Source organism: Microbacterium sp. NPDC076895 (genome assembly GCF_040687115.1).
Lineage (GTDB): Bacteria > Actinomycetota > Actinomycetes > Actinomycetales > Microbacteriaceae > Microbacterium.
On the sequence record NZ_JBFBMQ010000008.1, the window covers coordinates 114,462 to 163,173 of the forward strand.

Genomic DNA, 48,712 nt, shown 5'->3' on the forward strand with positions numbered 1-48,712 from the left:
CGCGCCGCTCCCGTGGGTGACACGGCTGCGGCGGACGGCGCGATGAACGTCGGCGAAGCGGAGGGGGTGGTCATAGTGCCTGCCATTCTACGAGCCGCTCCGGGGTACTGGCCGAGTGCGAGTCTGGCCGACTGCGAGTCTGCGCGGGTATCGGTCACAGCAAGCCACCGATACCCGCGCAGCCGATAGATCCGAGGGTCGGTCTCAGTCGCGCGGGTCAGCCAACGCAAGCCGCGCCGCGGTCATCGCCACCCCCGGTGGGTAACCGCGTCGCTGCAGTTGACCGACGAGGCGACGGATCGCGATGTCGACAGCCACGCCACGGTAACCGCCAGCCTTCTGACGTGCGAATTCGAGAGCCCGTTCGGCGTCGTCATCGGGAAGCGTTGCCAGAGCCGCATCAGCGACGTCACGGGGAATGCGGCGCTTAGCGAGCACCTGGGCGATCGCGCGCCGCCCCTCGCGACGTCTGGTGACCGCGGTGTGCACAAGCTGCTCTGCGAGGTCGGCATCGCCAAGCCATCTCTTACCCACGAGTTCGGCCACGAGAACCTCTGCGACGACCTTCTCAACGCCGTCCGCGACCAGCTCATCCGTGGCTTCCGCCTCCGATAGTCCGCGCCGGCGCAACCGCTTGATCAGGCGATCGAGCGCAGCACGGGTGACGGCTGACGACGCGCGCGATTCCCCGTACGGGTCGGCGAAGTACGGGTCGTCATCATCCTCAGAAAGATCGTCGTCATCGACCCACGTCGAGTGCCACGTGCCCGCGGACAGTTCCGCGCAGGCTTCACCGCGATCTTCGCCGAAGAGGTCGTCGTCGCGGGAGACGGAGCCTCGCGAGAAGGCCGCGTCACCGAACAGCGGGATGACGGGGGCGAGCGACTGCTCGCCCCCGATCTCACGCGCCATGATCAGGCCGGGCGCCGCTTGGCGAGTTCGTCTTCGACATCACCCGCGGGCTTTGCCCCGCCGATACCGAGCTTCTCTTTGATCTTGGTCTCGATATCGGCCGCGATGTCTTCGTTCTTGAGCAGGAACGAGCGTGCGTTCTCTTTGCCCTGCCCCAGCTGCTCGCCGTCGTAGGTGTACCAGGCTCCGGACTTCTTCACGATGCCGTGCTCCACACCGAAGTCGATGAGGCTGCCCTCGCGAGAAATGCCCGTGCCGTAGAGGATGTCGAACTCGGCCTGCTTGAACGGCGGTGCCATCTTGTTCTTGACGACCTTGACGCGCGTGCGGTTACCGACGGCATCCGTGCCGTCCTTCAGCGTCTCGATCCGACGGATGTCCAGGCGCACTGACGCATAGAACTTCAGCGCCTTTCCACCGGCGGTGGTCTCGGGCGAGCCGAAGAACACGCCGATCTTCTCGCGCAGCTGGTTGATGAAGATCGCCGTGGTCTTGGTCTGGTTCAGACCGCCGGTGAGCTTGCGCAGCGCCTGGGACATGAGGCGAGCCTGCAGACCGACGTGGGAGTCACCCATCTCGCCCTCGATCTCGGCCTTGGGCACGAGCGCGGCAACCGAGTCGATGACCACAAGATCGATGGCCCCCGAGCGGATCAGCATGTCGGCGATCTCAAGCGCCTGCTCTCCTGTGTCGGGCTGCGAGACGAGAAGCTGATCGATGTCGACGCCCAGCTTCTGCGCGTAGTCGGGGTCGAGCGCGTGCTCAGCGTCAATGAACGCGGCGATACCACCAGCCTTCTGGACGTTCGCGATCGCGTGGAGCGTGAGAGTCGTCTTTCCCGAGGACTCCGGACCGTAGATCTCGATGATGCGGCCACGCGGCAGGCCGCCGACGCCCAGGGCTACGTCCAGGGCGATGGAGCCGGTGGGGATGATCTCGACCGGTGCGCGCTCGTCGCTGCCCAGTCGCATCACCGAGCCCTTTCCGAACTGCCGGTCGATCTGCGCGAGCGCTGAATCGAGCGCCTTCTCGCGGTCTGCGGGTGTGGGCATGGCGTGTGCTCCTTCAGCACTCGGTCCGTCGTCGGTCTATCCGGCTCCGGAGAATCGGCCGCCTGTAGGCTGTCGCGCTGCGACTCGGATGAGTATCAGTGCGACAAGGCGTGTGGTGTCGTTCGACGCTGCTCACGGTACGTGGGGGTTCCGACATTGCTGCCGGTCGGTCCGCGTGTCGTGAGGGAACGCCTTCTCGACTCCACTTGTGCAGGAGACTACGCGGTCATCGAACAGATCTTCGACGACACGCCGCCGTGTCAGCGGCGAGGTTCGAGGCGACCGACGCCATACCGGCGATGCGCGGGCACGTCGGTCTCCGCGCACAGCGCGATCCATACGTCCCGCGTCGGGACACCGGCCGCGATCGCCTCGGTGGCAGTTCGCCCGCCGACGCCGGAAAGAACCAGGTCGGCCAGAAGTGCAGCTGCTTGAGCACCGAACTCGTCGGTGACGGCGCGGTCGAACTCGCTACGACGCATGCAGATCGCGGCGCTGGTCAGCGCAGCGAGAGCTCGGCGTCCATCGACGCGACGAGCTCGTCGGGGACGACGTCGGGGAAGGTCTGCAGGCCCTCGAGCACGGCGAGACGGTCTCCGACTTCGCGCATGATCGTAGAGATGGGAACATCGAGCGCCTCGGCGACCGAGGCGAGAATCTCGCTCGATGCTTCCTTCTGACCGCGCTCGACCTCGCTGAGGTAACCGAGCGCGACACTCGCGCGGCTGGCCACCTGCCGGAGGGTGCGTCCCTTCTGCTGGCGGAAGTCACGAAGGACTTCGCCGATCTCTTGACGAACCAGGATCATTTCGGGCCCCCTCCTTACTGACCTATTCCGTTGTTGTCCGGGGTGGACAACAGTACAACACCGATGTGAGCCAATCTAACGCTGCCCTCTGTGGAATGGGTGGGAATCACCGAAAGTAACGCATCCGAAACATCGCGTGTTCCCGCCTGCGACCTTCGCTCGCTCAGAGCGAAACGCGCAGCATCTCGAGGGCAGCCGCGACCGCTTCCGCACGAATCGCCGCCCGATCACCGGCGAGTTCAAGCTCGGTGACCGCCTCACGCTCCGGTGTCACGACGGCAACATAAACGCGTCCGACCGGTGCTCCGTCCTGCGGGTCGGGTCCGGCAACGCCGGTCGTCGCTAGCCCGACCTCGGAGAGCGCACCACCCTGAGCGGTTGCGACCCGGATGCCGCGGGCCATCTGAATCGCTACGTCCGGGTGTACCGCGCCCTCGCGGCCGAGGAGCGCAGCGTCCACCCCGAGAAGGCTTGCCTTCAGATCGGTGGCGTACGCAACGATGCCGCCGCGCAGGACGTCCGACGCTCCAGGGACCGACACGAACGCCGAAGCGAGTGAACCCCCGGTCAACGACTCGGCAACACCGAGCCGCCAGCCTCGGGCGCGAAGCGTCTCGAGAATCTTTGACGCAGCCGTGGAGACATCGGACGTCATGACTCTGCCGAGCGCGCCGCCTCACCGCGCCGCGGGCGAGCGGCTCGGACTTCGGTGACGACATAGTCGATCCCGCTCGCGATGGTCAGGATGACGGCGATCGTCATCGCCACACCGTTGACCCAGAAGATCCACTCGCCGACGAGGTTCCACAGCGGCAGTAGGGCGAGCGAAAGCGCAACGGCCTGCGCGACGGTCTTGAGCTTTCCCATCCAGGCTGCAGCCAGCACATGATCGCTCACGACGATGAAGCGATAGATGGTGATTCCGACCTCGCGAATCAGAACGACGATCGTGATCCACCAGGGCAACTCGCCGAGGATCGACAGCCCGATGAACGCGAAACCCGTGAGCACCTTGTCGGCGATCGGGTCCAGGAGCTTGCCGAGGTCGGTGACGATCTCGTACTTGCGGGCGAGATACCCGTCGATCCCGTCCGTGGCGATGGCGACGATGAAGATCACCGCAGCCCACCACCGGAGCGCGCCATCCGATCCCCCGTCTGCCAACAGCATCCAGAGGAAGACCGGCGCCATGAGGATGCGCACGATCGTGATCGCGTTGGGCAGCTGCCGCGGAATCGCCATGGGCCGAGCCTACTGCGCGAGGCCTACGCCGCTCGCTGGACCTGACCGGTCAGTCGCGACCGGTCAGCCCCCAAGCATCCTCGCTGCCCTCGTCACCGTCGACGACCTCGTACCCCGCGAACTGCCCATCGACCGCATCGGGACCGTACGGGTCCTCGGATGCCGCACTCGGCGCGTCCTCGCCGCGCAGACGCGCAAGCACGTCCGGGAGCTGCTCGGCCGTGACAAGTACGTCGCGCGCCTTCGACCCCTCGGAAGGACCGACGATCTCACGCGACTCGAGCAGATCCATCAGGCGGCCAGCCTTCGCGAAGCCGACGCGGAGCTTGCGCTGGAGCATCGAGGTCGAGCCGAACTGCGTCGAGACGACGAGTTCTGCTGCAGCCAGCAGCAACTCGAGGTCGTCACCGATGTCGGCATCCACTTCTTTCTTCTCGGCAGCCGCCTGCACGTCCGACCGATACTCGGGGCGCGCCTGCCCGGTCACATGAGCGACGACCTTCTCGATCTCGGACTCACTGACCCACGCACCCTGCACACGCAGGGTCTTGGAGGCCCCCATCGGCAGGAAGAGGGCATCGCCCTGGCCGATCAGGCGGTCAGCACCGGGCTGGTCGAGGATGACGCGAGAGTCGGTGACGCTGGTCACCGCGAAGGCCAGACGCGAGGGCACGTTGGCCTTGATGAGGCCGGTCACGACATCCACAGAGGGTCGCTGGGTCGCCAGCACGAGATGGATGCCGCTCGCTCGCGCCAGCTGCGTAATGCGCACGATCGAGTCTTCGACGTCGCGCGGGGCGACCATCATGAGGTCGGCGAGCTCGTCGACCACGACCAAGAGGTAGGGGTAGGGCTTGAGGACCCGCTCGCTGCCCGGTGGAAGCTTCACCTCGCCGGCAACGACGGCACGGTTGAAGTCGTCGATGTGGCGGAAACCGAACGACGCGAGGTCGTCGTAACGCATGTCCATCTCTTTCACGACCCACTGAAGAGCTTCTGCAGCTTTCTTGGGGTTCGTGATGATGGGGGTGATCAGGTGCGGCACGCCCGCGTACGAGGTGAGTTCCACGCGCTTGGGGTCGATCAGGACCATCCGTACCTCGGAGGGTTTGGCGCGCATCAGCAGGCTCGTGATCATCGAGTTTACGAAGCTCGACTTTCCCGAACCCGTGGAACCTGCCACCAGAAGGTGGGGCATCTTGGCGAGGTTCGCCACGACGAACCCTCCCCCGACGTCCTTGCCCACGCCGATCGTCATCGGATGGGTGGACTGGGTAGCTGCCGCTGACCGCAGGACGTCACCGAGCGTGACGATCTCGCGGTCGGTGTTCGGGATCTCGACGCCGATCGCACTCTTGCCGGGGATCGGCGCGAGGATTCGCACCTCGTTGGATGCGACGGCGTAAGCGATGTTGTTGGTGAGCGCCGTGATGCGCTCGACCTTCACGCCGGGACCGAGCTCGATCTCGTACTGCGTGACTGTGGGCCCTCGGGAGAACCCGGTCACCCGCGCGTTGATCGAGAATTCCTCGAAGACACTCGTGATTGCACGGACCACCGCATCGTTGGCTTCCGAGCGCGCCTTCGCGGGAGTCCCCGCCGAGAGGTTGTTCACCGACGGGAGACGGTAGGGCGCGGTCGGAGCCGAGCGGGGTGCGTCGCTGCCGATCCCGATCAGGCCGGGCAGCGCGGCATCCTCGTCATCGGCATCGTCATCCTGCAGGCCCGTGTGCGAAGCGCGGACCGCCTTCTTCGCGCCGTCGAGGACGGCAGGATCGATGACCTCGGTGAGAGCGTCGGGGGCCGGCGCATCCGACGCGACCGCCGCGAAGGCCTGATCGAAGCCTCCCTCGGGCGGACCCGGCGGAAGGAGTTCGGTGAGGAAGTCATCCGTCGACATGCCGCCATCGGGATCCTGCTCGCGCCCCGAGCTGTTCCGACGCCACCACGGCAAGGACGTACGCTCGGCAGACTCGGTCTCGTCGGTACCGGCCGACTCGGCGGGGGCCGTGGCACGCTCCGCGCCGAACATCCAGGCATAGAGCTCACCCAGACGCCTGCCGATGCGGTTGGGCGGGGTCTTGGTGAGGATCAGGATGCTGAGGATGCCGAGCAGGCTCAGCACGATGCCGGCACCGATCGAGGTCAACCCCAGAGCGAGCGGCTCGCCGAGCATCCAGCCGAAGACGCCCCCTGCGGCGCTGAGCGCCGGCAGGCCGTCACGCGGCTGCGGGCGGCCGCCGTAAACGTGGGCGAAGGCCGCGATGACCAGGATGATGAGGCCGAAACCGATTCCGATCCTGCCGTTGTCGTGAACGGATGCCGGATGACGAAACAGCCAGCCCGCGAGGATTACCAGCAGCACCGGCAACACGAATGCAAAGCGGCCGACGAGAGCCCCGACCGAGTAGGCAGAGATCGTCTCGCCGATCTCTGAGCCGATGAAAAACCACTCCACGACCGCACCGGCGACTGCCAGCAGCACGAGGAAGAACGGGAAGCCGTCGCGGCGCTGGTCTTTCTCGAGAGTCTCGGGACCGAACGCGCGGAACAGGCCGCCCGTCGCGTGCGCCAGGCCCATCCACATCCGCACGATCAGTGCGGGGCGCTCCTCATCACCGACGTACCGCTTTGGCGCCGGCGCTGACGCGCGCGAACGCGAACCCTTGGCGGGCGCACGACCAGAGGTCGAGGTCTTGGTGCTACTCCTCGGCATGACCTCCACGGTAGGTGCGACCACCGACAATTCCGCGGAACGACGCGGCCTGTCGGCATCCGCCCGTATCCATCGACGAGCGCAGCCGTCACCCTCTCGCCGAGAATTCCATCGGGCGCCGAGAATTCGCTCGGGCGGCGCCTCCCCGGGCGCCGGATCGGATTCTCGCTGTCAGGGCGTAGACGGATGCTCCCGTCAGCGCAAGCGCTTGACCATGGTGTCGCGGCCGAAGCCGCTCTGGACCACGGCGAAACCCTCCGTACGGTAGAAAACCGCGGCGAAGTTGCCGCGCTCCACGCTCAGGCTCAGCCGCGCGAAGCCCTCGGCACGGGCTTTGTCTGACAGTGAACGCAGGAGTGCGCGGCCGACCCCGTGCGCGCGCCAGATGGGCCGCACCCCGATGATCAGCTCGGGAACGCCCGTCCCGACGTAGCCGAACCCCGGATCGGATCGGGGAAACATCCGATACCACGCCGCCCCGATCGGCTCGCCCTGCGGATCCGACGCAACGAACCCCGCATCCCCCGGGCGAATCCAGCCCGAGACGTACCTGCCGTGCTCGGGGGCGGTCAGCACCTCGTATCGCGGCCGCGAGCGCCCCGGAGACCAGTTGGCAGCCTCGACGACCATGTCACCCAGGAACGCGCCGTCGGCGGCGGTCGCCGGGCGGATGCTGAAGGTGGCGGGCATGCCGTGATTGTAGCGAGTGGCCGAACCACCGCCGATGGGGTGGCCCCGAAGCTCAGGCCTCGATGACCAGCGGCACGATCATCGGTCGGCGACGCAGGGACTGGTTGACCCACCGGCCAATCGTTCGGCGCACGACCTGTGAGAGCGCATGGTTGTCTCGCACACCGGACTGCGCGGCTTCGGCGAGCGCTGCAGCGATCTTGGGCTTCACGCTCTCGAAGACTGCCGCGTCCTCCGCAAAACCTCGCGCGTGGACCTCGGGGCCGGAGATGATGCGCCCGGTCGCGGCATCCACGACGACGATGACCGAGATGAAGCCTTCTTCGCCGAGGATGCGCCGGTCCTTGAGGTCGGCGTCGGTGATCTCACCGACGCTCGACCCGTCGACGTAGACGAAACCGAGGTCGAGCTGACCGACGTTGCGCGCGACGCCGTCGCGAAGGTCGATGACCGACCCGTTCTCGGCGACGATCGTGTTCTCGGCCGGGACGCCGGTCTGCTGTGCAAGCTGAGCATTGGCCATCAGGTGCCGGTACTCGCCGTGGACGGGCAGCACGTTGCGCGGTTTCAGGATGTTGTAGCAGTAGAGCAGCTCCCCCGCTGCAGCGTGACCCGACACGTGGACCTTGGCGTTGGCCTTGTGCACGACGTTGGCGCCGAGCTTGGTGAGCCCATCGATGACCCGGTAGACGGCGTTCTCGTTGCCGGGGATCAGACTCGAAGCGAGAATGACGGTGTCGCCGGGTCCGGGCTCGATCTCGTGGTCGAGGTTGGCCATGCGCGAGAGCACCGCCATCGGCTCTCCCTGCGACCCCGTCGACATGTAAACGATCTGGTCGTCGGGCAGATTCCGCGCCTTCTTGTAGTCGATCAGAAGGCCGTCGGGAACGTGCAGGTAGCCGAGGTCTTCGGCGATCGTCATGTTGCGCACCATGCTGCGACCGAGCAGCGCCAAACGGCGTCCGTGGGCAGCTGCGGCATCCATCACCTGCTGAACGCGGTGAACGTGGCTGGAGAAGCTTGCGACGATGACGCGGCGCGGTGCCTTACCGATCACCTGGTCAAGGACCGGACCGATCTCTTTCTCGAGGGGCGTGAATCCCGGCACGTCGGCGTTGGTGGAGTCGACGAGGAAGAGGTCGACCCCGGCTTCACCGAGGCGCGAGAACGCCCGCAGGTCGGTCAGGCGCCCATCCAGCGGGAGCTGGTCCATCTTGAAATCGCCGGTGGCCAGCACCGTACCCGCCTCGGTTCGGATGGCAACCGCGAGCGCGTCGGGAATCGAGTGGTTGACCGCCACGAACTCGAGCTCGAAGGGGCCGAGACGCTCGACCTGTCCCTCCTTCACCGTGAGGGTGTAGGGACGCAGGCGGTGCTCCTTGAGCTTGGCCTCTGTGAGGGCAAGGGTAAGCCCCGAGCCGATCAGCGGCAGATCACCCTTGAGCTTGAGCAGGTACGGAACGGCGCCGATGTGGTCCTCATGGCCGTGCGTGAGCACGATGCCGACGATGTCGTCGAGGCGCGACTTGAGCGGTTCGAAGTCGGGGAGGATCAGATCCACGCCCGGCTGGTGCTCCTCGGGGAAGAGCACGCCGCAGTCCAGGACGAGGATCTTGCCGTCGAACTCGAAGATGGTCATGTTGCGGCCGACCTCGCCGAGACCCCCGAGCGGGATGACGCGCAGCGTCCCCGATTCGAGCGGGGGCGGGGCGAGAACAGCGTTGGACATGCGACTCCTATCGGCGCTGGGAATCAGCGCGTGGTGCCCGAGACCTTGGGCAGGGCGCCGCCGGCGGCAGCGTTGCGGTCAGGGCGGAAGTTCGAGAAATCGACACCGGGAACACCCGAGACAAGGGCGAGTTCGTCCTCGATCTTGGCGGCTTCCCATTCCTCCGGGCCAACCAGCGGCAGGCGCACACGGGGGCTGGTGATCCGGCCGAGCCCGTGGAGGATGTACTTGGCCGAGACGGTGCCGGGAACGTGGGTCATGACGGCCCGCACGAGCGGCTCGAGCTGGCGGTGGGCTGCGGTTGCTACCGCCAGGTCACCGGCGTTGACGGCATCCACGATCACACGGTAGGGCTGCGCGGCGATGTTGGCGGTCACCCCGATCAGGCCGGTCGCCCCGATCGACAGGTGCGGCAGCACGTTCGCATCGTCGCCCGAGAAGTACATCAGGTCGGTCTGGTTCAGCACGCGGCTGACCTCGCTGAAGTCGCCCTTGGCGTCCTTGATGGCGAGGATGTTCGGGTGCTTGGCAAGCCGCAGGATCGTCTCGTACTGGATCGGAACTCCCGTGCGGCCCGGGATGTCGTAGAGGATGACCGGGAGGTCCGTGGCGTCGGCGACGAGACGGAAGTGGGTCAGGATGCCGGCCTGAGTCGGCTTGTTGTAGTACGGCGTGACGATCATGATGCCGTCGGCACCGACCTTCTCGCTGGCCTTGTAAAGCTCGATCGCGTGGGCGGTCTCATTGGAGCCGCCACCGGTGATGATCTTCGCCCGACCGGCTGCGACGTCCTTGCCGACCTCGACGAGGCGGATCTTCTCGGCATCCGTCAGGGTCGAGGTCTCCCCCGTGGTTCCCGTCACGACGATGCCGTCGGCCCCGGCGCCGATCACATCGTCGATGTGCTTCTCGACCGCCGGCCAGTCGACCTCGCCGTCGGCGGTCATGGGAGTGACCAGCGCGACGAGCACCTGCCCGAAAGGGTTTGTCGAGTGCGTCATGGGTTCAGGCTATCGGTTCGGCATCCGGCGGCGCCTCGGCGCTCTAGCCTGGTGCCATGTCGTGGCGCACAGAATCCTCGAGATCGATCTATGAGAACCGATGGATCGCGGTTCGAGAAGACAGCGTCAGCGGCCCTGCCGGCGCAGGGATCTATGGCGTGGTCAGGATGCAGCATCCGGCAGTTTTCGTCGTGGCCGTCGATGCGCACGACCGGGTCTGCCTGGTCGCCCTCGAGCGATACCCGACCGGCAACCGCTCCATCGAGGTTCCCGCGGGCGGCACCGATGGTGAATCTCCCCGCGATGCCGCGGAGCGCGAACTGCGTGAAGAGACCGGGCTCCAGGCGAGCGAGTTCACCGAGATCGGCTTCATGTATGCCCTCAACGGCATCGCCGACGCCCCCGAGCACGTCTTCCTCGCAACCGGCCTCGAGCCCGTCGCCGGAGCCGATGCGACGGATCGCCACAAGGAGGGGATCGACGAGGTGTCGTGGGTGGCCTTCCCCGAGGTGCTGGGGATGATTCGTGATGGCGTGATCAGCGACGGCGAGACGATCGCGGCGCTGATGTTCGCCGCCATCCACCTGGGGCGAGTGAGCTGACGAGTCTCAGCGACCGCGGCGGCCCGCGGCTGCAGAGACGGATGCCGGCAGCAGGCGCGCGACGGCGGTGATCGCCTTCCACTTCACCGACGGGATCGAGACGGCCCGGCCGCGGGCGGCATCGCGCAGGGATTGCTCGACGACGACGTCGGCATCGAGCCAGAGCCAATCGGCCACGCCCTCGCGGCCCGGCGCCAGCCCCATCCGCTCATGGAAGTTCGTGTGGGTGAAGCCGGGGCAGACCGCGGTCACCGTCACCCCGGACGGTGCATACGCAGCGTTAGCCCAGCGCGAGAACTCGACCACCCAGCGCTTGACGGCGCCATAGGTCGATCGCGGTGTATAGGCGGCCACGGATGCGACATTGATGATTCGCCCGTGCCCCCGGCTGAGCATCGGCCCGAGGGCTGCGTGCATGAGCCGCATCGGTACCTCGACGTGCAGCTCCAGGTGCCGCGCTTCGTCCTCGATGTCGTTGCGTTCGAACGCGAGGGGCAACCCGAACCCGGCGTTGTTCACCAGGACCTCGATGGGGCGCTCGGGGTCGGTCAACCGGGCTTCGACCTTCGCCCGCTGCCGCGGCTTCGTCAGGTCGGCAACGAGTACCTCGGCCTGAACGCGGTAGCGATCGCGGATCTCGGTGGCAACGGCATCCAGGGCTGCCCTGTCCCGTCCCACGAGCACGACATCGGCGCCCCGTGCGGCGAGGCGGCGAGCATACTCGGCGCCGAGCCCCGAGCTTGCCCCGGTGACGAGAACGGTCTTCGGCATGCGACTCAGCGGGTCCTGGGGCAAGCCATCACGGAGCGACGCGGCCGTTGGCTGCAAAGGCCGCGTGTGTCATCGGCATCAGCGTCGCCCACAGGTCTTCCATCTTCTCGGCGCACATCTCGATCTCGCGCTGCGGGAACGAGGGGAAGTGAGAGCCTTCGACCTTGGTCCGCAGCGACAAGAAGTTCATGAGCGACCGGGCGTTCATCGTGACGTACATCGACGAGTAGGTGTTCAGCGGCAGCACGATGCGCGCAACCTCGCGGGCAACGCCCGCATCCAACATCCGTTGATACGCCGCGAACGCGTGCGCTGACGCCTCGCGTGTCGCCTCGTCGACGATCTCGGTCTGCTCGGGGGTGCCGTCGATGAAGTCGTAGGCGCCAGGTTTTCCAACCTGCACGAGCTTGCGCTCGGGAGCGGGAACGTAGAACACCGGACGCAACTCCCGGTACCGACCCGATTCCTCGTTATAGGAGGCGATGCGGTGGCGCATGAACTCACGGAAGACGAAGATCGGCGCCTGCACGTAGAAGGTCATCGAGTTGTGCTCGAACGGGGAACCGTGCCGGTCGCGCATCAGGTAGTTGATCAACCCACGGTCGCGATCGGATGCTTCAACCCCCGCTGCCGCGTCGCCGAGGGTCTGCTCACCCAGGGTTGATACCCGCGCCGCGAACAGAACGTCAGAATCTGCGGCACTGGCTCGGACAAGCTCGACTGTTACGTCGCTGCGAAACTCGATGTCGGTCACGGCTCACACCCTACTCGCGCAACCTCGCGCGGCCCGGTGCGCACCGGGCGCGTCCTGCCTCCTGCAGCCGGCGCTCTGCCCGCCGTCGTGTCACAGTCCGTCACGTGCGCCCCTCCCCGGCCCAGGTCGCTTAGTGTGGGATGCCGTGGAACCCGTCTCTGCTCTCATCGGCATCGCCGTTCTGGTCGCGGTCAGCGCCGTGATCGGCATCCTGCTGCGTGCCCGTCAGGGACGCGCCCGGCGTGATGTCAACCATGAGATCGTCGAACCCGCACGCCTCGGCGCGGACCGGCTGGGGGACGCGGCAACCCTGCTGCAGTTCAGCACGGAGATGTGCAGCAGATGCCCCGGCGTTCACCGGACGCTCGGCGAGATCGCCGCGTCGCGTCCCGGGGTTCTTCACCTGGATGTCGACCTCACCCACCGCCCCGACATCGCGCGCCATTTCAATGTGCTGCAGACCCCCACAACCCTCGTGCTCGACCGTAACGGCGCAGTGCAGACCCGATTCGGCGGAGTGCCCAACCGCCACGTACTCGAGCTCGAGCTTCAGCGACTGACGACGGAGAGCGCCCATGTCTGACAAAGCCCGCGGCATCGACCCCCGGGGTCCGCGGTTCGCCGCCGCAATCACATCCGTCCTGCTGCTCATCGACGTGTTCCTGGGACTTATCGGCGCCAGTATCGCGGCCTTCGTGCTGCTGGTCGTGATCGCCCTGCTGTTCCTGTGGGGCGTCGTGGCGCCGCGCACCGCCCCGTGGGGCGCCCTGTATCGCGGCCTCATCCAGCCCCGTCTGGCTCCGCCCAGCGAGCTCGAAGACCCGCGCCCGCCGCGCTTCGCCCAGGGGGTGGGACTGTTCGTCACCGCGATCGGCATCCTTCTGTTCCTCGTCGGCGTTCCCTGGGGAGTCCCTGCCGCCGCCGCTGCAGCGTTCGTCGCAGCCTTCCTTAACGCCGTGTTCGGGCTGTGCCTGGGATGCCAGCTCTACCTCGTGCTGCAGCGAGCAGGGGTTCTCGGCCGGCGCCCCGCGGGCGCTGCCTGACCGATGCCTCCGGCCGGCGCCGCGGGTTTTGCCACGAGCCTGCCCTCCCCCGCGAAACGCCATTAGGCTGACCGCGGAAGCGCCCACTCCGGGTGCATGACGACCAGGGAGGTCCCCATGTCCGTGACGAGCGAAGCCACCACCGTCTGGAACGGCAGCCTGACCGATGGGTCGGGAAAAGTGACGTTCGACAGTTCCCACCTCGGCACGTTCGATGTCAACTGGAAGGCTCGTAGCGAAGGCTCCTCGACAGTCACCACGCCCGAGGAACTCATCGCGGCAGCTCACGCTTCCTGCTTCAGCATGGCGTTCTCGCACGAGCTCACCCAGAACGGCACGCCACCCGAGTCAGTGCGCTGCTCGGCAGCTGTCACCTTCATCCCGGGCACCGGAATCACCGGAAGCCACCTCAACGTGCACGCATCCGTGCCGGGCCTGTCGCAGGAAGACTTCGACCGCATCGCGAACGCCGCGAAGGCCGGATGCCCCGTCTCGGCAGCCCTCGCGGGAATCGAGATCACCCTCGAGGCGACGCTTGCCTGAGTCCGCTCTGCGACACGTCGTCATCGGCGGAGCGTCCGGCCTCATCGGCCGGGCGCTCGCCGAGAGTCTGCGGGCCGACGGTGTCCGCGTGACGACCCTCGTCCGCACCCCCGATCCGGGTGCTGACGAGGTACCGTGGCTCGTCGACTCCGACGTGCTCGACCCGGCAGTGCTGGACGGCGCAGACGCGGTCATCGGTTTGAACGGGGCGAGCATCGGCCGATTCCCGTGGAGCTCGTCCTACAAGCACACACTGCTGTGGTCGCGGGTCACGCCCACGCGGGCCCTGGCACGTGCCGTTCGGGAGCTGGGCGAGAACGCCCCGCACTTCGTGTCGGCCTCCGCCGTCGGCTACTACGGCACGCATCCTGGCGGCCCGATCGCCGAGGACGCCCCGCGCGGGGACGGATTCCTCGCAGATCTGTGCGGCGAATGGGAGAGCGCCGCGTACGGCGCCGGGGATCACGCTCGCGTAGCGACGCTGCGAACTGCGCCGATCATCCACCGCGATGGTGTACTCAAGCCCCTCATCCTGCTGACGAAACTCGGGCTCAGCGGTCCCCTGGGACGAGGCACGCAGGTGTGGCCGTGGATCTCGCTGGATGACGAGGTTCGCGCGATCCGACACATCATCGACATCGGCACGACGGGGCCCGTGAACCTGTCCGGCCCGACGCGCGCGACGGCGAATGACATCGGGTTCGCTCTGGCACGGGAACTGAACCGCCCGTACCTGCTGCGCGCGCCCGAGTGGGGCCTGAAGCTCGTGCTGGGGACAGACCCTACCGACTCGCTCTTGACGACCGACGCCTACGTCATCCCCGAGGTGCTGGCCGCGTCCGGCTTCTCATGGATGCACGAGAGCGCGGAAGAAGCGGTACGGGCTGCCATTGGCCGGCGCTGACCGCTCTCGTCAGTTCTGCGGACCCTGCCCGCGCTCGAGCCGGATGGCAGTTCGCACTGCCGCCCGCGCACGACGTCGGTCTCCGGCCGCGTCGTAGACAATCCCGAGTCGATACCAGGCCCGCCAGTCCTCGGGTGCGCTTTCGACTTCCGCTTTGAAGCGCGGAAACAGCGCATCCCCGTCCGCGCGCATGACCCGCCCGCTGGGGCGCACCGCGACCAGATCATCCGGTACCTCCCCCTCCGCTTCAAGGCGTCGACCGAGTTGTTCGGCGCGCACGCCGAACCACAGCTCGCGCCACAGCGCCCAGACCGCGATCACCGGCAAGACGACCAGCACCGCCCCCATCGCCACGCCGACCGGGTCGCCGCTGATGAGCAAGAGCCAGGCCCGCTGGGCCACCAGCACGATGTACAGCAGCAGAAGCGCCGCCATCACTCCGACGGCGATGCGCGAACTCATGCGCCGGTGGCGCGGGCTACCTGCCCCGGCACGCCGCCCTCGTCCACAGGGGCCTGGTCGGCAAACGACGGCAGGCGGATGCCGATGTCAAGGAAGGTGTCAAGCCCGATGACGACACTGCCCGGCTCGACACCGGCCACGCGGCCGGCGACAGCTCTGAGCACGAGCCGGATGCCTGGCGCATAGGCGGCTGCAGGGTCAATGGTGTCGTGGGTGAGGGTGAGCGTCTCCCCCGGCCCCGAGAGCACGACATCCTGGCTCGCAACCACTCCAGGCCGCCTGAGGGAATGAATGGGAACGCTCGCAACCTGCTGACCTCGTGCGCGCTGGTCGACATGGGGAGCGGCCACTGGGCCTGCATCTGCACGGGCCGCAGAGATCAGCTCAGCGGTACGCACAGCGGTTCCGGAAGGCGAGTCGATCTTGGTTTCGCGGTGCGCTTCGATGATCTCGATCGATGGGAAGAAGGGAGCAGCGGCGGCAGAGAGCGCTGAACCGATCACGGATCCGAGCGAGAAGTTCGGAATGAATACCGCCCTGATGCCAGCCTGTTGGATCTCGGGCCGGACCCGCGCGATACGTTCGGCCGACCACCCCGACGTCCCGACGATGATGTCGATCCCCCGCTGCGCTGCAGCGCGCACCACGTCGATCGACACGGCGGGAATCGTTGCGTCCACGACGAGATCGGCGCCGTCAAGCGCTGACATCGCTGACCGCGAGTCGAGCTCAGCATGGATCTCGAATCCGGGCTCAGCAGCAACGACATCGCGGATGATTCCGCCGAGCTTGCCCGTGGCACCGACGATGGCGACGCGTGTGGTCATGGGTTCCAGCCTATCCGCGGCGTCCGGCCGCGCAGCGCACGCTCAGAACGCGTAGGCCTCGGGAAGCCCGGTGCGGTCTTCGACAGGAATATGGGCGAGGTCGTTGTGGGACAGGAGCGTCCACGGTCTCCCCTGCTTCTGTGCCAGGACCGTCAAACCACAGTTCGCCTGATTGAGCGTCATCCACTTCCACTCGGGGGCCTGCAGGACCTCGCGAACGAACCAGCCGATGACGAAGTTGTGGGTCACGAGCAGTTCGTGGACCTCGCCGGATTTACGCACGAGGAAGGCGTTGACGGCATCGGCCATCTGCGCGCGACCCGCTTCGACCTCTTCCTCGGTGACCGCTCCGAAGAACGGCTCGAACACAGCCGGAGTCTCCTCGACCATGCCCGTGGGTACGCAGTCGAACAGCAGCGCCGACGGCGTCGGGGTGAGGGCCGGCATCCGCTCGGCGATTGCCCGCGCTGTCTCGGCGGCACGATCGAGCGGGGAGTGCCAGAGCGCGTTGAAGGGGATCCCCGAAAGGCGGTCGGCCAAGAAAGCTGCCTGGCGCTTGCCGCGCGGGGAGAGGGGTCCGTCGATCAGGCCATGCTCGGCATCCAGATGCTCACCGTGGCGAACGAGATAGATGTAGTGGGTCACGGGGCCGCTTCCTCGACGTGCTCGGAACAGTCCTACCCTAACCTCTCGGCCCCGGGCGGGAGGTTTCAGTCTGCTGCTCGGGCGATATCGGCCAGCTGGGCTCGCGTGAGCCGCACACCCACGCCCTGCACGAGCTCGTCGACCTGGTACGGGGCGAACGCGTTGATGATCGGGGCCGTGATGATGCGCTGCGCAAGGAGCCAGGCAACGGCGACCGACGCGTTGGTGACACCCAGCTCGGCAGCAATCGCATCGAGAGCCTTCAGGGTGCGGGTACCCCGCCGGTTGACGTTTGCTGTGATCTGCTTCGCTCGAACCGACAGCGGTCCGTTAAGACGGTCGCGGTGCAGACCCGACAAGAATCCGTGCTCAAGGGCGTGGGAGGGCGTCACCGCCATCGACTGCGCGCTGGCCACCAGGCGCAGATCGCTGTCGAACTCGTGCCGCCGCAGCACGTTGAAGGGAACGTCCAGAACCGAGATCCGCGGATAGCCGGCAGAGCACAGGATTCGAGCTTCCACGAGCTGCGCAGCCTGATACCCGATCGCCCCGATCGCGCGGACCTTGCCCGCGCTGATGAGCCACTCAGCGGTGGCGAGCGTCTCCTCCACAGCAGTGGTCGTGTCTGCCCGAGCGTCGAGGTAGAGGACATCAATGCGGTCAGTACCCAGGCGCGTGAGCGAGGCCTCAGCGGCCCGCACGAGGTCGACAGGGCCGAGCCCCGGGTGATCGGGATGGGCACCGACGCGCACGGCCAGCACGATGTCATCGCGGATGCCGCGGTCTGCCATCCATCTGCCGATGATGTGTTCGCTGCGGCCGCCCGAGAAGCTGTCGGCCGTGTGGATGGCGTTGCCGCCGGCACGCACATAGGTGTCGAGGATCTCGTGGCTGGTGGCTGCGTCCACTGTCCAGCCGAACTCACCGCCACCGAGGATCAGGGGGAACACCGATATCCCGGTCTCGCCGAGATCGACGCGCACGTTCGACCCGAGCGGCTGACCCAGGACGGGAATCGGGGCGGAGGGATGAGCGGGGTTCACCGCTCCGGCTCCTGCCGTTGCTGCGGCACCGACGCCGAAAACAGCCATTCCCTCACCCCCTTTTCACGGTGTCCGTGGTGGTGAGTCACGGATACCGGCGCGCTCCCCGGCGCGTGTTTCGAGGGTACGGCGTAACAGCGGCGGCGCGGCGGCGCCAGGCGACACAGGCGTGAATATTACATAACGCTTCGATCACGCCCGAATGCGAAAACGCCCGCCCCCTCGGGGACGGGCGTTCTCAAAACCAGGCTCAGCCTTCGGCCGGAGCCTCCGGACCCTCGTTCGCCGCAGCGCGGCCCTCCTGGTCGGCGGGCTCGTCGATGACGGGCTCGAGCGAGAGCTTGCCGCGGTCGTCGATCTTGGTGATCTTGACCAGCAGCTTCTGCCCGACCGAGAGGACGTCGTCGACGTTCTCGACACGCTTGCCGCCGGCGAGCTTGCGGACCTCGCTGATGTGCAGCAGGCCATCCTTGCCGGGGAGCAGGGAGACGAACGCACCGAACGTTGCGATCTTCACGACGGTTCCGAGGAACTGCTCGCCGACCTCCGGGTTGGTGGGGTTGGCGATCGCGTTGACCTGGGCGCGGGCGGCCTCGGCCGACGGACCGTCGGTTGCGCCGATGTAGACGGTGCCGTCCTCCTCGATGGAGATGTCGGCGCCGGTCGCATCCTGGATCGCGTTGATCGTCTTTCCCTTGGGACCGATGAGCTCACCGATCTTGTCGACCGGGATCTGCACGCTGATCACGCGCGGAGCGGTCGGCGCCATCTCGTCGGGGCCGTCGATAGCGGCATTGATGACGTTCAGGATCGTCAGACGCGCTTCCTTGGCCTGCGTGAGAGCTGCCGACAACACCGACGACGGGATGCCGTCGAGCTTCGTGTCCAGCTGGATCGCCGTGACGAACTCGCTCGTGCCGGCAACCTTGAAGTCCATATCGCCCAGTGCATCTTCAGCACCCAGGATGTCGGTCAGCGCCGCGTAGCGGGTCTGACCGTCAACCTCGTCCGAGACCAGGCCCATCGCGATACCGGCGACGGGTGCACGAAGCGGCACGCCCGCGTTCAGGAGCGAGAGCGTCGAGGCACACACCGAGCCCATCGAGGTCGATCCGTTCGAGCCGAGGGCCTCGGAAACCTGGCGGATGGCGTAGGGGAACTCCTCGCGCGGCGGCAGCACCGGCACGAGCGCGCGCTCGGCCAGGAAGCCGTGGCCGATCTCACGTCGCTTCGGGCTACCAACCCGGCCGGTCTCACCGGTCGAGTAGGGCGGGAAGTTGTAGTGGTGCATGTACCGCTTGCTCGTCGTGGGCGAGAGCGAATCGATCTGCTGCTCCATCTTGAGCATGTTCAGCGTCGTGACGCCCAGGATCTGGGTCTCACCGCGCTGGAAGATCGCCGAACCGTGCACGCGCGGGATCACCTGGACCTCGGCATCCAGCGGACGGATGTCGGCAAGTCCACGACCGTCGATGCGTACGCCCTCGGTGAGGATGCGACCGCGGACGATCTTCTTCGTCACCGACTTGTACGCTGCCGAGAACTCACCCAGCGCCGTCTCGGGCAGCTCGCCAGCATCAACGGCTGCGACCAGCTCTGCCTTGACGGCATCCTTGAGCTCGTCGTCGGCGTTCTGACGCTCGACCTTGTCGGCGATCTGGTAGATAGGGACGAGCTTGTCGTACGCGCGACCGGCGACGAAGTCGTAGGTCTCGTCGGCGTAGGCGGGGAAGACCGGGTAGGGCTGGATCTCCTTGGCGGCGGTGTTCGCGACGACGTTCTGCGCGGCGACGAGCTCCTTGATGAAGGGCTTGGCGGCCTCGAGACCCTGTGCAACGACCTCTTCGCTGGGCTTGGTGGCGCCGCCCTTGATGAGGTTCCAGCTGCCCTCGGTCGCTTCAGCCTCGACCATCATGATCGCGACGTCACCGTCGGGCAGGACACGCCCGGCGACGATCAGGTCGAAGACGGCATCCTCGAGCTGCTCGGCCTTCGGGAACGCCACCCACTGGTCGGCGTGCTCGCCGTGACCGGGGATGAGCGCCAGGCGCACACCCGCGATCGGGCCTGAGAACGGTAGACCGGAGATCTGGGTAGACAGGGACGCTGCGTTGATCGCGAGCGCGTCATAGAACTCGCCCGGTGCGATCGAGAGCACCGTCACGACGATCTGGACCTCGTTGCGCAGCCCCGAAACGAACGAGGGGCGCAGCGGACGGTCGATGAGGCGGCACACCAGGATCGCCTCGGTCGAGGGGCGACCCTCGCGACGGAAGAACGAACCGGGGATCTTGCCTGCGGCGTAGGAGCGCTCTTCGACATCCACCGTCAGGGGGAAGAAGTCGAATCCCTCGCGAGGGTGCTTTCCGGCGCTCGTGGCCGAGAGCAGCATGGTTTCCTCGTCGAGGTAGGCGGCAACGGCGCCCTGGGCCTGCTGAGCGAGGCGTCCGGTCTCGAACCGAACGGTACGGGTGCCGAAGCGGCCGTTGTCGAGAACGGCTTCAGCGGCGGTGATTTCAGGACCTTCCAAGAGGTCTCTCCTTCTTTGTTTCGACTCGCGCACCCGTGTGGTGCGCGAGCACATGCGAAGGAGCAGGAACAGGCAGTATCGAGCGTGCGGCCTTAAGCCGCGTGAATCGTCGGCGCTGGCCACCAGTAGAAGACCACCCGGCGTAAGACGACGGGGAACCCACCACAGGGGACCAGCTTCCTGCCGGCCTGCTCCATGAAGCTCACTGTGAAGTTGAGCGGATGCCGTAAGGCAACCCGAACGATTCTATCAGGGCCACGCTGGCCGCACCGGGTCGACCGGCCGCAGCTCCGGCGACTGCTGCACCGGACGAGGCGCGGAATCCGGTGTGACCGGCGACAGCGTCGTCGAGATCGATCGCCGTGAGATCGTGACGTAGTCAGCGTGCTTTGCGCTCAGGCCGTCTCCGGCGGTGCGTCCACGAAGCCGTCGCCACAGCCAGGGCACGGCGTCGCGACGCACCCAGCCGCGCGGGTTCGGGCTGTCATCGTCATGGAAGGCCGAGTCGAGGCTTGCGAGCTCGTCAGCGTAGGGCACCCCCAGCGCTTCGGCGGCCCGGTAGGCAACGAACCGGTGTCCCTTCGATCGGAAGTGGACCTTGTCATCGGCCCACATGTCGAGGTCACTGATCGCCGGCTGGGCCTCAAGATCGAGCAGCATGCAGCCGGTGTCGGCGGCGATGCGTCGAATCTCGGAGTTGTAGATCGCGACACGTCGCGCGAAGATCATCGCGGCCCGGCGCCGGGGCAGCACGATACTCACCAGCAGCACGTCGATGCCACGGGAGCGCAACTCCACGACAGCCCGCTCGAGTCCCTTCGCCAGGGTGAGAGGATCAGCGCCGCGGCTGACCAGATCGTTCGCGCCCATGAAGACCGACACCAGATCCGGCTCCATCTCCAGCGCACGCGGTAGTTGCTCGACGAGGAGGTCCCGGATCTTGCGGCTGCGCACGGCAAGATTCGCATATCGGAACGGCTCCGCGGTCGCCGGAAGTCTCGCCTCTCGGGCGCCGGCCAGCAGATCCGCGAGGCGGTCGGCCCACCCGCGGTACTGGCCCTTCGGCATCCGCGAGGTGTCGCACAGTCCCTCGGTCAGAGAATCCCCGAGAGCAACGAAACGGGACCAGCGGGGCGCCCCCTCGGTCGCTGGCGCTGGCGGCGCTGCTGGTCGCGTCGCGGCGCGGGCGAACAGGGAGTCGTCGATCGGGCGCAGCATCCGAGCCTCGGCGTAGTGGCCGACGAGCTGGCGGCCCAGGGCCTCCCAGGTGCGATCGCGCACCGACTCGCGCGCCGCGGTCGCAAACGCGCGCCGCTTGGCATCATCGCCGACGAGGTCTGCCACCCGCGCACGGAGGTCGGCGAGGTCTCCCGGCCGATAGAGCCATCCGTCGACGCTGCTACGAACGAGATCGACCGGTCCACCTGTTCCCGTCGCGACAACCGGGACTCCCGCCGCGAGCGCCTCCTGGATCGTCTGGCCGAACGTTTCGCTTTCGCCGGGGTGGACGAAAACGTCGAACGAGGCCATGGCCTCGCCCAGCGCATCGCCGGAGAGGTGTCCGAGAAAGACAGCACGCGGCAGGGCGCGCTCGAGCGCGGGTCGCGAGGGTCCATCACCGACGATGACCAGCCGGGTTCCCGGAAGATCGTGCAGGGCGGCGAGGTCTTCGACCTGCTTCTCGGGGGCGAGCCGCCCGACGTAGCCGATGATCGCCTCACCCGGGGCGACCCGCTGCCGCCAGCTGGCACTGCGATGTTCGGGAGCAAAACGCACGGCATCCACTCCCCGCCCCCACCGGCGCAGGCGATCGATGCCGAGACCTTCGAGCTGGGACATGCTCGCCGAGGACGGCACCAGGGTCAATGTCGCACGGCGGTGCAGTCGGGTGAGGTGCGACTGCACGATCGATGTCGCAGCCGGAAGCCCGTACTTCTGGGCGTACGCGACCACATCAGTCTGGTAGACCGCGACAACGGGAACCTTGAGCGCGTCGGCGGCAGCCGTTCCTTGCCAGCCGAGCACGAACGGCGATGCCAGGTGAATGACATCGGGCTGGAACTCGCGCAGGTGCGCCGCAAGCTTCGCCGCGCGAGCGAACACGACGCGAACCTGTGGGTACGAGGGCAATGGCACTGACCGGAGCATCGTGGTGCGAGCGCCGGAGAGATCAGCGCCGCGCAGATCCACCTCGACGTCACCGGCCCTGGGGGCGATGACGAGGGTGTCGTGCCCTTCGTTTGCCAGATGACGAAGGATCTGGAGCACCGAGCCGGTGACTCCGTTCATGTGGGGGAGGAACGATTCCGCCAATACCGCGACTCTCACGTCTCCAGGGTGACGCGTGTCGGATCGCCGAACACGCTGAGGCAGGCACGGTTGCCGAGAGTTCACCGGATGCACGCCATCGCGTCACCGGACGTGCCCCGTTCCGTCTCCGTTCACCCTCGCGTGTTACCTCAGAGGTGTGATCGATGAGGTGCTGACGCACGTTGCCGGTAGCGCCTGGGCGCTTCCCCTCATGTTCGCTCTCGTCCTCGCCGACAGCCTCCTCGTGGTCGTCCCGGGAGAGGTCGCCGTGACCGCCTTCGGCGCACTCGCGGTGACCGTCGGCTCGCCCCCACTGCTGGGTGTCGTGCTGCTGGCAGCGCTCGCGGCCTTCCTCGGCGACATGATCGTGTACGCCGTCGGGCGCCGCGTCGGGCTGGACCGGTGGGCGTGGATGCGGGGCCGCAGAGTGAGCGCCGCGATCGGGTGGGCGCACCGCCGCCTGCATCGATCGAGCGCAACCGTGGTCTTCACCGCCCGTTTCATCCCGTTCGCCCGGCTCGCGGTGAACCTGACCGCTGGTGCATCGCGGGTTCCGGCTCCTCGCTATCTCGTTCTCGTTGCCGCGGCAGCCACGGGGTGGGCGGTGTACCAGGCCGCCGTCGGCGCGATCGTCGGACAGCTCGTTCCGGGCGGACCCGTCGTTGCCGTCCTCATCTCCATCGGGGTCGCGATCGTGTTGGGCCTGATCGTCGACCTGATCGTCACGCGGCTTTCATCTGCGCGAGACAGCCGCTCTTCCGGCACAGAAGACGCTCCCGCCTAGCTCGCACCCCGGTTCGATACACCCCACGGTCGCCACCCAGCTCCACTCGGGCGAGTGCAGCACGTCAGCGGTCTCAGGACGGCGCGCCCGAAATGCAGATCGACTCTTGTAAACCAACACACTCACAGCTACTCTCACACATACACAGATTTCGGCGTCAGGGATGACGCCCGGGTGGGAGAACAGTCATGTACGCGACGGAGCGCCAGCAGCGCATCGCTGGAATCGTCACCGACGAGGGTCGCGCCTCGGTAACCGCCCTGTCAGCCCTGTTCGGCGTCGCACAGGAGACGATCCGCCGCGATCTCGACCAGCTCCAGGCCGACGGCGTGCTCCTCCGCGTACACGGCGGCGCCGTCCCCGCGGGCCGAACGAGCGCCGCAGAGCCGAGCCTGGCTGCCCGCGAAGCCACCGCAACCGAGGCCAAGGAACGCATCGCCGCGGCGGCGCTCGATCTGATCCCCCGCGGTCTCGGCGGGGCCGTTCACATTGATGCCGGTTCAACGGCAGCCCGCGTCGCGCGGCTTCTGGCCGCTCGAGAAGACGGCAACGCCTCGCTCACGCTCATCACCAACTCCGTGATCACCGCGTCGACGCTGAGCCACCTGACGACCCCTGCCGTGCGCGTGATCGGCGGACGACTTCGGGCGCTGACCGGCGCCCTGGTCGGCGCGGGAGCCATCGAGCAGATCGCCGGCTTGCGGCCGGATGTGGCGATCATCGGGACCAATGCCGTGCACGCACAGTTCGGGTTGAGCACACCTGACGAAGCCGAGGCTGAGGTCAAGCGAGCCGCTGTAGCCTCGGCGCGGCGGGTGATCGTCGTTGCCGACGCATCGAAGCTCGGCGAAGAATCTCTCGTGCGCTTCGGAGGCCTCGATGACATCGACGCCCTCGTGACCGACGGCGAACCGGATGCCGACCTGAGCGAAGCGCTGCGGGCCGCCGACGTGGATCTGGTGCGAGCATGATCGTCACCGTCACGATCAACCCGAGCGTTGATCGCACCATCCAACTTCCCTCCCGACTCGAGCGCGACGCTGTCCTTCGCGCGAGCGGTGTCACCTCGCAGGCAGCCGGAAAGGGCGTGAACGTCTCGCGGGCGTTGGCTCACGCATCCATACCGACACGGGCGATCGTGCGGGCCGACTACCACGATCCGTACGTGCGCGAACTCGTCGAGAGCGGACTGGCAGTTGTCACCGTGGATCCGGGCGCCACCGTGCGCACCAATATCTCGCTGGCCGAGCCCGACGGCACGACCACGAAGATCAACGAACCCGGTTCACCGCTGGGCGCCGCCGCCGTGGCAGCCCTTCACGATGTCGTGGCCGCCGAGGCAACCCGGGCGAGCTGGCTGGTTCTTGCCGGTTCGCTCCCCCCGGGTGCCGATGTCGAACTGCTCGCCGATCTGGCACGGACGGCGCGGATCGCCGCGCCCGACATCCGCATCGCGGTCGACACCTCGGGTGCGCCGCTTGCAGCGCTGCGCACCGCGGGCGTGCGGATCGATCTGATCAAACCCAACATCGAGGAACTCGCGGAGTTGACCGGATCGGACCCCGCTGCTCTCGGAACACCGGAAGCCGTGGCGAGCGCGAGCGCAGCACTGCGGACCGACGGAATCGTCGCCGTGCTGGCAACGCTCGGCGCCGCGGGCGCGGTCCTCGCCTCCGCCGATGGCGCCTGGCACGCCACCCACCGACCAGTGATCGCCCGCAGCACGGTCGGCGCCGGCGACTCGTCGCTGGCGGGCTACCTCATCGCCGACACGGAGGGGCTCTCGCCCGCTGCGCGGCTCGCACGCGCCGTGGCGTACGGCTCGGCCGCCGTCTCCCTGCCCGGGACTACCATCCCGCGCCCCACAGACACCCGCCCTGACCAGGTCACGGTCACCGAGATCCACCTGCCCGCCACGGTCACAGCACCGTGACGTTCATCAAAGGAGAGAACATGTCCATCATCACCCCGGAGCTTGTCGCTCTCGATGTCGCGTTGGGCGCGACATCCGGGGACGTCATCGATGCCCTCAGCACCATCGTCGCCGGCGCGGGTCGCACAACGGATGCGCACGCGCTTGCGGCAGACGCCCACGCCCGCGAGGCGCAGACCTCGACGGGGATGCCCGGTGGAATCGCCATTCCCCACTGCCGCACAGCCGCCGTGACAGAGCCCACGCTCGCCTTCGCCCGCTTGTCCGACCCCGTGGACTTCGGTGACGACGACCCGAGTGATCTGGTGTTCTTCATCGCCGCGCCGGTCGGTGCCGACACCGACCATCTCGCGATCCTCTCCACGATCGCCCGCGCGCTGGTGCGAGAGGAGTTCGTCGACTCGTTGCGCGCCGCCACCTCGGCGCCGGAGGTTGTCGCCCTGATCGACGAGGCGATCGCTCCAGCCCCGGCTGCGAGCACCGCGGCACCGACGGCCTCGGATCAGCGAGTACTCGTCGCTGTCACCGCCTGCCCGACCGGCATCGCCCACACCTACATGGCAGCCGACGCCCTTGTCGCCGAAGCGAAGAAGCGCGGCATCCGCCTCGAGGTCGAGACGCAGGGATCGAGCGGATCGACCGCGCTCGATCCCGCCGTCATCGCCGCAGCCGACGCCGTGATCTTCGCGGTGGACGTGGATGTTCGCGATCGGGCACGCTTCGCCGGCAAGCCGGTCGTTCAAGGCCCCGTCAAGCGTGGAGTCGAAGCTCCTGGCGCCATGATCGACGAGGCGTTGGCCGCGGCCGCAAACCCGGATGCTGCGCGGGTCGCGGGTACCGAGACCACGACGGCGACAACCGACACCGCCAGCGAACACGCCGGGCGCAAGCTGCAACGCTGGCTTCTCACCGGCGTCAGCTACATGATCCCCTTCGTCGCTGGCGGTGGTCTGCTCATCGCCATCGGCTTTGGCCTCGCGGGATACGACATCAATGCGACGGCCGGCGACATCGTCGCTTCGTCATCCCTGTGGAACCTTCCCGACGGCGGCTTCTGGACCTACATCGGCGCCGTCGCGTTTGTCATCGGTGCGGCTTCCATGGGCTTCCTCGTGCCGGCCCTTGCAGGATTCATCGCCTACGCGATGGCCGACCGGCCCGGCATCGCGCCGGGGTTCGTGGTCGGCACGATCGCCGTCATGATGAACGCCGGCTTCCTCGGCGGCATCGTCGGCGGCCTCCTCGCTGGCCTCGTCGCAGCCTCGCTCACCCGCATCCCGGCGCCCCGCTGGCTGCGTGGGCTGATGCCGGTCGTCATCATTCCGCTGTTGGCATCGATCGCCGCATCCGGAGCCATGATCCTGTTCCTGGGCGGGCCGATCGCCTGGCTCATGACGACACTGACCGATTGGCTGAACAGCCTGACCGGCGTCGGAATCGTGCTGCTGGGCGTCATCCTCGGCCTCATGATGTGCTTCGACCTCGGCGGGCCCGTCAACAAGGTCGCGTACTCCTTCGCGGTCGCGGGCCTCGGGGCCGCGTCACTGGCGAACCAGGTGCCGCTGGAGATCATGGCTGCCGTCATGGCGTCGGGCATGGTTCCGCCACTCGGACTCGCGCTCGCATCGACGGTGCTTGCCCGCAAGCAGTTCACTCCTGTGGAGCGCGAGAACGGCGTCGCGGCGTGGCTGCTGGGTGCATCCTTCATCTCGGAGGGTGCGATCCCCTTCGCCGCAGCCGACCCACTGCGCGTCATCCCCGCGTCCATGCTCGGTGGCGCCGTCACCGGCGCCCTCTCCATGGCCTTCGGGGTCACCTCGCAGGCGCCCCACGGCGGAGTATTCGTACTCTTCGCCATCGGGAACATCCTGTGGTTCTTGCTGTCCATTGCGATCGGCGCCGTGATCACCGCTGTCGCGGTCATCGGCCTCAAGCGCATCGGCCGCCGCCCGAGCGCCGCGACTGTCGAGGCTGCGGGAGCTGCCGACGACACCGAGGCCAGCGGCGTCCTGGCCAGCGGCGCACGCGCCTGACAATAACCACATAGTGCCCCCGGTCGTCGGGTGCGGCCGGGGGCACTATGCTGCTGTGATTCAGTCGGCGGTGAGTCCGCCCAGCAGGCTCTCGAACGAGCGGCCCTCGCCGAGGTAGGTCGCCGGGTCGAACGGGTCCTCAGCGACTGTCGCGCCCCGACGAGCGACGGCATCCGCGAGCTCTCCCGCGGCGCGCTCGGTGCGCGAACGCAGCGACGATGCTCCCTCGCCGCCGGCCCAGTCCTCCGAGGCCGCGAACACGGATGTCGAGACCGGGTTGGCGTGCAGGTAGGTGAACAGCGGGCGCATCGCGTACTCGAGTGCCAACGAGTGCCGTGGTGACCCGCCGGTGGCTGCCAGCAGCACCGGCATCCCCCGCAACGAGTCCGGGTCCAGGATGTCGACGAACGACTTGAACAGACCGGAGTAGCTGGTCGTGAAGATCGGCGTGACGGCGATGAGGGCGTCGGCCGAGGTCACGGTCTCGATCGCCTCAGCAAGCTCGGGGCGGGCGAACCCGGTGAGGAGATTGTCGGTGATCGCATGAGCGTGCTCACGCAGCTCGATCACATCCACCCCGACCTCGATCTCGCGTTCGGCCAGCTGTGCACGAACAGCCTCCGCCAGCCTGTCAGCGAGCAGCCTCGTGGATGACGGGTTCGAGAGCCCCGCGGTGACGACCGCGATGCGGCGTGTGGTCATCTCACGCCCCCTGACGTGTCGCTGCGGCACCGAATGCGGCACCCGCCAGCGGCGCGCTGTCACGGTACGGGGAACCGCCGGTGACGTTGTCGCCACGGTTGGGCCGGGGCCGGGCTTCGCGCGGTCCGCCCGCAGCTGCCACAAGACTCTCGTGGGTCGGAGCATCGGCGACGCCTTCCGGGCGATCCTTCGCGAGCTCCTTGCGGAGCACCGGTACGACCTCACCGCCGAGGATGTCGAGTTGCTCGAGGACGGCCTTGAGGGGCAGACCCGCGTGGTCGATCAGGAACATCTGGCGCTGGTAGTCACCGAAATGCTCCCGCATCGCCGCGTACCGATCGATGACCTGCTGCGGCGAACCCACCGTCAGCGGCGTCATCTCGGTGAAGTCCTCCAGGCTCGGTCCATTGCCGTAGACCGGCGCGTTGTCGAAGTACGGGCGGAACTCGCGGACCGCCTCCTGAGAGTTGCGGTGCATGTACACCTGCCCACCGAGCCCGACGATCGCCTGCTCCTGGGTGCCGTGTCCGTAGTGTTCGAACCGCTCACGGTAGAGCGCGACCAGCCGCTGGAAGTGCTCCTTGGGCCAGAAGATGTTATTCGCGAAGAACCCGTCGCCGTAGTAGGCGGCCTGCTCGGCGATTTCGGGAGTGCGGATCGAGCCGTGCCAGACGAAGGGCGGCACGCCATCGAGCGGGCGCGGCGTCGAGGTGAAACCCTGCAGCGGCGTGCGGAACTTCCCCTCCCAGTCGACGACATCCTCGCGCCACAGCCGGTGGAGCAGGGCGTAGTTCTCGACCGCGAGGTTCAGACCCTGACGGATGTCCTTGCCGAACCAGGGGTACACGGGGCCGGTGTTACCGCGTCCGAGGATGAGGTCCGCCCGTCCGCCCGAGACGTGCTGAAGCATCGCATAGTCTTCGGCGATCTTCACGGGGTCGTTGGTGGTGATGAGTGTCGTGGCGGTCGAGAGCAGAATGCGCTCGGTTTGGCCTGCGATGTAGGCGAGCGTCGTCGTCGGCGAGGACGACCAGAACGGCGGGTTGTGATGCTCGCCGAGGGCGAAGACATCCAGCCCCACCTCCTCGGCGTGCTTGGCGATCTGCAGCGTCGCGCGGATCCGCTCGGCCTCGCTGGGGGTGTGACCTGTCGTGGGGTCTTCCGTGATGTCGCTGACGGTGAAGATCCCGAACTGCATCTGGCTCATCGTGCTCTCCGCTCCCGGTCGCGGGGTGTGCGGCCGATCTATGCAAGTGAATGTATCTCGTGTAACGCGACCGCGTCGAATCTATTCCCGCCGACCTCGAGACCTCACCGATCCATGGGGCCGTCTATCTCGGCGAACATCGCGAGCATGTCGCGCACCAGCTGATGCGGCGCCGTTTCGCACGGGCTATGACCCGTCTCGTAGACCGCCACCTGCGCGCCGATGCGCTGCGCGTATGACAAATACTGCTCGGTCGGCCAGAGGTCATGCGCGCCCGTCGCGACGAGGGTCGGCACGGATGCTGCGCGCACCGCATCGGCGACGTCCGGCATCCGCATCATGAGCCCGACGATGTCGTCGACGCTCTCTCGCCGCGTCAGGGCGAATCGCTCACGAACGAAGGCGATGCGTTGCGGGGGGACCCGGTTCAAGTTGTTACGGATGCCCCACAGCATGAGGGATGCGCCGCTTCGCGGGCCCGCGAGACTGCTGAAGCGGCCGATCCGCTTCACCCCCCGGAACACTTGTCCGGTCGCCGGCGGCGTCGACAACAGCGTGAGCGAGGAAAACAGCTCCGGCCGCGCAGCGACGATCAACTGCGACACGAGTCCCGCGAACGAATACCCGAGGACGTGCGCTCGCGGCCCGCTCTCGAGGACGGCGGTCAGGTCATTGATGAACAGCGGATAGTCGTAGCGGGCGCGGGGCGGATCGAGGTTCTCGGGACCGGCATCCCGTGACTCATACTGCCCGGCGAGATCGTAAGCCTCCGCGCGGTAGCCGGCCTCAGCGAGCAGCGGCAACATGAGGGTGAAGTCCTCTTTGGACCCCGTCACACCCGGGAAGAGCACGACACGACCGCGTGCGCCGCTTCCGAGACTCACCCGCGCGAGCCTCCCGCTCGGCGCAGAGAAGTGGTCACGCACAGTGCCGGCGGGAAAGACCCGCCAGTCGAGATCGGGAATCGCCGCGTCCCGCTCGCGGGCGTCATCGGTAAGCGTCATCGACGCCCGAGACTACTCCAGCCCTCCCCACACAGGCAGCATTCGCCGCTAGGAGAACAGCCCCGCGCCGACGAAAGATCCCTCACTCGGCGCTGGAGGCACTGCCCAGATGCCCGAGCCCACGGTCGTGACGTACTCCATCATCAGATCTGTCGCCACCGAGCGCTGCACCGTGATGAATCGATCCGGCGAGCGCACGTAGCCGAGGAAGAACAGTCCGGCATCGAGGCGTCCCAGCGCCGTATTGCCGTCGACGTAGTTGTATCCGCGGCGCAGCATCCGGATCCCGCCGTTGTTTGCCGGATGGGCCCGGGAGACGTGCGAACGCGGATCGATCGCGAGCCCCGCCGCGCCGGATGCCGCAAAGTCGGGCGCCGCGAATTCGTCACCGCCGCTGAGCGGAGCCCCGGTTCCCTTCGCGCGCCCCGTGACGCGCTCCTGCTCCGCCAGGCGCACGCGATCCCACGTCTCGATCTTCATGGCGATCTTGCGCGCCACGAGATAGGAGCCCCCGGCGAGCCATGTCGGTCCGTCGTCGGCGGACACCCACACGTGCTCGTCGAGGGCTGCCGTGTCATCCGCGAGGATGTTGGCGGTGCCGTCCTTGAAGCCGAAAAGATTCCGGGGAGTCTTGCTTGTCGCCGATGTGCGTGAGGTTCGCCCGTACCCGAGCTGCGACCACCGAAGCCGCGCGCGCCCGAAAGCGATGCGACTGAGGTTGCGCACGGCATGTACCGCCACCTGCGGATCATCGGCGCACGCCTGAATGCACAGGTCTCCCCCGGTGTGACCGGGGTCGAGGTCGTCGCCGAGGAACGGAGGGAGCGCGGCGAGCGAGCCCGGCGCCTGTGACGCCAGACCGAAACGATCGACCCCCTCGGCCGTGCTGAACAGCGTTGGGCCGAAGCCGATCGTGATCGTGAGGTTGCTGGCGGGAAGTCCGAGCGCCTCGCCCGTATCGTCGGGCGGAGCTTCGGGCGAACCGCCGACAGCACCGGTCGCGCTGACTTCCAAACCGAGCATCATGCGTGCCGCCGCGTAACTCCAGTCCTGCAGGAGTTCGACGAGATCTTGCCGTGAAGCGCCCTCCATCACGTCGAACGCAGCAAAGTGCAGGTGGTCTTGCACGTCGGTGGTGATGCCCGCCGGGTGGGCGCCATAGAACTGGTGGGTGTCGGCGACTGACGCGGCATCCGGCCGCGTCAGCGCGATGGCCGATGCCGCTCCGGCACCAACCGCGACGCCCGCCGCACCAGCGCCGAGCGCGAGCCCCAGCAGACCTCGCCTGCTCAGGCCCGCCCGCGGCGTTTCGGATGCCGGTTCTTCGCTCATTGCAGCACGGTCACCGTGAGCTGCGACAGCGGCTCGGCTAGGGCGTTGATGCGATCCGAGAGAGCACGGGTGTCGGCATCCGTCAGGGTGCTGTAGGAGACGAAGCCGTCCTGCAGCGACCCGAAGGTTGCCAGCTCCGCTTCCAGCTGCGCGTAACCCTCGTCGATCTGGGCGACGAGTTGCTCACCGTCGGGGCCACTTGAGACGGCGAAGTCACGCACGAGCGAAAACGCCATCTTCGACCCCTCGACGTTGGCGGCGAAGTCGTACAGATCGGTTCCCGACCACCAGTCCTCCTCGCCGCTGATCTTGCCGGTCGCCACCTCATCGAGCAGTGCGATGGCGCCGTTGGAGATGCCCGCGATGCCCTGCGACTCAAGCGCGTCGATGAACTCGTCGCCGTGCACATAGTCGTACAGCTCCTGCACATCGGCGATCAGCAGGTCACCGAATTCCGCCCTCTGCTCGGGCGTCGATGGCTCCCAGTCCTGCCATGCCGGAGTCACACCATCGGAGTTGAGAGCATCGGATGCTGGCACCCAGAGATCCTTCTCGATGCGGTGGAACCCCGTCCAGTCGAGCCCCTCCGCGACCGCGTCGACCTCCCGGTAGTCGATACGCGGGTCCAAGTCGCCGAGCGCCTCGGCAACCGGCTCAATGCGCTCGTAATACGCACGGACCTGCGGGAACATCTGCTTCGCTGTCTCGTCGTCGCCCGCCACATAGGCAGCGACGAACTCGTCGACAGCCGGCACGAGCTGACCGACCTGGTCTTTCACGAATGCCGCGTAGAGATCGACCGCCTGCTGCTTGAGCTCAGCATCCTCGCCATCCACCGCCACGGAATCTCCGGTCACCGTGAATGCTGCTCGGCCGACACCGTCGCCGATCATTCCGGGCTTGCACAGCGTGTAGTAATCGCCGGGCTGGGTGAGAACGGTGAGCGTCCGGGACGCACCGGGCGCGATGTTCTCGACCTCCCCGACGATCCGGAGTCCGTCACTGGCGAGCAGGTAGAACTCGGTGGTTTCCGACCCGGCGTTCGTCACCGCGAAGTTCAGCGTGCCGCTGGCCGCACTGGCCGAGGAGATCTCGCAGGACTCCTCCGTCGAGGTGACGGTGATCGCGTCGCCGCCTGCCTGGTCGGCCCGTGCGACGCATCCGGCGAGCACGAGCGAACCGGCTGCGGTCACGGCGACCAGCGCCAGACTACGAGAGAGGGTGTTCATGGGTCTCCTTGCTGTGGGGACTGACTGCGGACGAAAGAAGGCTCGAGTCGGCAGCATCCGTCGGGGTCGCCGCGGGACGCGGGCGTGCGGGGAACGCGCCGACAAGAAACACCGTGCCGACGACCGCAACGTAGAGCACCCAGGCGATCACTTGGAGCCAACTCATGCGGGCGGTGAAGCCGATGGTCGCCTGCAGGATGACGGCGCCCGGACTCGTGGGGTCGAGGATGCCGGTGAGATCGAACGCCCAGCCGAAGGGGAATCCCGCCCATCCGCGGGCCACCGCGCCTGCCGCATCGATGGGTGCGAGAGCGGTGGTGGGACCCGGGAGCACCCCGGCCTCCTGCAGGTCGCCGATCCCGTAGGCCAGGACGCCAGCGGCGACAAGGATCAAAAAGGCGCCGGTCCAGGTGAAGAACAGCCGGAGGTTCAGGCGCAGCATCCCGCGGGCAACGAGCCAGCCAAGCGCCGCGGCACAGAGGATGCCGAGAACGGCACCAGCTAGCGACTCGGGCGCGTTTCCGAACGACTGCACCATCGACCAGAGCAGAAGAGTCGTCTCCACGCCCTCGCGAGCGACCGACACAAAGCCCAGAACGACGATTCCCCACAGTCCCCCGGTCGCGATCGCCCGGTCGACGCCGCTGCGTAGTCCCCCGGCGAGTGTCCGCGCGTGGGCCTGCATCCAGAAGATCATCCACGTGACCATCGCCACGGCGACCAGCGACAGCAGACCCCCGATGATCTCCTGCGCTTCGAACGTCAACGCATAAGCACCGAATGTGAAGAACGCTCCGATAGCAAGGGCGAGAGCGATCGCACCCCCGACTCCCAACCACAGGCGCGGCAGCACGTCGCGACGCTTCAGCTGCGTGAGATAGGCCACCAGGATGCCGATGACGAGGGCGGCTTCGAGGCCTTCGCGGAGGCCGATGAGAAAGCTAGCGAGCACGCGGATCCTCGGGACGATTCGGTAAGGCTTACCTAAGCCATCCGAGAGACTACTCCCCAGCCGCCGGCTGAGCAATTCCCACCCGCGCGAGTCAATGACGAAGGGCCGCCCCACACCGTGGGACGACCCTTCGGGAAAGCGATATACGCGGTTCGCGCTTAGCGGCGAAGCCCGAGACGCTCGATCAGCTTGCGGTAACGCTCGATGTCGATGTCCTGGAGGTAGCCGAGCAGACGACGGCGCTGACCCACGAGCAGGAACAGGCCACGACGCGAGTGGTGGTCGTGCTTGTGCTCCTTGAGGTGCTCGGTGAGGTCCTTGATGCGCTGCGTCATGAGCGCGACCTGCACCTCGGGGGATCCGGTGTCACCGGGGTGCGTTGCGTACTCTTCGATGATCGCCTTCTTGGTCTCTGCTTCCAGTGCCATAGAACGATCCCCTCTCTCTTCGTTGCGCGGTGCCCGTCACCTGCTGTGCGAGCTCTCTTTCTCCGCGGCCGATCGAACGGCAACCGAACAACTCTACCAGCCCGAGGCAGAGCCCGCGAGCGCGTGCGCAGAGTAGCCTCGTCGGGTGCGCATCACCGTCCGAATAAAACCTGGGAGCCGGCGCGGTCCCCTGGTCGAGACGGTGGGATCCGATCTCGTCGTGTATCTCCGGGAGCCCGCGCGTGAGGGCGAGGCCAACGCCGCTCTCCCGCGGGTGCTGGCAGAGCACTTCGGCACCTCGCCGAGCCGCGTCTCGATCGTTCGGGGACATTCGGCGCGTGTCAAACAGGTCGAGGTCGACCTGTGATGGCAGGCCTCTCGCGCGACCAGTTCCTTGATCTCCGCCCCTTCCGCGCCAGCCCCGCCTTCGCGCGACTGTGGATCGGTTCGACCCTTGCAGGCCTCGGCGGGCAACTCACGATCGTCGCGGTCATGCTCCACGTCTACGACCTCACGCAGAGCACTTTCGCCGTCTCCATGATCGCCGTCGTCGGGCTCATCCCGATGGTCGCGGCAGGACTCTACGGCGGGATGCTCGCCGACGCCTTCGACCGCCGCGTGGTCGCGCTGGTGGCGGCATCCATCACCTTCGCCTCTACCGCTCTGCTCGCGATCCTCGCCTGGACACAGCTCGAGTCAGTGTGGTCGCTCTACGCGCTCAGCATCGTCAACTCCGCTGCAAACTCGGTGGTACTCGCCACGCGCTCAGCGATCGTTCCCCGATTGCTCCCCCGGCAACTCCTTCCGGCTGCAGCAGCACTGCAGGGGATCACCGTCGGGATCATGGTCATGGCCGGACCCGCTTTGGCCGGCGTGCTGGTCGCGACGGTCGGCTACGCGTGGACCTACTCGGCCGACGTGGTTCTGATGACGTCCCTCTTCCTCGGGCTGTGGACCCTCCCTCGCATCGTCCCCGAAGGCGAGATCGTCCGACCAGGACTCGAGTCCCTGCGCGACGGCGTCGCATTCCTCCGACGCGCTGCCAACATCCGCCTGCAATACATCCTCGACATCACCGCCATGACCTTCGGGCAGCCGCTCGCCCTCTTCCCGGCGATCGGGGCAGTGCTCCTGGGCGGCGGCGCTATCACGACCGGCGTTCTTACCGCGGCCTTCGCCGCGGGCGCGTTCGTCTCGAGCCTGCTCTCGGGGCGCATTGGGCGCTACCGCAGACACGGCCTGGGGATCGAACGCGCGATCCTCGTCTACGGCGTCGCTATCGGTGCGTTCGGCATCGTGCTGCTGATCGCGGCGCTCACGAGCGGCACGACCGGTGGCGCAGAACTAGCTCCTCGCGTCGGGCTGCTCATCGCGGCGGTCCTCGTTCTAGCCGTGGCGGGCGGGGCCGACAACGTCAGCGCGATCTACCGGTCGACGATGATGCAATCGGCCGTACCCGACGCTATCCGCGGGCGCCTCCAGGGCATCTTCATCGTCGTGGTCGCCGGCGGACCCCGAGTCGGCGCGCTCTATGCCGGAACCCTTGCAACGTTCACGACTCTCTGGTTCCCACCACTCCTGGGCGGACTGCTGATTCTGGCAATCGTGACGACGCTCGTGCGCCTGAGCCCCGGGTTCCGCGCGTACGACGCCGATAACCCCGTTCCCTGATCACGCTCACCATGAACGACAGTGGGGCGGATGCCGCAGCATCCGCCCCACTGAAAGGTCGTGCGTTGCCTCAGTCGGCCTGGAGCGCGCCCTGAAGATCGAGCTCGATCGTCACGTCCTTGCCCACGAGCACGCCACCGGTCTCGAGCGCGGCGTTCCACGTGAGGCCGAAGTCCTCGCGGTTGATGACAGCCTTGGCCGTTGCGCCGGCCTTGTAGTTGCCCCACGGGTCATTGCCGAAGCCACCGAACTCGACCTCGAAGGTCACGGGCTTGGTGATGCCGCGGATCGTGAGGTCACCGTCGACGAAGAAGTCGCCGTTCTCGATGCGCACACCGGTCGAGACGAAGTCCATCGTGGGGTACTGCTCGGCGTCGAAGAAGTCCGCCGAGGCGAGGTGCTTGTCGCGGCCCTCATCCTTCGTGTCGACCGAGGTCACATCGACCGACGCGGTCACGGTGGTCTCGAGCGGGTTTGCGGGAGTCACGAACGTCGCGCTCTTGACACCGAAGGTGCCGCGCACCTTCGAGATCATCATGTGCCGGACGGTGAAGTGGACCTCGCTGTGCGACGCATCAAGCTGCCACGTGCCAACGCGGTAGCCGGGGATCTCGACGGTTGTCGTTTCGGTCATGCTCTCTCCTCGGGAGTTCTCTGGGCCGCCAGGCGGCGACAAGAGCCCCAACGAAGCTACTGGCGCACTCTATTCCCGTGAATGGAAAAATTTCCGAGCTCGTCATCTCCCGGTCATCGCAGCGACGACACGGCGGCGGATACCGAAGCATCCGCCGCCGTGTGATCAGTCAGAAAATGTCAGCCGACCGAGATCAGGTCGATGATGAAGATGAGGGTCTTGCCACCCAGGAAGTGGCCACCGGCGGGCCCGTATGCCAGGTGCGGCGGGATCACCAATTCACGGCGACCGCCCTCACGCATCCCCGGGATACCGTCCTGCCAGCCCTGGATGAGTCCGCGCAGCGGGAACTGGATGCTCTCACCGCGGTTCCACGACGAGTCGAACTCCTCACCCGAGTCGTACTCGACGCCGACGTAGTGCACGGTGACGCTGTCGCCGGGCTTCGCCTCGGCTCCCTCACCGACGATGAGGTCACGGATGACGAGTTCGGAGGGAGCGGGGCCCTGGGGGGCGTCGATGTCGGGCTTGGTGCGGTCATCAGTCATGCTCACCATCCCACCAGAGCCGGTCGCGGCGCGCAATGCGGCGCCGCCACGACCGGTACGACGCCGAGCATCCGGAGGGACGCACTATCGATTGCGGTGGTGATTACGAAATCCTGACGACTCCGCCCCCGCGGGTGTCGCGAGACGACCGGATGCCTATAGTGGGGCCGTGGTGCGCCTGATGCTGGTCGAAGATGACCGGACGATGCGCGAAACTGTCGCCGCTTACCTGACCCGCGCCGGGCACGATGTGGTAGCGGTTGCCGACGGCGACGCGGCAGTTGCGCGATTCGCCGAGTCCGGCGTCGACCTCGTGCTGCTCGACCTGATGCTCCCGGGCTCGAGCGGGTTCGAGGTCACGCGAAGACTGCGCGCGATGCGGCGCGACCTCCCCCTCATCATGGTGACGGCGCGCACGCAGGAGCACGAACGGGTTCAGGGGCTGCTCGCGGGAGCCGACGACTACATCACGAAGCCTTTCAGCCTGCGGGAACTCGATCTACGCATCCGTTCCCTGCTGCGCCGGGTCACCACCGCGCCCCCTGAAACACCCGACATCCTCGTCGACGGCGATCTCCGCGTCGAGATCGCGGCCGGCCGGGCTCTGCGGAACGAGGAAGCCCTGGCTCTCACAGCGCGCGAGTTCGATCTTCTGGTGTGGTTCCTGCAGCACCCGGGAGTCGTTCACAGTCGCGAAGATCTCATCCGCGAAGTCTGGGGTTGGAACGTCGGAGATCCGTCGACCGTGACGGTGCACGTGCGGCGCCTACGCGAAAAGGTCGAGTCCGACCCCTCCCGCCCGACCCGGTTGGCGACGGTGTTCGGCAAGGGATATCGCTGGGATGCGGCGGAGTCGGGGGGCGCGCTGTGACCCCGGACGAGAACGCGGTGCTCCTGTCGATCCTGACCACGGCAGGCGTCGGACTGGCGGGTACGGCGATCGTGGCGGCACTCCCCCGCTCCCGGCCCGTCGTGGCAGCCATCGCAGCGCCGTTCGTCGTGGTCGCCTCGCTCGCCGCCGGTGTTGCTGTCGCGACTCGACAGATGCTCATCGACGATCACACGTCCCAGACGCTGCTCATCGTGCTGGCCGCCTGCGCCCCCCTTGCCCTCCTTGTCGGCCTCGTCCTTGCCCGGCGGGCGCGCGCGGTCGAGCGGGATGCAGCCGCCGAGCGCGCCGACAGACAGCGCGCGCGTGAGGTTGAAGACTCCCGACGAGAGACTGTCCGCTGGCTCTCCCACGACCTGCGGACGCCGCTTGCCGGCATCCGGGCACTGGCGGAGTCTGTCGCAGAAGACGGCTCGCCCGACGACGAGCCCGCGCGCATCGTGCGCGAAGTCGACCGACTCGACGCGATGGTCGACGACATCGTGGAACTTTCGCGGCTTCACGGTCAGAGCAGACGTGAAATCACGACGGCAGCGCTCGATGACATCGTGTCGGACGCCGTTGCCTCCGTCTCACCGCTGGCAGCCGCCGAGGGCGTGCACATCGAAGCGACCGCCCTCGGCGGCGACGTCGTCGAGGTCGAGGTCCGTGAAATCACCCGCGCCGTCACGAACATCATCAGAAACGCCGTGCAGCACACCCCCGCGGGAGGTCGCGTGCTGCTCACGACGACACGGGCAGACGCCTGGGCCGTGGTTTCGGTCACAGACGGATGCGGCGGCATACCGGCAGGCGATCTGCCACACCTTCTCGAACCCGGATGGCGCGGGGACGCGGCCCGATCCGGCAGCGGAATGGGCCTCGGCCTTGCGATCGCCGACGAGGTAGCCCGAGCTCACGGCGGGGCCGTGACGATCGTCGGGACAGCCCCAGCAGACGGCTGCACCGTGAGCCTGCGGCTGCCGGCAGATAAATGCGACGCCTCGGGTCAGTCCTAGCTCGGGCCGCCCGGCAGGTTGCGGCAGTTCTTACGGACCCGTGACAAGGGCCGCGCTTTCGTGGCGAGAAGCCTCGCCGTCCCCTTGACTGAGGCTCACCGATGATCTTCCGACCGAGCACAGGAGTCCTCATGCGCCGCTCATCCACCACTGCCGCCGCACTGATCCTCGCCGCTGGCCTCTCGCTGACCGCCTGCGCAACCCCGGCGTCAACCGGCGCGCCAGCAACGCCGTCATCGACCCACATGGACGACGAGATGTCGGGCGGCTCCGCGGACGAGATGGCCACGAGCGAGTCGATGGACGACATGTCAGCCGATGCGGTGACCGCCGGCGCCTACCTCACTCTCGAGGAGTACCAGAACGAGATGGCCGACCGCGCCGACACCGCAGTGGTCTACTTCTTCCACGCCGACTGGTGTCCAAGCTGCCGCGCGACCGAAGAATCTCTCACCACCGCCGGGGTCCCCGACGGGCTCACCGTCGTCAAGATCGACTACGACACCGCCACCGATCTCAAGCGAGAGTACGGAATCACTCAGCAGCACACGTTCGTGCAGGTCAGCGCCGACGGCACACAGCTCGCGAAGTGGACGGGCTCGGTCACCGGCGAAGACATCAAGGCGCAGGCGATCGCCGGATGATCACCGCGCTGGCGGGCGCGCTGCTGGCCGGCGCTCTGACGACTCTCGCTCCCTGCTCGCTCACGCTCTTGCCGATCATCGTGGGCGGCTCCTTGCAGGGCGCATCGAACCGCGATGCCACCCGCCGCGCCATCATCATCACCCTGTCGCTCGGATCGAGTGTCACGGTCTTCACGCTGCTGCTGCGCGCGACCACGGCGCTCATCGACATCCCCACCCAGGTGTGGCAGATCGCCAGCGGCATCCTGCTCATCGTCCTCGGCCTCTTCTCGGTGTTCCCCGCAGCGTGGGACCGCATCTCCCAGCGCACCGGACTGACCGGCGCCTCCGCGCGGAACCTGGACGCCGCCCACCGCCGCGGTGGAACCCTCGGCGCGATCCTCACCGGCGCTGCGCTCGGCCCCGTGTTCACCTCGTGCAGCCCTCTCTTCGCGTATGTGATCGTGACGGTGCTCCCCGCGGAGCCGGCACGAGGGCTGGCGTTGCTCGGCGCCTACGTCGTGGGGCTCATGGCAGTACTGCTCGTGATCGCCCTGGCCGGGCAGCGCGCCGTCCGCCGAATGCGCTGGGCAGCTGACCCCCACGGTTGGTTCCGGCGGGGACTGGGCATCCTGTTCATCGTCGTCGGCATCCTCATCGCGACCGGGCTGATGCAAGACATCGAAGCCTGGATCCTCACCTCCTCGCCCATCGCGCCGTGGGAGATCGGATCGGACATCGGTCGCTGAGGACCATCGCACGGGGGCTCTTGACAGCGCGCGTATGCGGCGAGAAGCTGGTACTAGTTCAACTCAGCGCCCGGATTTCGACTCGCAGGCATCGCCGCGGCACCGGGCGCTGAGTCTTTGTTCAGCGCTAGCGTGGGTGAATGCGCTTCGCCCATGTTTCCCTCCCCGGGTCAGCCACGCCGCAGCTCGTGACCGTCGATGATGACGGGGCAGCCGTGGTGTCGCTGCTCTTCGACGGGGCGCCGGTCACCCTCAACGAGCTCATCGAGGGCGGCGACGAGCTGCTCGATCGGGTTCGCGAGGCGGCATCGACTGCTCCCCACCTTCCCCTTGACGGCGCCGTCTACGGGCCCGCTGTACCGCAGCCACCCGTCATCCTCGCCGTCGGTCTGAACTACGCGGCGCACTCCAGCGAACTGGGGCTGAAGACCGATACGGCGCCGACAGTGTTCGTGCTGTGGCCGAACTCCCTGGCAGGTCACGACGGCACGACGAGCTGGCCGCGCACACTCAGCGAGTCGGTGGACTATGAGGCCGAGCTCGGAGTGATCATCGGCCGGCCTGCGAAGGACGTGACACCCGAATCGGCCCTTGATCATGTCTGGGGGTACACCGTCGTCAACGACATCACAGCGCGTGACATCCAGTTCGCTGAGGCGCAGTGGTCGCGCTGTAAGTCGTTCGACGGCTTCACCCCGGTCGGCCCCGTTGCCGTGACAGCCGACGAGATCCCCGACCCGCAGGATCTGCGCATCTGGACGGTCCTGGACGGACACACGCTCCAGGATGCCTCCACGAGCCAGATGGTCCGGCCGGTGTCGACGCTGATCGCGCACTTGTCGGCATCCGTGACCCTCCTGCCGGGAACCCTCATCTCCACCGGCAGCCCGGGCGGTGCTGGCTATTCGCGGGATCCGCAGGTGTTCCTGCGCGACCGCTCGACGGTAACGGTCGGCGTCGAAGGCATCGGGGAACTGAAAACGCACTGCCGGATCATCGACTGATCCGGCAGTGCGCTTCGGTGATCGTCAGTTCGAGTAAACAACCACCGACGCCGTCGACACGACGATGATCGCGATGACGATGCCCAGCACCATGAAGATGATGCTCAGCCAGATGGCCCACTTCGCCGGGGCGTTGCTGTAGCCCGATCCCTTGCTCTGGTTCAGCGCAACGATCCCGAGGATCAGGCCGAGTAGCTGGAAGAAGAAAGCGAGGATCAGTGCGACGATGCCGAGCGTCTTGCCGGGCACGACTGCCGGCGCGCCGGCGGGTGCCTGCGGAGCAGGCTGGTAGGCGGGTGAATCGGACATGGGCGACTCCTTGCGTCCATTGCGGGTGAGGGGTGGTCGCACGCCATTGAGCGACCTCGCCGCAATCTAGCGGCATATTCCCAGCTTCCGCAATGCGGTGGCTCCGTATTACAGGTCGGTGTCTCCCGTGGGAGCGGTCTCGAACCCGATGATCGGCATTGCGGCGGTCACTGCCTGGAGTCCCGAGAGCCGCTCGGGTGAGAGCTGCTTGGTCACTTCGTCGCGCGACATGAGTCCACCCTCCACCACCAGATCAGCGATGTTGCGGCCAGACACCAGAGCAGACTTGGCCAGTGCTGCGGCGGCCGCGTAGCCGATGAACGGTGTCAGCGCGGTCACGACACCGACCGAGGCTCCGACCGACGCCGCGAGACGCTCGCGATTGGCGGTGATGCCATCGACGCAGTTCACGCGCAGTGTCCGCATGGCGCGTCGCATCCAGGTGATCGATTGGAAGATCGAGTGAGCGATGATCGGCTCGAAGGCATTCAGCTGCAGCTGACCGCCCTCGACGGCCATCGTGACGGTCAGGTCCGCGCCGGCTACCGCGAAGGCCACCTGGTTGACGACCTCCGGGATGACGGGGTTCACCTTGCCGGGCATGATGCTGGATCCCGCCTGGCGCGCGGGCAGCGAGATCTCACCGAGCCCCGCCTGCGGGCCCGACGAGAGCAGACGCAGGTCGTTTGAGATCTTCGAGAGCTTGATGGCGTTGCGCTTCAGGGATGCCGAGAACGACATGAACGCCCCCGTGTCGCTGGTCGACTCGACGAGGTCGGATGCGGTCTCCAGGTCCAGCCCCGTGATCTCGCGAAGATGACGCAGCACCGCCGCCGCATAGTCGGGGTGGGCGGTGATCCCGGTGCCGATCGCCGTCGCACCGAGGTTGACCTCGAAGAGCAGATGCGCGTTCTCGGTGAGCCGCTGATAGTCCTGGCCCAGGGTGGTCGCAAAGCCGTGGAACTCCTGCCCGAGAGTCATGGGGACGGCATCCTGCAGCTGGGTCCTGCCGACCTTCAGAACGTCATGGAACTCCGTCGCCTTGCGAAGGAACGACTGACGCAGCAGATCGAGCTCTTCTAGGAGTGTCTGCAGATCCAGGCTCAAACCGACCTTGATGGCCGTCGGATAGACGTCATTGGTGGACTGGCTGCGGTTGGTGTCGTCGATCGGCGAGAGGAACGCGTAGTCGCCCTTGGGCCTGCCGGCTAGCTCCAACGCGATGTTGGTGATGACCTCGTTCGCGTTCATGTTCGTCGAGGTTCCCGCACCGCCCTGAACCACCCCGACCACGAACTGGTCGTGGAACTGACCGTCGATAACCAGCTGCGAGGCTCGGTCGATGAGCGACGCCTTCTCGCGATCGAGAACGCCGATCTCGGCGTTGGCTCGAGCCGCCGCCTGCTTGACCATCGCGAGGGCGCGTACGAGGTCGGCGTAGACCGAAATCGGGCGTCGTGAGATCGGGAAGTTCTCCAGCGCGCGGGCGGTATGGATGCCCCAGTACGCGTCGGCCGGGATCTCCATCGACCCCAGAGAATCAGTTTCAGTGCGCGCCGAAGCGGCCGTGTGGTGCGTCATTGTTCCTGCCGTTCATGAGCGCTTTCGAGAGAATGCCTCGAGGCGCTCGTGGGGGGTGAGTGCCGCCATCCGTTCGACCCACTCCTCGGAGAAGTAGTCGCCGGTGTCGGCATCGACGACCGGCACGACGGCGTGCGTGATCGTCGCCTCGTACACGTGTACGAGGTGGAAGGACTGCCCGGCATCCATGCCGTTGACCTGCTGGGCGGGCCGGGCGAGATCCATGGTGTAACAGGTGGCTGCCGAGACCGACACGGGGATGCCCGCGAAGGTCGCGCTCGTCGAGTAGTGCAGATGACCGGCGAGGATGCCGCGAACATCGGTGCCCGCGATGACCTCGGCGAGCCGCTGCTGGTCGCGCAGCTCGAGGATGTCGAAGAACGGCAGGTGGGACGGAATCGGCGGGTGGTGCATCGCGAGGAGCGTCCCGAGCGGTGCGGGGGTCGCGAGCTGCTCGTGGAGCCACCGAAGCTGACCCTCGTCGAGGTCGCCGTGATGCCAGCCAGGCACCGAGGTGTCGAGCGCGATGAGGCGCAGTCCGCCAAGATCCCAGACACCGGTCACCGGCTCCTGCGTCGGTTCGGCATCCAACAGCTGCTCGCGAAGCATCGGGCGCTCATCATGGTTGCCCGCCACCCACACCAACGGTGCCTCGAGCTCCCGGGCGAGCGGCTCCAGGAGCGCACGCAGGTTACGGTAGGCGCCGGGCTCACCCTCGTCAGTGAGGTCGCCAGTCACCACGATCGCGTCGGGACGGATGCCGAGGCTCCGCACCTTGTGAAGGGTCCGGTCCAGGTTCGCTGCGGTGTCGAATCGCCCGCCGAGGCGCCGATCACCGTCGAGGAAGTGGGTGTCGCTCAGGTGCACGATCGTCCGCAGCGCGGGCGGATACTGACCGAAACGCACGGGAGCCGAAGCCATGTCGCCAGCATACGTCGCACGGGCGACGCGGCCCTCTCGACTAGCGTGGGTCGGGTGACATCCGTCCCCGAAGCACCCCGCGCCGCCCGCCGTCCCATCCTGCGTTCTCATCATGGCGACGAGGTCGAGGATGCCTACGAATGGCTCCGCGCGAAGGATGACGCCGACGTTCGCGCCCACCTCGAGGCAGAGAACGCCTTCACCGAGGCGCGCACCGCCCACCTTGCACCGCTTCGCGAGCAGATCTTCGAGGAGATTCGTTCGCGCACACTCGAGACCGACATGTCGGTGCCGGTGCGTCGCGGACAGTGGTGGTACTACACCCGCTCCGTCGAAGGGCAGCAGTACGGCATCCATTGCCGGGCGCCCCTGGCCTCGCCGGAGGACTGGGACCCGCCGGTCCTCTCCCCCGACACCGCGGTTCCGGGCGAGCAGGTGCTGCTCGATGCCAACCGCGAAGCCGACGGGCATGAGTTCTTCGCCCTCGGCAGCTTCGAGGTTTCCACCGATGCGACCAGGTTGCTCTATGCCGTCGATACGGTCGGTGACGAGCGATACACGATCCGCGTGCGCGATCTCGAGAGCGGCGAACTGCTGCCTGACGAGATCCCCGACACGTTCGCGGGAGCAAGCTTCTCCCCCGACGGCCGCCATATCGTCTACACGACCGTCGACGAGGCATGGCGACCCGACACCGTGTGGCTTCACGAGGTCGGCACCGCGACATCCGATGACCGCACGCTCTTCCACGAACCCGACGACCGGTACTGGGTCGGTGCGGGATTCACACGCAGCGACCGCTACCTGATCATCGAACTCGGCTCCTCCATCACCTCGGAAGAGTGGCTCATGGATGCCGACGACCTGGCGGCGCAGCCCCGCGTCGTGTGGCCGCGGCAGGAGGGCGTGGAGTACTCAAGCTCCCACGCGGTCGTCGACGGTGAAGACGTGCTCTACATCGTCCACAACGACCAGGCTCTGGATTTCGAACTCGTGCGGGTTCGCGCCGATGACCCGCAGGGAGCCCGCGAGGTAGTGCTCGCACACGAGCCCGGGCAGCGCCTGCTCGGCATCTCGACCTTCCGCGACTGGGCAGTGCTGGGCTACCGGCGCGATGGGCTCTCTCGGCTCGCGACGTTCGACTATGCCACGGCGACGCCCACCGAGATCGTCTTCGATGAGGAACTGTACGACGTCGGGACAGCGGGAAACCCCGAGTGGGCACCGCCGATGATCCGAATCGCGTTCGGATCGTTCGTCACGCCCTCGACGGTGGTCGACCTCGTCGTCGCCACCGACGAGCGCCGCATCCGCAAGCAACAGCCGGTGCTCGGCGGCTACGACCCTGCCGACTATGGTCAGCGCCGCGTCTGGGCCCTCGCAAAAGACGGCACGCGGATCCCCGTATCCCTGGTGTGGCGACGCTCGTTCGGCGAGCCCGGCGAGAAACCTCGCCCGCTGCACCTCTACGGCTACGGATCGTATGAGCACTCCATCGATCCAGCGTTCTCGATTGCGCGACTCTCGGAGCTCGATCGCGGTGTGGTCTTCGCGGTCGCCCACGTCCGCGGCGGCGGTGAGATGGGACGCAGATGGTACGAAGACGGCAAGCTGCTGAGCAAGCGCAACACGTTCACCGACTTCGTCGCGGCGGCCCGCCACCTGGTCCAGAACGGGTACACGGATGCCGATCACCTCGTTGCCGAAGGTGGAAGTGCCGGCGGCCTGCTCATGGGCGCGATCGCCAACATCGCTCCGGAGCTGTTTGCCGGCATCCTGGCTGTCGTTCCGTTCGTGGATGCCCTGACGACGATCCTCGATCCCTCGCTGCCGCTCACCGTGATCGAATGGGACGAGTGGGGCAATCCGCTGGATGACCCCGACGTCTATGCGTACATGAAGGGCTACACACCCTACGAGAACGTGCGCGATGGCGTCGACTACCCGCGGATCCTCGCGGTCACCTCACTCAACGACACCCGCGTGATGTACGTGGAGCCTGCCAAGTGGGTCGCCCGGTTGCGCGAAGTCGGTGCCGATGCGCTGCTGAAGTGCGAGATGTCAGCCGGGCACGGTGGTGTGAGTGGGCGCTACAACTCGTGGCGCGAGCGGGCCTACGAACTCGCGTGGATCTTCGACGTCCTCGGGGTTGCGCAGGACTGAGCCCGCGTCATACCCCGGCCCCTCACGCAGGTAGGCAAAATCACCGGCGTAGGACGGTTCCACGCCAACACGTCCTACCTGGGTGATTTCTCCTACCTGCGCGATACGAGCGGGTGCCGGTGGAGGCCCTGGGCGATGGCATCCGTCACCGTCGCCGTCACGTACTCCGGCTCGAACAGGACCTGGTGGTAGTCGAAGCGCAGGACGGTGAACCCTCGCAGGGCGAGTCGGGCGTCAGCCCGAAGATCCCGGCGGCGATCGGATGCCTGGTGGTGAGCGAACCCGTCGAGCTGGATGGCGAGCCGATCACCGATCAGTCCGTCCAGCGGATGCCCGTCCACCCAGACCTGTTGCGCGACCGTTACCCCGATGCTGCGCATCAGATGGATGAAGTGGGTTTCGATACCCGAGTCCGACAGCCGTGAAGCGACCGATGCCAGCCGCAGGGCGCGCTCACTCCCCCACTGGACGCGTTCCAGCACGCGCCGATCCGCGCGGCCGCTGCGCAGCGCCGACTCCCACACCGCTGCCGCGTCAGCGAGCGGCACGCAGCGCGCGACGTGGAACAGCACGTTGACCAACGGCTCGTCCGTCTGAATCGTCGAGGTAGGTGCGGGGCCGCTGCCCCAGTGCAGCCGCACCCCGGGCACACGGACGCGGGACGCCGTTCGCGCTACCGCGATATGAACCTCGTCGTGGAGCGGAGTCCACAATCCCAACGCCGAGGCTGCACTCAGGCAGGTGAGACGTCCACCAGCCGTCGCAGCTGCGCGTCGAGCCGAGGCACTGCCCGGGAGCACGAGCCAGCTCCGACGTACTCGCTCAACGGCCCCTGACGCGACAGCAACACGGACGACGTGCACAGTAAAGCCTGCCGCGGCGACCGATCGCGAGTGCGCGACGCCGCCGCGTCGGTCGAGCCATCGCACCACATCATCCACGCTCCGCATCCGTTGACTCTTGCGCGCGCACCCGGCGCGAACGGACCAATGCGCACAACCGTGGATGCCGCGCCCGACACGCCCGCCGGGGAGGAATGCTGCGCGTGAACCTGACGCAGGAGAAATCCCCAGGGTAGGACGAATCGACGTCAACACGTCCTACGCTCCGAAGACGTCCTACGCTCGTGCGCGAGCGGAGTCGTGCGCGCAGGCGGATGCCGCGAGCAGCCGATCAGCCGAAGAGGGCGGCGGCTTCCTCGTAGCGGTAGAGCGGAACGGTGTTCAGCTCGCCCAGCGCCTCTTCGAACGAAACGCGAACGATATCGGTTCCGCGCATCGCGACCATCTGACCCCACGCACCGTCGACGAGCGCGTCGGCGGCGTGCAGCCCGAGGCGTGTCGCGAGGACGCGGTCGAACGCCGAGGGCGATCCGCCGCGCTGGATGTGGCCAAGTACCGTCGCACGCGTCTCGATACCGGTGATGCGCTCGATCTCGGGGGCGATGAGCTCGCCGATACCGCCCAGTCGGGGGCGGTTGAACGCGTCCAGACCCTTGTGGCTGTGCGCCTCATCCATACCGGTGATCGTGAACCCTTCAGACACGACAACAAGCGGAGCGCGGCCACGGTCGTGGGCGCTCGTGACCTGCCGGCAGATCTCGTCGATCGACATCGGGACTTCGGGGATGCAGATGACGTGGGCTCCCGCCGCGATGCCGGCGTGGAGGGCGATCCACCCGACGTGCCGGCCCATGACCTCGGCGACCATGCAGCGCTGGTGCGAGTCGCCGGTCGTGCGCAAGCGGTCCATCGCGTCGGTCGCGATGTTGACGGCGGTGTCGAACCCGAACGAGTAGTCGGTAGCGCGCAGGTCGTTGTCGATCGTCTTCGGGACACCCAGGACGTTGATGCCGTCCTTCCAGAGGCGGTCGGCTGCCGCGAGAGTGCCCTCGCCGCCGATCGCGAGGATGCCATCGATTCCGGCATCCTCGAGCGTCCGAGCGATGTTCTCGGCGCCCCCTCGCGGCCCCTCGTAAGGGTTGGTGCGGCTGGTTCCGAGGATCGTGCCACCGACCTTCGACAGGCCCTTCACATCGTGGCGCGAGAGCGGAAAGAAGTCTCCGTCGACGACGCCGCGCCATCCGTCACGGATGCCGACAAAATCGAGCCCGTACGCCGTCGTGCCCTTGAGGACCACGCCGCGGATGACCGCGTTCAGACCGGGGCAGTCGCCGCCGCTGGTGAGGATGCCGATTCTCATGTGCCGTCCCTGTTGGTGTTTCCGGATGCAAGGTGGCGACGTTGCCTCCACCGACACTAGCGTCCACGCCCCGCGGCATCCATCCCCGGGCCGCCGTGATTACTCGGCGAGCCCCCGTGGGGATGGTGCGCGGCGTTTAGGGCGTGTTGATTAAGTCGGTCTTGATCCAGATGAGGGTCGAGGAGAGGCAGATGGCAGCGCGGTAGTTTCGGGCGAGTTTGTCTGATCGCAT

50 protein-coding genes (1 of these 50 running past the window's edge) are annotated in these 48,712 nt (G+C 67.1%); 17 read left to right on the forward strand and 33 right to left on the reverse strand.

Features of this window, described 5'->3' with window-relative positions; all coding sequences use genetic code 11:
• The 11 genes from miaB to dapA all read right to left on the reverse strand — a co-directional run.
• Nucleotides 1-74 carry the beginning of a tRNA (N6-isopentenyl adenosine(37)-C2)-methylthiotransferase MiaB gene (miaB, locus tag AB0O89_RS08975; RefSeq protein ID WP_363496502.1) on the reverse strand. Its footprint begins 1,474 nt before the window's first position, so only the first 74 of its 1,548 coding nucleotides appear in the window; its start codon is at nucleotides 72-74; the stop codon falls past the left edge of the window.
• Between the two features lie 130 nt (nucleotides 75-204).
• A complete protein-coding gene (locus tag AB0O89_RS08980) occupies nucleotides 205-912 on the reverse strand; it encodes a regulatory protein RecX (RefSeq protein WP_363496505.1) in 708 nt (235 codons plus the stop codon).
• A gap of 2 nt (nucleotides 913-914) precedes the next feature.
• Nucleotides 915-1,964 carry a recombinase RecA gene (gene recA / locus AB0O89_RS08985; RefSeq protein WP_363496508.1) on the reverse strand — a complete coding sequence of 350 codons (1,050 nt, stop codon included), beginning with the start codon at nucleotides 1,962-1,964 and terminating at the stop codon, nucleotides 915-917.
• 260 nt (nucleotides 1,965-2,224) lie between these two features.
• On the reverse strand, nucleotides 2,225-2,446 hold the full coding sequence (locus AB0O89_RS08990) for a DUF3046 domain-containing protein (protein ID WP_363496511.1): 222 nt from the start codon (nucleotides 2,444-2,446) through the stop codon (nucleotides 2,225-2,227).
• A gap of 17 nt (nucleotides 2,447-2,463) precedes the next feature.
• Nucleotides 2,464-2,772 carry a helix-turn-helix transcriptional regulator gene (locus tag AB0O89_RS08995; RefSeq protein ID WP_300591430.1) on the reverse strand — a complete coding sequence of 103 codons (309 nt, stop codon included), beginning with the start codon at nucleotides 2,770-2,772 and terminating at the stop codon, nucleotides 2,464-2,466.
• Nucleotides 2,773-2,935: 163 nt separating this feature from the next.
• Nucleotides 2,936-3,427, reverse strand: a complete 492-nt coding sequence (locus tag AB0O89_RS09000; protein WP_363496514.1) for a CinA family protein — start codon at nucleotides 3,425-3,427, stop codon at nucleotides 2,936-2,938.
• Complete coding sequence (gene pgsA, locus AB0O89_RS09005) at nucleotides 3,424-4,014, reverse strand: CDP-diacylglycerol--glycerol-3-phosphate 3-phosphatidyltransferase (RefSeq protein WP_300591428.1); 591 nt, start codon at nucleotides 4,012-4,014, stop codon at nucleotides 3,424-3,426. The genes AB0O89_RS09000 and pgsA overlap by 4 nt, the downstream gene beginning before the upstream one ends.
• A gap of 49 nt (nucleotides 4,015-4,063) precedes the next feature.
• Nucleotides 4,064-6,730: a DNA translocase FtsK 4TM domain-containing protein gene (locus tag AB0O89_RS09010; protein ID WP_363496517.1), complete on the reverse strand. Its 2,667-nt coding sequence runs from the start codon at nucleotides 6,728-6,730 to the stop codon at nucleotides 4,064-4,066.
• Between the two features lie 195 nt (nucleotides 6,731-6,925).
• Nucleotides 6,926-7,420 (reverse strand): GNAT family N-acetyltransferase, encoded by a 495-nt coding sequence (locus tag AB0O89_RS09015; protein WP_300591426.1) that lies wholly within the window; start codon nucleotides 7,418-7,420, stop codon nucleotides 6,926-6,928.
• A 52-nt stretch (nucleotides 7,421-7,472) separates the two neighbouring features.
• Nucleotides 7,473-9,149, reverse strand: a complete 1,677-nt coding sequence (locus tag AB0O89_RS09020) for a ribonuclease J (protein ID WP_363496521.1) — start codon at nucleotides 9,147-9,149, stop codon at nucleotides 7,473-7,475.
• 23 nt (nucleotides 9,150-9,172) lie between these two features.
• On the reverse strand, nucleotides 9,173-10,150 hold the full coding sequence (gene dapA, locus AB0O89_RS09025) for a 4-hydroxy-tetrahydrodipicolinate synthase (RefSeq protein WP_300591424.1): 978 nt from the start codon (nucleotides 10,148-10,150) through the stop codon (nucleotides 9,173-9,175).
• Between the two features lie 56 nt (nucleotides 10,151-10,206).
• On the opposite strand from dapA, the gene AB0O89_RS09030 reads away from it, so the two are divergent.
• Nucleotides 10,207-10,752 (forward strand): NUDIX hydrolase, encoded by a 546-nt coding sequence (locus tag AB0O89_RS09030; RefSeq protein WP_363496524.1) that lies wholly within the window; start codon nucleotides 10,207-10,209, stop codon nucleotides 10,750-10,752.
• A 6-nt stretch (nucleotides 10,753-10,758) separates the two neighbouring features.
• Here AB0O89_RS09030 and AB0O89_RS09035 read toward each other — a convergent pair whose 3' ends face one another.
• Together AB0O89_RS09035 and thyX are read right to left on the reverse strand one after the other, a co-directional pair.
• On the reverse strand, nucleotides 10,759-11,523 hold the full coding sequence (locus tag AB0O89_RS09035; protein ID WP_363496527.1) for an SDR family oxidoreductase: 765 nt from the start codon (nucleotides 11,521-11,523) through the stop codon (nucleotides 10,759-10,761).
• A gap of 28 nt (nucleotides 11,524-11,551) precedes the next feature.
• A complete protein-coding gene (thyX, locus tag AB0O89_RS09040) occupies nucleotides 11,552-12,277 on the reverse strand; it encodes an FAD-dependent thymidylate synthase (RefSeq protein ID WP_363496530.1) in 726 nt (241 codons plus the stop codon).
• 145 nt (nucleotides 12,278-12,422) lie between these two features.
• Between thyX and AB0O89_RS09045 the strand changes: the two genes are divergently transcribed.
• The 4 genes from AB0O89_RS09045 to AB0O89_RS09060 all read left to right on the forward strand — a co-directional run bounded on the left by AB0O89_RS09045 (nucleotide 12,423) and on the right by AB0O89_RS09060 (nucleotide 14,767).
• Complete coding sequence (locus AB0O89_RS09045; RefSeq protein ID WP_363496533.1) at nucleotides 12,423-12,860, forward strand: thioredoxin family protein; 438 nt, start codon at nucleotides 12,423-12,425, stop codon at nucleotides 12,858-12,860.
• Complete coding sequence (locus AB0O89_RS09050; RefSeq protein WP_363496536.1) at nucleotides 12,853-13,320, forward strand: DUF4395 domain-containing protein; 468 nt, start codon at nucleotides 12,853-12,855, stop codon at nucleotides 13,318-13,320. Before AB0O89_RS09045 ends, AB0O89_RS09050 begins: the two co-directional genes overlap by 8 nt.
• A gap of 117 nt (nucleotides 13,321-13,437) precedes the next feature.
• Nucleotides 13,438-13,863, forward strand: a complete 426-nt coding sequence (locus tag AB0O89_RS09055; protein ID WP_363496539.1) for an OsmC family peroxiredoxin — start codon at nucleotides 13,438-13,440, stop codon at nucleotides 13,861-13,863.
• Entirely contained in the window at nucleotides 13,856-14,767 is a 912-nt protein-coding gene (locus AB0O89_RS09060; RefSeq protein ID WP_363496542.1) for a TIGR01777 family oxidoreductase, read from the forward strand. Before AB0O89_RS09055 ends, AB0O89_RS09060 begins: the two co-directional genes overlap by 8 nt.
• A 9-nt stretch (nucleotides 14,768-14,776) precedes the next feature.
• On the opposite strand, the gene AB0O89_RS09065 is transcribed toward AB0O89_RS09060, so the two are convergent.
• From AB0O89_RS09065 to AB0O89_RS09090, 6 genes are all read right to left on the reverse strand, one after another.
• Nucleotides 14,777-15,229: a hypothetical protein gene (locus tag AB0O89_RS09065; protein WP_363496545.1), complete on the reverse strand. Its 453-nt coding sequence runs from the start codon at nucleotides 15,227-15,229 to the stop codon at nucleotides 14,777-14,779.
• Nucleotides 15,226-16,056, reverse strand: a complete 831-nt coding sequence (gene dapB, locus AB0O89_RS09070; protein ID WP_363496548.1) for a 4-hydroxy-tetrahydrodipicolinate reductase — start codon at nucleotides 16,054-16,056, stop codon at nucleotides 15,226-15,228. The genes AB0O89_RS09065 and dapB overlap by 4 nt, the downstream gene beginning before the upstream one ends.
• A 42-nt stretch (nucleotides 16,057-16,098) precedes the next feature.
• Nucleotides 16,099-16,701 carry a histidine phosphatase family protein gene (locus tag AB0O89_RS09075; RefSeq protein WP_300595098.1) on the reverse strand — a complete coding sequence of 201 codons (603 nt, stop codon included), beginning with the start codon at nucleotides 16,699-16,701 and terminating at the stop codon, nucleotides 16,099-16,101.
• A 65-nt stretch (nucleotides 16,702-16,766) separates the two neighbouring features.
• The gene (locus tag AB0O89_RS09080; protein ID WP_363496551.1) at nucleotides 16,767-17,792 is read right to left on the reverse strand and encodes an aldo/keto reductase; all 1,026 of its coding nucleotides are present in this window, start codon (nucleotides 17,790-17,792) and stop codon (nucleotides 16,767-16,769) included.
• A 202-nt stretch (nucleotides 17,793-17,994) separates the two neighbouring features.
• Complete coding sequence (locus AB0O89_RS09085; protein WP_363496554.1) at nucleotides 17,995-20,274, reverse strand: polyribonucleotide nucleotidyltransferase; 2,280 nt, start codon at nucleotides 20,272-20,274, stop codon at nucleotides 17,995-17,997.
• Nucleotides 20,275-20,523: 249 nt separating this feature from the next.
• On the reverse strand, nucleotides 20,524-22,602 hold the full coding sequence (locus AB0O89_RS09090) for a glycosyltransferase (RefSeq protein ID WP_363496557.1): 2,079 nt from the start codon (nucleotides 22,600-22,602) through the stop codon (nucleotides 20,524-20,526).
• Between the two features lie 139 nt (nucleotides 22,603-22,741).
• On the opposite strand from AB0O89_RS09090, the gene AB0O89_RS09095 reads away from it, so the two are divergent.
• The 4 genes from AB0O89_RS09095 to AB0O89_RS09110 all read left to right on the forward strand — a co-directional run bounded on the left by AB0O89_RS09095 (nucleotide 22,742) and on the right by AB0O89_RS09110 (nucleotide 27,334).
• On the forward strand, nucleotides 22,742-23,368 hold the full coding sequence (locus tag AB0O89_RS09095; protein ID WP_363496560.1) for a VTT domain-containing protein: 627 nt from the start codon (nucleotides 22,742-22,744) through the stop codon (nucleotides 23,366-23,368).
• Nucleotides 23,369-23,556: 188 nt separating this feature from the next.
• Nucleotides 23,557-24,339 (forward strand): DeoR/GlpR family DNA-binding transcription regulator, encoded by a 783-nt coding sequence (locus tag AB0O89_RS09100; protein ID WP_363496563.1) that lies wholly within the window; start codon nucleotides 23,557-23,559, stop codon nucleotides 24,337-24,339.
• Entirely contained in the window at nucleotides 24,336-25,301 is a 966-nt protein-coding gene (locus AB0O89_RS09105) for a 1-phosphofructokinase family hexose kinase (protein ID WP_363496566.1), read from the forward strand. Before AB0O89_RS09100 ends, AB0O89_RS09105 begins: the two co-directional genes overlap by 4 nt.
• Nucleotides 25,302-25,321: 20 nt before the next feature.
• Nucleotides 25,322-27,334, forward strand: a complete 2,013-nt coding sequence (locus AB0O89_RS09110; RefSeq protein WP_363496569.1) for a fructose-specific PTS transporter subunit EIIC — start codon at nucleotides 25,322-25,324, stop codon at nucleotides 27,332-27,334.
• Between the two features lie 60 nt (nucleotides 27,335-27,394).
• Here the strand turns inward: AB0O89_RS09110 and AB0O89_RS09115 are convergent, their stop codons facing one another.
• From AB0O89_RS09115 to rpsO, 7 genes are all read right to left on the reverse strand, one after another.
• Nucleotides 27,395-28,036: an FMN reductase gene (locus AB0O89_RS09115; RefSeq protein ID WP_363496572.1), complete on the reverse strand. Its 642-nt coding sequence runs from the start codon at nucleotides 28,034-28,036 to the stop codon at nucleotides 27,395-27,397.
• A gap of 1 nt (nucleotide 28,037) precedes the next feature.
• Nucleotides 28,038-29,234, reverse strand: coding sequence for an LLM class flavin-dependent oxidoreductase (locus tag AB0O89_RS09120; RefSeq protein WP_363496635.1), 1,197 nt, complete (start codon nucleotides 29,232-29,234; stop codon nucleotides 28,038-28,040).
• 113 nt (nucleotides 29,235-29,347) lie between these two features.
• Complete coding sequence (locus tag AB0O89_RS09125) at nucleotides 29,348-30,247, reverse strand: alpha/beta hydrolase (RefSeq protein ID WP_363496575.1); 900 nt, start codon at nucleotides 30,245-30,247, stop codon at nucleotides 29,348-29,350.
• Nucleotides 30,248-30,295: 48 nt separating this feature from the next.
• Nucleotides 30,296-31,579: a Dyp-type peroxidase gene (locus AB0O89_RS09130; RefSeq protein ID WP_363496578.1), complete on the reverse strand. Its 1,284-nt coding sequence runs from the start codon at nucleotides 31,577-31,579 to the stop codon at nucleotides 30,296-30,298.
• Nucleotides 31,576-32,808 (reverse strand): iron uptake system protein EfeO, encoded by a 1,233-nt coding sequence (gene efeO / locus AB0O89_RS09135; protein ID WP_363496581.1) that lies wholly within the window; start codon nucleotides 32,806-32,808, stop codon nucleotides 31,576-31,578. The genes AB0O89_RS09130 and efeO overlap by 4 nt, the downstream gene beginning before the upstream one ends.
• Nucleotides 32,789-33,760, reverse strand: a complete 972-nt coding sequence (gene efeU / locus AB0O89_RS09140) for an iron uptake transporter permease EfeU (RefSeq protein WP_363496584.1) — start codon at nucleotides 33,758-33,760, stop codon at nucleotides 32,789-32,791. The genes efeO and efeU overlap by 20 nt, the downstream gene beginning before the upstream one ends.
• A gap of 158 nt (nucleotides 33,761-33,918) precedes the next feature.
• A complete protein-coding gene (rpsO, locus tag AB0O89_RS09145) occupies nucleotides 33,919-34,188 on the reverse strand; it encodes a 30S ribosomal protein S15 (RefSeq protein WP_228177722.1) in 270 nt (89 codons plus the stop codon).
• A gap of 145 nt (nucleotides 34,189-34,333) precedes the next feature.
• Between rpsO and AB0O89_RS09150 the strand changes: the two genes are divergently transcribed.
• Together AB0O89_RS09150 and AB0O89_RS09155 are read left to right on the forward strand one after the other, a co-directional pair.
• Nucleotides 34,334-34,555 carry a DUF167 domain-containing protein gene (locus AB0O89_RS09150; protein WP_363496587.1) on the forward strand — a complete coding sequence of 74 codons (222 nt, stop codon included), beginning with the start codon at nucleotides 34,334-34,336 and terminating at the stop codon, nucleotides 34,553-34,555.
• Nucleotides 34,555-35,859 carry an MFS transporter gene (locus AB0O89_RS09155; protein ID WP_363496590.1) on the forward strand — a complete coding sequence of 435 codons (1,305 nt, stop codon included), beginning with the start codon at nucleotides 34,555-34,557 and terminating at the stop codon, nucleotides 35,857-35,859. The genes AB0O89_RS09150 and AB0O89_RS09155 overlap by 1 nt, the downstream gene beginning before the upstream one ends.
• Before the next feature lie 70 nt (nucleotides 35,860-35,929).
• On the opposite strand, the gene AB0O89_RS09160 is transcribed toward AB0O89_RS09155, so the two are convergent.
• The gene (locus tag AB0O89_RS09160) at nucleotides 35,930-36,493 is read right to left on the reverse strand and encodes a YceI family protein (RefSeq protein ID WP_363496593.1); all 564 of its coding nucleotides are present in this window, start codon (nucleotides 36,491-36,493) and stop codon (nucleotides 35,930-35,932) included.
• 179 nt (nucleotides 36,494-36,672) lie between these two features.
• Complete coding sequence (locus AB0O89_RS09165; RefSeq protein ID WP_341579503.1) at nucleotides 36,673-37,041, reverse strand: FKBP-type peptidyl-prolyl cis-trans isomerase; 369 nt, start codon at nucleotides 37,039-37,041, stop codon at nucleotides 36,673-36,675.
• A 169-nt stretch (nucleotides 37,042-37,210) separates the two neighbouring features.
• On the opposite strand from AB0O89_RS09165, the gene AB0O89_RS09170 reads away from it, so the two are divergent.
• The 5 genes from AB0O89_RS09170 (at nucleotide 37,211) to AB0O89_RS09190 (ending at nucleotide 41,304) form a co-directional block, all read left to right on the forward strand.
• The gene (locus AB0O89_RS09170) at nucleotides 37,211-37,912 is read left to right on the forward strand and encodes a response regulator transcription factor (RefSeq protein WP_363496596.1); all 702 of its coding nucleotides are present in this window, start codon (nucleotides 37,211-37,213) and stop codon (nucleotides 37,910-37,912) included.
• A complete protein-coding gene (locus tag AB0O89_RS09175; RefSeq protein WP_363496599.1) occupies nucleotides 37,909-38,928 on the forward strand; it encodes a HAMP domain-containing sensor histidine kinase in 1,020 nt (339 codons plus the stop codon). The genes AB0O89_RS09170 and AB0O89_RS09175 overlap by 4 nt, the downstream gene beginning before the upstream one ends.
• 131 nt (nucleotides 38,929-39,059) lie before the next feature.
• Nucleotides 39,060-39,572: a thioredoxin family protein gene (locus AB0O89_RS09180; RefSeq protein ID WP_363496602.1), complete on the forward strand. Its 513-nt coding sequence runs from the start codon at nucleotides 39,060-39,062 to the stop codon at nucleotides 39,570-39,572.
• Nucleotides 39,569-40,300 carry a cytochrome c biogenesis protein CcdA gene (locus AB0O89_RS09185; RefSeq protein ID WP_363496605.1) on the forward strand — a complete coding sequence of 244 codons (732 nt, stop codon included), beginning with the start codon at nucleotides 39,569-39,571 and terminating at the stop codon, nucleotides 40,298-40,300. The genes AB0O89_RS09180 and AB0O89_RS09185 overlap by 4 nt, the downstream gene beginning before the upstream one ends.
• Nucleotides 40,301-40,440: 140 nt before the next feature.
• Nucleotides 40,441-41,304, forward strand: coding sequence for a fumarylacetoacetate hydrolase family protein (locus AB0O89_RS09190; protein ID WP_363496607.1), 864 nt, complete (start codon nucleotides 40,441-40,443; stop codon nucleotides 41,302-41,304).
• Nucleotides 41,305-41,328: 24 nt separating this feature from the next.
• On the opposite strand, the gene AB0O89_RS09195 is transcribed toward AB0O89_RS09190, so the two are convergent.
• From AB0O89_RS09195 to AB0O89_RS09205, 3 genes are all read right to left on the reverse strand, one after another.
• Entirely contained in the window at nucleotides 41,329-41,613 is a 285-nt protein-coding gene (locus AB0O89_RS09195; protein ID WP_300591984.1) for a hypothetical protein, read from the reverse strand.
• A 108-nt stretch (nucleotides 41,614-41,721) separates the two neighbouring features.
• Complete coding sequence (locus AB0O89_RS09200) at nucleotides 41,722-43,194, reverse strand: aspartate ammonia-lyase (RefSeq protein ID WP_363496610.1); 1,473 nt, start codon at nucleotides 43,192-43,194, stop codon at nucleotides 41,722-41,724.
• A gap of 12 nt (nucleotides 43,195-43,206) precedes the next feature.
• Entirely contained in the window at nucleotides 43,207-44,115 is a 909-nt protein-coding gene (locus tag AB0O89_RS09205) for a phosphodiesterase (RefSeq protein WP_363496612.1), read from the reverse strand.
• A 54-nt stretch (nucleotides 44,116-44,169) separates the two neighbouring features.
• On the opposite strand from AB0O89_RS09205, the gene AB0O89_RS09210 reads away from it, so the two are divergent.
• Complete coding sequence (locus AB0O89_RS09210) at nucleotides 44,170-46,278, forward strand: S9 family peptidase (RefSeq protein ID WP_363496615.1); 2,109 nt, start codon at nucleotides 44,170-44,172, stop codon at nucleotides 46,276-46,278.
• A 92-nt stretch (nucleotides 46,279-46,370) separates the two neighbouring features.
• Here AB0O89_RS09210 and AB0O89_RS09215 read toward each other — a convergent pair whose 3' ends face one another.
• Both AB0O89_RS09215 and AB0O89_RS09220 read right to left on the reverse strand, forming a co-directional pair.
• The gene (locus AB0O89_RS09215) at nucleotides 46,371-47,228 is read right to left on the reverse strand and encodes a DUF559 domain-containing protein (RefSeq protein WP_363496618.1); all 858 of its coding nucleotides are present in this window, start codon (nucleotides 47,226-47,228) and stop codon (nucleotides 46,371-46,373) included.
• A 223-nt stretch (nucleotides 47,229-47,451) separates the two neighbouring features.
• Nucleotides 47,452-48,480 (reverse strand): 6-phosphofructokinase, encoded by a 1,029-nt coding sequence (locus AB0O89_RS09220; protein WP_292712005.1) that lies wholly within the window; start codon nucleotides 48,478-48,480, stop codon nucleotides 47,452-47,454.
• Between the last annotated feature and the right edge of the window lie 232 nt (nucleotides 48,481-48,712).

Coding starts and splice junctions, on each gene's coding strand:
- AB0O89_RS09105 (WP_363496566.1), top strand. CDS start 24,336: ATGATCGTCACCGTCACGATCAACCCGAGCGTTGATCGCACCATCCAA.
- AB0O89_RS08990 (WP_363496511.1), bottom strand. CDS start 2,446: ATGCGTCGTAGCGAGTTCGACCGCGCCGTCACCGACGAGTTCGGTGCT.
- AB0O89_RS09180 (WP_363496602.1), top strand. CDS start 39,060: ATGCGCCGCTCATCCACCACTGCCGCCGCACTGATCCTCGCCGCTGGC.
- AB0O89_RS09035 (WP_363496527.1), bottom strand. CDS start 11,523: ATGCCGAAGACCGTTCTCGTCACCGGGGCAAGCTCGGGGCTCGGCGCC.
- AB0O89_RS09155 (WP_363496590.1), top strand. CDS start 34,555: ATGGCAGGCCTCTCGCGCGACCAGTTCCTTGATCTCCGCCCCTTCCGC.
- AB0O89_RS09015 (WP_300591426.1), bottom strand. CDS start 7,420: ATGCCCGCCACCTTCAGCATCCGCCCGGCGACCGCCGCCGACGGCGCG.
- AB0O89_RS08995 (WP_300591430.1), bottom strand. CDS start 2,772: ATGATCCTGGTTCGTCAAGAGATCGGCGAAGTCCTTCGTGACTTCCGC.
- AB0O89_RS09125 (WP_363496575.1), bottom strand. CDS start 30,247: ATGACGCTTACCGATGACGCCCGCGAGCGGGACGCGGCGATTCCCGAT.
- AB0O89_RS09115 (WP_363496572.1), bottom strand. CDS start 28,036: ATGACCACACGCCGCATCGCGGTCGTCACCGCGGGGCTCTCGAACCCG.
- AB0O89_RS09215 (WP_363496618.1), bottom strand. CDS start 47,228: ATGCGGAGCGTGGATGATGTGGTGCGATGGCTCGACCGACGCGGCGGC.
- pgsA (WP_300591428.1), bottom strand. CDS start 4,014: ATGGCGATTCCGCGGCAGCTGCCCAACGCGATCACGATCGTGCGCATC.
- AB0O89_RS09055 (WP_363496539.1), top strand. CDS start 13,438: ATGTCCGTGACGAGCGAAGCCACCACCGTCTGGAACGGCAGCCTGACC.
- AB0O89_RS09010 (WP_363496517.1), bottom strand. CDS start 6,730: ATGCCGAGGAGTAGCACCAAGACCTCGACCTCTGGTCGTGCGCCCGCC.
- AB0O89_RS09030 (WP_363496524.1), top strand. CDS start 10,207: ATGTCGTGGCGCACAGAATCCTCGAGATCGATCTATGAGAACCGATGG.
- AB0O89_RS09065 (WP_363496545.1), bottom strand. CDS start 15,229: ATGAGTTCGCGCATCGCCGTCGGAGTGATGGCGGCGCTTCTGCTGCTG.
- dapA (WP_300591424.1), bottom strand. CDS start 10,150: ATGACGCACTCGACAAACCCTTTCGGGCAGGTGCTCGTCGCGCTGGTC.
- rpsO (WP_228177722.1), bottom strand. CDS start 34,188: ATGGCACTGGAAGCAGAGACCAAGAAGGCGATCATCGAAGAGTACGCA.
- AB0O89_RS09190 (WP_363496607.1), top strand. CDS start 40,441: ATGCGCTTCGCCCATGTTTCCCTCCCCGGGTCAGCCACGCCGCAGCTC.
- AB0O89_RS09080 (WP_363496551.1), bottom strand. CDS start 17,792: ATGGCTGTTTTCGGCGTCGGTGCCGCAGCAACGGCAGGAGCCGGAGCG.
- AB0O89_RS09220 (WP_292712005.1), bottom strand. CDS start 48,480: ATGAGAATCGGCATCCTCACCAGCGGCGGCGACTGCCCCGGTCTGAAC.
- efeO (WP_363496581.1), bottom strand. CDS start 32,808: ATGAACACCCTCTCTCGTAGTCTGGCGCTGGTCGCCGTGACCGCAGCC.
- AB0O89_RS09120 (WP_363496635.1), bottom strand. CDS start 29,234: ATGCAGTTCGGGATCTTCACCGTCAGCGACATCACGGAAGACCCCACG.
- dapB (WP_363496548.1), bottom strand. CDS start 16,056: ATGACCACACGCGTCGCCATCGTCGGTGCCACGGGCAAGCTCGGCGGA.
- AB0O89_RS09130 (WP_363496578.1), bottom strand. CDS start 31,579: ATGAGCGAAGAACCGGCATCCGAAACGCCGCGGGCGGGCCTGAGCAGG.
- AB0O89_RS09110 (WP_363496569.1), top strand. CDS start 25,322: ATGTCCATCATCACCCCGGAGCTTGTCGCTCTCGATGTCGCGTTGGGC.
- AB0O89_RS09020 (WP_363496521.1), bottom strand. CDS start 9,149: ATGTCCAACGCTGTTCTCGCCCCGCCCCCGCTCGAATCGGGGACGCTG.
- AB0O89_RS09000 (WP_363496514.1), bottom strand. CDS start 3,427: ATGACGTCCGATGTCTCCACGGCTGCGTCAAAGATTCTCGAGACGCTT.
- AB0O89_RS09165 (WP_341579503.1), bottom strand. CDS start 37,041: ATGACTGATGACCGCACCAAGCCCGACATCGACGCCCCCCAGGGCCCC.
- AB0O89_RS09160 (WP_363496593.1), bottom strand. CDS start 36,493: ATGACCGAAACGACAACCGTCGAGATCCCCGGCTACCGCGTTGGCACG.
- AB0O89_RS09195 (WP_300591984.1), bottom strand. CDS start 41,613: ATGTCCGATTCACCCGCCTACCAGCCTGCTCCGCAGGCACCCGCCGGC.
- AB0O89_RS09050 (WP_363496536.1), top strand. CDS start 12,853: ATGTCTGACAAAGCCCGCGGCATCGACCCCCGGGGTCCGCGGTTCGCC.
- AB0O89_RS08980 (WP_363496505.1), bottom strand. CDS start 912: ATGGCGCGTGAGATCGGGGGCGAGCAGTCGCTCGCCCCCGTCATCCCG.
- AB0O89_RS09205 (WP_363496612.1), bottom strand. CDS start 44,115: ATGGCTTCGGCTCCCGTGCGTTTCGGTCAGTATCCGCCCGCGCTGCGG.
- AB0O89_RS09100 (WP_363496563.1), top strand. CDS start 23,557: ATGTACGCGACGGAGCGCCAGCAGCGCATCGCTGGAATCGTCACCGAC.
- AB0O89_RS09185 (WP_363496605.1), top strand. CDS start 39,569: ATGATCACCGCGCTGGCGGGCGCGCTGCTGGCCGGCGCTCTGACGACT.
- recA (WP_363496508.1), bottom strand. CDS start 1,964: ATGCCCACACCCGCAGACCGCGAGAAGGCGCTCGATTCAGCGCTCGCG.
- AB0O89_RS09200 (WP_363496610.1), bottom strand. CDS start 43,194: ATGACGCACCACACGGCCGCTTCGGCGCGCACTGAAACTGATTCTCTG.